47 protein-coding genes are annotated in these 57671 nt (G+C 61.4%); 14 read left to right on the top strand and 33 right to left on the bottom strand.

From position 1 onward, the window contains the following. Window positions 1–921: 921 nt before the first annotated feature. The 12 genes from sctU to sctW are packed head-to-tail and all read right to left on the bottom strand — an operon-like array spanning window position 922 to window position 11670. Entirely contained in the window at window positions 922–1998 is a 1077-nt protein-coding gene (gene sctU / locus QWI18_RS17695) for a type III secretion system export apparatus subunit SctU (RefSeq protein WP_369319402.1), read from the bottom strand. Beyond that, window positions 1995–2789 carry a type III secretion system export apparatus subunit SctT gene (gene sctT, locus QWI18_RS17700; protein ID WP_065989230.1) on the bottom strand — a complete coding sequence of 265 codons (795 nt, stop codon included), beginning with the start codon at window positions 2787–2789 and terminating at the stop codon, window positions 1995–1997. Before sctT ends, sctU begins: the two co-directional genes overlap by 4 nt. Then, entirely contained in the window at window positions 2790–3056 is a 267-nt protein-coding gene (gene sctS, locus QWI18_RS17705; RefSeq protein ID WP_065989232.1) for a type III secretion system export apparatus subunit SctS, read from the bottom strand. It abuts the gene before it with no gap. A gap of 7 nt (window positions 3057–3063) precedes the next feature. Continuing rightward, window positions 3064–3717, bottom strand: a complete 654-nt coding sequence (gene sctR / locus QWI18_RS17710) for a type III secretion system export apparatus subunit SctR (RefSeq protein WP_065989234.1) — start codon at window positions 3715–3717, stop codon at window positions 3064–3066. Continuing rightward, window positions 3714–4190, bottom strand: a complete 477-nt coding sequence (locus QWI18_RS17715) for a FliM/FliN family flagellar motor switch protein (protein WP_369319403.1) — start codon at window positions 4188–4190, stop codon at window positions 3714–3716. The genes sctR and QWI18_RS17715 overlap by 4 nt, the downstream gene beginning before the upstream one ends. Further along, window positions 4180–5079 carry a type III secretion system protein gene (locus tag QWI18_RS17720; RefSeq protein ID WP_369319404.1) on the bottom strand — a complete coding sequence of 300 codons (900 nt, stop codon included), beginning with the start codon at window positions 5077–5079 and terminating at the stop codon, window positions 4180–4182. Before QWI18_RS17720 ends, QWI18_RS17715 begins: the two co-directional genes overlap by 11 nt. Next, a complete protein-coding gene (locus tag QWI18_RS17725) occupies window positions 5076–5630 on the bottom strand; it encodes a type III secretion system HrpP C-terminal domain-containing protein (protein ID WP_065989235.1) in 555 nt (184 codons plus the stop codon). Before QWI18_RS17725 ends, QWI18_RS17720 begins: the two co-directional genes overlap by 4 nt. Continuing rightward, window positions 5627–6082 (bottom strand): type III secretion protein, encoded by a 456-nt coding sequence (locus tag QWI18_RS17730; RefSeq protein ID WP_369319405.1) that lies wholly within the window; start codon window positions 6080–6082, stop codon window positions 5627–5629. Before QWI18_RS17730 ends, QWI18_RS17725 begins: the two co-directional genes overlap by 4 nt. Window positions 6083–6086: 4 nt before the next feature. Further along, window positions 6087–7436, bottom strand: coding sequence for a FliI/YscN family ATPase (locus QWI18_RS17735; protein ID WP_065989242.1), 1350 nt, complete (start codon window positions 7434–7436; stop codon window positions 6087–6089). Next, on the bottom strand, window positions 7433–8413 hold the full coding sequence (gene sctD / locus QWI18_RS17740; RefSeq protein ID WP_369319406.1) for a type III secretion system inner membrane ring subunit SctD: 981 nt from the start codon (window positions 8411–8413) through the stop codon (window positions 7433–7435). Before sctD ends, QWI18_RS17735 begins: the two co-directional genes overlap by 4 nt. 18 nt (window positions 8414–8431) lie before the next feature. Beyond that, entirely contained in the window at window positions 8432–10567 is a 2136-nt protein-coding gene (gene sctV, locus QWI18_RS17745; protein WP_296313206.1) for a type III secretion system export apparatus subunit SctV, read from the bottom strand. Next, the gene (gene sctW, locus QWI18_RS17750) at window positions 10567–11670 is read right to left on the bottom strand and encodes a type III secretion system gatekeeper subunit SctW (protein WP_192134504.1); all 1104 of its coding nucleotides are present in this window, start codon (window positions 11668–11670) and stop codon (window positions 10567–10569) included. Before sctW ends, sctV begins: the two co-directional genes overlap by 1 nt. A gap of 270 nt (window positions 11671–11940) precedes the next feature. Between sctW and QWI18_RS17755 the strand changes: the two genes are divergently transcribed. The 3 genes from QWI18_RS17755 to QWI18_RS17765 all read left to right on the top strand — a co-directional run bounded on the left by QWI18_RS17755 (window position 11941) and on the right by QWI18_RS17765 (window position 16580). Then, window positions 11941–12492, top strand: a complete 552-nt coding sequence (locus QWI18_RS17755) for an RNA polymerase sigma factor (RefSeq protein WP_065989250.1) — start codon at window positions 11941–11943, stop codon at window positions 12490–12492. 674 nt (window positions 12493–13166) lie between these two features. Beyond that, window positions 13167–15545, top strand: coding sequence for a type III effector HrpK domain-containing protein (locus QWI18_RS17760; RefSeq protein ID WP_369319407.1), 2379 nt, complete (start codon window positions 13167–13169; stop codon window positions 15543–15545). Between the two features lie 171 nt (window positions 15546–15716). Beyond that, window positions 15717–16580 carry a transglycosylase SLT domain-containing protein gene (locus tag QWI18_RS17765; RefSeq protein ID WP_369319487.1) on the top strand — a complete coding sequence of 288 codons (864 nt, stop codon included), beginning with the start codon at window positions 15717–15719 and terminating at the stop codon, window positions 16578–16580. Between the two features lie 129 nt (window positions 16581–16709). Here QWI18_RS17765 and QWI18_RS17770 read toward each other — a convergent pair whose 3' ends face one another. From QWI18_RS17770 to QWI18_RS17800, 7 genes are all read right to left on the bottom strand, one after another. Beyond that, on the bottom strand, window positions 16710–18002 hold the full coding sequence (locus QWI18_RS17770; protein ID WP_369319408.1) for a sorbosone dehydrogenase family protein: 1293 nt from the start codon (window positions 18000–18002) through the stop codon (window positions 16710–16712). After that, window positions 17999–18427, bottom strand: coding sequence for a DUF2231 domain-containing protein (locus QWI18_RS17775; protein WP_369319409.1), 429 nt, complete (start codon window positions 18425–18427; stop codon window positions 17999–18001). Before QWI18_RS17775 ends, QWI18_RS17770 begins: the two co-directional genes overlap by 4 nt. Before the next feature lie 197 nt (window positions 18428–18624). Then, complete coding sequence (locus QWI18_RS17780) at window positions 18625–19971, bottom strand: TolC family outer membrane protein (RefSeq protein ID WP_296310035.1); 1347 nt, start codon at window positions 19969–19971, stop codon at window positions 18625–18627. 13 nt (window positions 19972–19984) lie between these two features. Beyond that, window positions 19985–21289: an HlyD family type I secretion periplasmic adaptor subunit gene (locus QWI18_RS17785; RefSeq protein ID WP_369319410.1), complete on the bottom strand. Its 1305-nt coding sequence runs from the start codon at window positions 21287–21289 to the stop codon at window positions 19985–19987. Then, window positions 21282–23060 carry a type I secretion system permease/ATPase gene (locus QWI18_RS17790; RefSeq protein ID WP_369319411.1) on the bottom strand — a complete coding sequence of 593 codons (1779 nt, stop codon included), beginning with the start codon at window positions 23058–23060 and terminating at the stop codon, window positions 21282–21284. The genes QWI18_RS17785 and QWI18_RS17790 overlap by 8 nt, the downstream gene beginning before the upstream one ends. A gap of 23 nt (window positions 23061–23083) precedes the next feature. Next, a complete protein-coding gene (locus QWI18_RS17795) occupies window positions 23084–23413 on the bottom strand; it encodes an AprI/Inh family metalloprotease inhibitor (RefSeq protein ID WP_369319412.1) in 330 nt (109 codons plus the stop codon). A gap of 115 nt (window positions 23414–23528) precedes the next feature. Then, window positions 23529–24944: a serralysin family metalloprotease gene (locus QWI18_RS17800; protein ID WP_192134489.1), complete on the bottom strand. Its 1416-nt coding sequence runs from the start codon at window positions 24942–24944 to the stop codon at window positions 23529–23531. A gap of 471 nt (window positions 24945–25415) precedes the next feature. Between QWI18_RS17800 and QWI18_RS17805 the strand changes: the two genes are divergently transcribed. Both QWI18_RS17805 and QWI18_RS17810 read left to right on the top strand, forming a co-directional pair. Next, on the top strand, window positions 25416–25646 hold the full coding sequence (locus QWI18_RS17805; protein WP_369319413.1) for a hypothetical protein: 231 nt from the start codon (window positions 25416–25418) through the stop codon (window positions 25644–25646). A 220-nt stretch (window positions 25647–25866) separates the two neighbouring features. Beyond that, window positions 25867–26865, top strand: a complete 999-nt coding sequence (locus QWI18_RS17810; protein ID WP_369319414.1) for a bile acid:sodium symporter family protein — start codon at window positions 25867–25869, stop codon at window positions 26863–26865. Window positions 26866–27013: 148 nt separating this feature from the next. Here QWI18_RS17810 and QWI18_RS17815 read toward each other — a convergent pair whose 3' ends face one another. The 4 genes from QWI18_RS17815 to QWI18_RS17830 form a co-directional block, all read right to left on the bottom strand. Further along, window positions 27014–27655 (bottom strand): hypothetical protein, encoded by a 642-nt coding sequence (locus QWI18_RS17815; protein ID WP_369319415.1) that lies wholly within the window; start codon window positions 27653–27655, stop codon window positions 27014–27016. 138 nt (window positions 27656–27793) lie between these two features. Then, on the bottom strand, window positions 27794–28426 hold the full coding sequence (locus QWI18_RS17820; protein ID WP_369319416.1) for a hypothetical protein: 633 nt from the start codon (window positions 28424–28426) through the stop codon (window positions 27794–27796). A 1-nt stretch (window position 28427) separates the two neighbouring features. Next, window positions 28428–33155: an RHS repeat-associated core domain-containing protein gene (locus QWI18_RS17825; protein WP_369319417.1), complete on the bottom strand. Its 4728-nt coding sequence runs from the start codon at window positions 33153–33155 to the stop codon at window positions 28428–28430. A 414-nt stretch (window positions 33156–33569) separates the two neighbouring features. Further along, on the bottom strand, window positions 33570–34013 hold the full coding sequence (locus QWI18_RS17830; protein ID WP_065989270.1) for a hemerythrin domain-containing protein: 444 nt from the start codon (window positions 34011–34013) through the stop codon (window positions 33570–33572). A 227-nt stretch (window positions 34014–34240) separates the two neighbouring features. On the opposite strand from QWI18_RS17830, the gene QWI18_RS17835 reads away from it, so the two are divergent. Beyond that, a complete protein-coding gene (locus QWI18_RS17835) occupies window positions 34241–34975 on the top strand; it encodes an alpha/beta hydrolase (protein ID WP_369319418.1) in 735 nt (244 codons plus the stop codon). A gap of 150 nt (window positions 34976–35125) precedes the next feature. Further along, window positions 35126–35296, top strand: a complete 171-nt coding sequence (locus QWI18_RS17840) for a hypothetical protein (protein ID WP_296316429.1) — start codon at window positions 35126–35128, stop codon at window positions 35294–35296. A 101-nt stretch (window positions 35297–35397) separates the two neighbouring features. Here the strand turns inward: QWI18_RS17840 and QWI18_RS17845 are convergent, their stop codons facing one another. Beyond that, window positions 35398–36582, bottom strand: coding sequence for an MFS transporter (locus QWI18_RS17845; RefSeq protein WP_369319419.1), 1185 nt, complete (start codon window positions 36580–36582; stop codon window positions 35398–35400). A 279-nt stretch (window positions 36583–36861) separates the two neighbouring features. Here QWI18_RS17845 and QWI18_RS17850 point away from each other — a divergent pair, with 279 nt between their 5' ends. Next, window positions 36862–37779: a Ku protein gene (locus QWI18_RS17850; protein WP_065989284.1), complete on the top strand. Its 918-nt coding sequence runs from the start codon at window positions 36862–36864 to the stop codon at window positions 37777–37779. Between the two features lie 60 nt (window positions 37780–37839). After that, the gene (gene ligD, locus QWI18_RS17855) at window positions 37840–40515 is read left to right on the top strand and encodes a DNA ligase D (RefSeq protein ID WP_369319420.1); all 2676 of its coding nucleotides are present in this window, start codon (window positions 37840–37842) and stop codon (window positions 40513–40515) included. A 65-nt stretch (window positions 40516–40580) separates the two neighbouring features. Here ligD and QWI18_RS17860 read toward each other — a convergent pair whose 3' ends face one another. Next, window positions 40581–40916: a hypothetical protein gene (locus QWI18_RS17860; RefSeq protein ID WP_065989285.1), complete on the bottom strand. Its 336-nt coding sequence runs from the start codon at window positions 40914–40916 to the stop codon at window positions 40581–40583. 340 nt (window positions 40917–41256) lie between these two features. Here QWI18_RS17860 and QWI18_RS17865 point away from each other — a divergent pair, with 340 nt between their 5' ends. Next, a complete protein-coding gene (locus QWI18_RS17865) occupies window positions 41257–42234 on the top strand; it encodes an aldo/keto reductase (RefSeq protein WP_369319421.1) in 978 nt (325 codons plus the stop codon). Window positions 42235–42287: 53 nt separating this feature from the next. Here QWI18_RS17865 and QWI18_RS17870 read toward each other — a convergent pair whose 3' ends face one another. The 5 genes from QWI18_RS17870 to QWI18_RS17890 all read right to left on the bottom strand — a co-directional run bounded on the left by QWI18_RS17870 (window position 42288) and on the right by QWI18_RS17890 (window position 47686). Continuing rightward, window positions 42288–43364 carry a nucleoside hydrolase gene (locus tag QWI18_RS17870; protein WP_369319422.1) on the bottom strand — a complete coding sequence of 359 codons (1077 nt, stop codon included), beginning with the start codon at window positions 43362–43364 and terminating at the stop codon, window positions 42288–42290. Window positions 43365–43554: 190 nt separating this feature from the next. Next, window positions 43555–44868, bottom strand: coding sequence for an MFS transporter (locus QWI18_RS17875; protein ID WP_369319423.1), 1314 nt, complete (start codon window positions 44866–44868; stop codon window positions 43555–43557). A 171-nt stretch (window positions 44869–45039) separates the two neighbouring features. Beyond that, the gene (locus QWI18_RS17880) at window positions 45040–45687 is read right to left on the bottom strand and encodes an N-carbamoylsarcosine amidohydrolase (protein WP_369319424.1); all 648 of its coding nucleotides are present in this window, start codon (window positions 45685–45687) and stop codon (window positions 45040–45042) included. A gap of 35 nt (window positions 45688–45722) precedes the next feature. Next, window positions 45723–46541, bottom strand: coding sequence for an alpha/beta fold hydrolase (locus QWI18_RS17885; protein WP_369319425.1), 819 nt, complete (start codon window positions 46539–46541; stop codon window positions 45723–45725). Next, complete coding sequence (locus QWI18_RS17890; protein ID WP_065989295.1) at window positions 46538–47686, bottom strand: FAD-dependent monooxygenase; 1149 nt, start codon at window positions 47684–47686, stop codon at window positions 46538–46540. Before QWI18_RS17890 ends, QWI18_RS17885 begins: the two co-directional genes overlap by 4 nt. A 359-nt stretch (window positions 47687–48045) precedes the next feature. Between QWI18_RS17890 and QWI18_RS17895 the strand changes: the two genes are divergently transcribed. The 4 genes from QWI18_RS17895 (at window position 48046) to QWI18_RS17910 (ending at window position 54192) form a co-directional block, all read left to right on the top strand. Continuing rightward, entirely contained in the window at window positions 48046–49095 is a 1050-nt protein-coding gene (locus QWI18_RS17895) for a 2,5-dihydroxypyridine 5,6-dioxygenase (protein WP_296312368.1), read from the top strand. 287 nt (window positions 49096–49382) lie between these two features. Further along, on the top strand, window positions 49383–49841 hold the full coding sequence (locus QWI18_RS17900; protein WP_065989299.1) for a MarR family winged helix-turn-helix transcriptional regulator: 459 nt from the start codon (window positions 49383–49385) through the stop codon (window positions 49839–49841). Between the two features lie 254 nt (window positions 49842–50095). After that, a complete protein-coding gene (locus QWI18_RS17905; protein ID WP_369319426.1) occupies window positions 50096–50614 on the top strand; it encodes a (2Fe-2S)-binding protein in 519 nt (172 codons plus the stop codon). Then, window positions 50611–54192: a molybdopterin cofactor-binding domain-containing protein gene (locus tag QWI18_RS17910; protein WP_369319427.1), complete on the top strand. Its 3582-nt coding sequence runs from the start codon at window positions 50611–50613 to the stop codon at window positions 54190–54192. The genes QWI18_RS17905 and QWI18_RS17910 overlap by 4 nt, the downstream gene beginning before the upstream one ends. Window positions 54193–54421: 229 nt before the next feature. On the opposite strand, the gene QWI18_RS17915 is transcribed toward QWI18_RS17910, so the two are convergent. The 3 genes from QWI18_RS17915 to QWI18_RS17925 form a co-directional block, all read right to left on the bottom strand. Next, complete coding sequence (locus QWI18_RS17915; RefSeq protein WP_065989309.1) at window positions 54422–55078, bottom strand: TetR/AcrR family transcriptional regulator; 657 nt, start codon at window positions 55076–55078, stop codon at window positions 54422–54424. A gap of 4 nt (window positions 55079–55082) precedes the next feature. Beyond that, window positions 55083–56426: a CDP-diacylglycerol--serine O-phosphatidyltransferase gene (pssA, locus tag QWI18_RS17920; RefSeq protein WP_192134451.1), complete on the bottom strand. Its 1344-nt coding sequence runs from the start codon at window positions 56424–56426 to the stop codon at window positions 55083–55085. Between the two features lie 136 nt (window positions 56427–56562). Then, window positions 56563–57567 carry an NADP-dependent oxidoreductase gene (locus tag QWI18_RS17925; protein WP_369319428.1) on the bottom strand — a complete coding sequence of 335 codons (1005 nt, stop codon included), beginning with the start codon at window positions 57565–57567 and terminating at the stop codon, window positions 56563–56565. Window positions 57568–57671: the final 104 nt, after the last annotated feature.

The raw sequence follows: 57671 nt of genomic DNA on the forward strand, positions 1-57671 counted from the left end.
GGGGCGGCTCTCGCGGCATCCATGCCGCTCGGCCCACGGAGCGAGACCTGCGTTCAGCCTGCACCCAAGTCGCGATTGGCGGTGACTGAGCCTTTTGCGTAGGAAGATCAAAAGCGCGCTTACGCTTAGTAGGACCGGCTTTAGCCGGGAAGAGGCCAGTGTGGCCACCACCCATTTCACTGGATGCACGCGCTGCTTTTTTGTGGGACCGGCTTTAGCCGGGAAGAGACCCGCTCAGGCGCTGATATTTGATCGTTCCCACGCTCCGCTTGGGAATGCAGCCTGTGACGCTCCGCGTCACCTCCCGAGGGTAGATGCGCGGTGGAAATTTTCGGTCGGACGCCGGTCCTGTGGGAGTCGAGCTTGCTCGCGAATGCTGTATTGCAAACACCAACTATCCGGCGGATGTACCAATGCCTCGCGAGCAAGCTAGCACCCACAAATACGCGGCGTGTGGAAACGATCAGAGACGCCGCAAAATTGATGGCGCACCCACCGGCCTCTTCCCGGCTGAAGCCAGTCCTACGGGGAGCGCCGCCGGTCCCACTAAAAAGCAACGCGGACAACCTGTAGGACTGACGGTGCCTCCCGTAGGACCGGCTTCAGCCGGGAAGCCTTTGCCTTTGCTTTTGCTTTTGATCTTCTACGCAAGAAGTCCAAACGACACAAAACGCGACTTGGGTGCAGGCTGAACGCAGGTCTCGCGCAGTGGGTCGAGCCGCATGGATGCGGCGAGAGCGCCGTCAGGGCATGGATGCCCGTTCGGCGCGGGCCCACGGAGCGGGACCGGAGTGAGGGTACTCCGACGAAGGAGGAGCCCAACCAGGAGCACAAGCCCTTGGTTACTTGGGGCTTTATCAAGTAACTCGCCGAAGGCGAAACAGTCTGCCCCCAGGCAGACGCTGTTGATCTTGATCCTGATCAAACATCGTCAATTCGAATGACCTCGTACGGAACGTCCTCAAGCTGCCGCACGATCTGATAAATATTCGCCACCGCCAACAGCGTCGTGCGCGGGATGTACTTGCCGGCCTTGACCTTATAAAGCGTCCGCGCCAGCCAGATACTCTGCACCACCGGAATCCCCGCCTTCTTCGCCCTCGCAATCAACGCCAGCGCCTCATCATCCTCACCCTTGCAATGAATCTGCGGCAGCGGCGTCGTGCCCGGCCGGTAATACAACGCCACCGCATAATGCGTCGGATTCACCACCACCATGTCCGCATCCTCCACCGGCTTGGCCGGCGCAGTCGGTGCCTGGTTCAACAACTCATGGGCCAGCTGCCGACGATGCCCCTTCACGTGTGGGTCACCCTCGGCCTGCTTGTACTCCTTCTTGATGTCCTCGTGGCTCATCCGCAGCTTCTTCGCGTGGAAATACTTCTGCAGCGCAAAGTCCACCGCGCCGATGACCAACAGCAACCCCAGCGTCGCCCGCAAAATGTGCCGGAACACCTGCAACAGCGCATGCCAATACGTCGTCAGGTCCGTGCTCGACAGCAAAATCAGCGTGCCCAGCGACGGCTTCACCACCACGTACAGCGTCACGGCGATGGCCGTGGCTTTCAAAATGCTGAGCAGCAAGGTCGTCAGGCTCTGCGCCGAGAACATCTGCTTGGCGTGGGCGAAGGGGTTGAGCTTGTTGAAGTCCAGCTTCAATGCCTTGGGCGCAAACAGGAACCCGATCTGTATCCAGCTGCCCACCAGCCGCATCAGCATCGCGATGCCGACACTGCTCAGGATGAAGCCGATCAACACGCTTGCGCCCTCGCTGGCGACCTGCTCGACGGTGTGCATGAAGGGCTGGCCAACCCCTTTGAACGACAGGTTCAGCAAGTTCAGCAAGCGCGCGACACTTTCGTCCGCCAGGCCCAGGGTCACTTCGCTGACGACCAGCAGCACCAGTAGTTTGCTCAGGTCCTGGCTTTGCCCGACCTGACCCTTTTCGCGGGCGTCGCGCACCTGTTTGGGCGTGGCTTTTTCGGTTTTTTCGCTCACGGCATATGCACCAGTTGACCGAGCAAATGCTTCAGGTCGGCGAGTTGCATGATCTGGCCGTTGCCCAGTTCCAGCAGCGTCGGCAGGTAGATGAGCAGGAACGCGATGCCCGCCATGCTCTTGGCCGGCATGGCCAGGATCGACACGTTCAGTTGCTGCGCGTACAGGCCGATGATCGCCAGCGCGGCCTCGATCAACAGCAACAAACCAATGAACGGTGCGGCGTAGAGCATCATGTGCTGGAGGGTCTGGTTGAGCTGTTCGAGAAACAGGTCCAGGCCGTCGACAGTCATGCCGGGTAGCCAGGCGGTGGGCGGCCAGACCTGATAGCTGTCCCAGATCACCTGCGTGATCAGCGACAACCCGCCGGACAGGATCACCAGCATGATCAACGTTTCCTGAAACAGCTCGCCCAGCGGCGTCGCGTCAGGCCCCAGCGCCGGGTTCAGCTGACCGCCGCTCAAGGCGCCGCGCTGGCTGTCGAGCAGCGCGCCCACCGAGGCGAACATCCAGAACGGCGCGTACAGCAACAGGCCGAGGAGGGTGCCGAGTACGGCCTCTTTGAGCAGCAGCGCGCCGATGGAAAACCAGTCGTCATTCATCCCCGACAGCGCGCGGCTGATGCTCGGCGCCGGCACCATCGACACCACCAGCACCACCGCGTAACGCAGCGGGCCCTTGAGGTATTTGAAGCAGAATGCCGGCACCAGAATCATGCACGGCAGGATGCGCGCCGCCGCCAGGCCCATGCCCAGCATCAGTTCGAACAGGCCCTGGGCGTCGAAGGGCATCTAGTGCGCGCCGCCGGACCGGGCGATCAGGTCGAAGGCCAGGTTGATGAACTGGATCAACTCGACACCGATCCAGCGCCCGGTCATGGCCAGGGTCAGGCCGACGGCGGCGAGCTTGATGCCGAAGGGCAGGGTCTGGTCCTGGATCTGCATCAAGGCCTGCAGCAGCGAAGTGATGACGCCGACCAGCACGGCGACCCCCAACGGCGGCGCCGTGAGAATCACCACCAGAAACATGCCCTGCTTGAACAACGCCAGCGCTTCCATCACCGCCTCACATGTACGAGTAGAAAAGGCTGTCGAGCAGGCGCGTCCAGCCTTGCACCAGCACGAACAGCAGCAGTTTGAGCGGCAGCGAAATGGTCATCGGCGAGACCATCTGCATGCCCAGCGCCAGCAGCAGGTTGGAGACGATCAGGTCGATGACGATGAACGGGATGTAGATCAGAAAGCCGATCTGAAAACCGGCCTGCAACTCGGACAGGACGAAGGCGGGGACGGCCAGCAGCAGGTCGCTTTTGCTGGCCTGATCGGCCATGTCCTTGGGCCACATGCGCTGGGTGTTGTCGAGCAGGTGGGCAACGACTTCCGGGTCGGTGTTACGGCTCATGAACCGTTGCAACGGCTCGATGACGGTGTTGGCGCTGGCCTGCAATTTCTCGGTGCTGCCCATCTCCAGCGGGCGGTCGTGAACCCGCTGCTGGATTTCGTGGGCGACGGGGGCCATGACGAACATGGTCGCGGCCAGGGCGATGCCGTACAGCGCCATGTTCGGCGGCACTTGCTGCACGCCGATGGCGTTGCGGGTAATCAGCAGGGTCATGGAGATCTTGAGAAAGGCCGTGCAGACGATCAAAAGAAACGGAATCAACGACAGGGCGCCGAGGAACAGCGCCAGCATCACCGGGTTCATCCCGTCCATGATCATGGGCGGGACGCCATGCGGGTGATCTGCAGACCGAGCCGGCCCTCGACGCTGACCAGCTCGCCCTCCGCGACGATGCGATCGCCATGGCACAGGGTGGCGAAGCCCGGCGTGACGCCGTTGACCGGTAATACGGTGCCGGCAGCGACGCGGCGCAGGTCGCCGAGGGTCAGTTCGAGGCTGCCGCAGCGCAGGGTCAGGGCCAGCGGCAGTTGATCGAGGGAATCGAGGGAGGGGTGGATTTCTGTTGATTGAGGCTCGTAAGAATCGTCCGCGTAGCCAACGGCGGCGGTTTCATCCTGCCACTCGTTTTCAGTGGATTGATATTCGGGGGCGCCGTGATGTCCAGGGTCCTCAAAAGCTTCCCGGCTGAAGCCGGTCCTACTCTGATCCGGCGCCTGATTCAGCGGTGGCTCAATTGACTCATCGTCGGCAAGATCCTCGATCTCGTCTTCGTACAATTCTTCATTGACCATGTCCCAAGTCTTCCTCGTGGCTGAACCGTACATACAGCTGCTCTGCGCGGCTGTCCGTCTGCACTGCCCATTGCCGACCCGCCAGTTGCAGGCGCCCGCCGCCTTCCTCGTCGAAATGACACAAAGACGGCAGCAGCACGTCCCCCGGTTGCAACGACGCCAACTGGTCGAGGCTCAACGACAGCTCGCCCAGCACCAGCGGCTGGCGGATGGGCCAGTCCTGCGCGACGTTCTGCCGGTGCGGCTGCCAGTGGTGGCTGCCGAGCAGTTGCAGCATGACCCGCGCGTCGGCGCAGAGCTGTGCGTGCAACACCTGCGAACCCAGCCGCAGGTGCAATCGGCAGGTCATCGGCGCGGTAGCCGGGCGTTGGCCATCAACGGACAGCGCAGTGATATCGCTGAGTGGCCGCAAGGGGCAAAGCAGTTCCGCCAGTTCGGTATTCATGCGTTGATTCACCAATTGCCAGTACCACGGCTGGTGCTCGCCGCCGAGGGTAACCGGCAGTTCGCCCAGCAAACTGAGCACTGCTTCGGCGTCGCTCAGGGCGAAGGGGCCGATGGCGCTGTCGAACCAGGTCAGCGACGACCTGGTCCCGGCTGAAGCCGGTCCTGCCAAGGGCGGGCCATCCCGGTTTGCATCGTCGGCTATCAATCGCAGGGTCAGTTCGCCGCGCTGGCCCTGGGCGGTGTAGCTGCAGCTCACGCCGGCGCCCAGCAAACGCGAGGCCTCGGCGACGTCGGCGCTGACTTCCCGCAGTGTCAGCCGACTGAACGACGGGTTCCCGGCTAAAGCCAGTCCTACAGGGTTCGGGCGGCTGATGTTCAGGGGGTTCACGTCCAATCCAGCCATGTCCACGTTGCTCACGTCCGAATTTATATCCGGGTTCATGTTGCCGCCTCCTCGTGCAACGACAGATCAACGTCACAGCCCAGCGCCTGTTCCAGCGCGCTTTCGCAGTTGCGTTGATGGGGCTGCAAGCGTTTCAGCACGCCCCGTCGGGCGAAACCCAGCTCGATGCTCCACTGGTTGTCGCGCTTGTTGGCGTTGACCTGCACCTTGCCCAGATTGGGCATCAGCAAGGTCAGGCTCAACGGGCCGTCCGGCTGTTGGGGCAGGCGTTGGGCGAGCTCGTCGATGAGCTGCGTCGGCACGCCTTCAGCGGGGAACAACGTGCTGAAACTGCTGCCGGCGAAACCCGATTCGCTTTGATCTTCCGTCACCGGCGGCACCAGCAGTTGGGAGAAAAACATCCCGTCCGCACTCAACGACGCAGGCGAAGCGGATTCATCGCACAGCCGGCGCAGGCGTTCGGCATCGGCGCGACGCACGTTGGGCTGCGGCTGGCGCGTTTCACTTGGGGAAGCCGGAGAGGGCGTACGGGGCGGTTCAGCGCGGGGCTGCGGTTGCGGGCGAGGCGGGTGTTGCACCGGGCTGTTCATGACGATTCACCTTGTTCGTTGAGGGCCTCGGCCAGGCAGGCAAGTTTTTCCACGGCGCGTTGGGACGCTTTCGCCGCGTCTTTTGCCTGGGCCAGACGCTGCTGCTGTTCGTCGATACCCAACGCCTGGCGAGCCATGTCCTGGCGGATATAGGCGAGCCGGTCGAGCATGCGGTTTTCCTTCTCGTGCCAGCGTTCGAGGTCGTCCAGCGACATTGCTTTGTTGACGTGGGCGCTGCTCAATACCTGCCGGCGTTCACGCTGGTTATGGCGTTCCTGCGCGTAGGAATCGCGAGTCTGTTGCAGGTGTTCGTGCATCTGCTCCAGGGTTTTCTGCGCCTGCCGCTGCGCCCGTTCGGCGCTGGCCTGGCGATGCTGACGCAAAGGCGTGAGCACGCTGATGACCTGCTCCATGGCGAGGGTTTGCGGATCGACTTCGAGCGCTTCTTCCACGCGACTACTCCGGCAGTTGCGAGGTGAGTTGCATCAGTGCGGCCAGGGTCTCTTGCAGCGGCACCGGTTCGCGCAGGTCCTGGCGCAGAAACGCGTTGATCGGCTCGTTCAGCCGCACGGCGCAATCGGTCACCGGGTCGCTGCCGGGCTGGTATTCGCCCAGGCGCAGGAGCATTTCCACCTGCTTGTACGCGGCCATCAAGCGACGCAACCGGTTGTTCGCCTGCTGGTGCTCGCGTCCGGTGACGTTGCTGATGATCCGGCTGATGCTGGCCTGCACGTCGATGGCCGGGTAATGCCCGCGCTCGGCCAGTTTGCGCGACAGCACGATGTGGCCGTCGAGCAGCGAACGCACCTCGTCGGCGACCGGGTCGTTCATGGAATCCTGTTCGATCAGCACGGTATAGAGCGCCGTGATCGAGCCTTTTTCGCTCATGCCGGCCCGTTCAACCAGGCGCGGCAGCAGGGTGTAGACCGAAGGCGGCAGGCCGCCACGGCCGAGGGGTTCGCCGGCGGCAATACCGATCTCGCGCTGGGCCCGGGCGAACCGGGTCAGGGAGTCGAGCAGCAACAACACCTTCAGGCCGCGCTCGCGAAAGGCTTCAGCGATGGCGGTGGCGGTGAAGGCCGCGCGGGCGCGCTCCATGCTGGAACGGTCGGAGGTGGCGCAGACCAGCACCGAGCGTGCGCGCAAGGTGGCGTCCAGTTCGTGGTCGAGAAACTCGCGCAGCTCACGGCCCCGCTCGCCGATCAGGCCGAAGACGATGACGTCGCAGTCCATGTTGCGCGCCAGTTCGGCCATCAAGGTGGTCTTGCCGCAACCGGCGCCGGCGAACAAGCCGACGCGCTGGCCTTCGCCGAGCAGAATCGCGCTGTCGATGGCGCGCACGCCCGTGGGCAATGCCCGGCTGATCCGCGGCCGCTGGGTCGGCGGCAGGGCGTCGGCGATCACCGGCAGGGTCACGCGGCGATCACCGGGCCCGGCGAATGCGCCTTCTGAATCCCCCAGCAGCGGGCGACCGAAACCGTCGAGCACGCTGCCCAGCAAACGGTCATCGACGCCGATGCGGTGGGCCATGCCCAGGGGCCGGATGTGCGCGCCGACCTGAATCCCGTCCGGAGTGCCGAGGGCACTGAGCAACGTGCAGTCGCGGGTGAAACCGACGATTTCCGCGAGCATGGTGCTGCCGTCGGATTTGCTCACTTCACACAGGTCACCGACCTTGGCTGCGGGGATCTGGCACTCCAGCAAAATGCCGCTGACGGCACTGACACGGCCGCTGACTTTCACCGCCGAAAAGCCCTTCAGGCGCTGAAGGTGGGCGGATTTCCATTGATCCAGCGCCGCGTTCACCAGCTCACCTCGTAGTGGCGGTCGCCGTCGAACTGGATGCGGTTGTCATCGATGCGGGTCAGGCGCAGCCCGGCCAGTTCGTCGCCGACGTACAGCCGGCGACCGTCCGCCGTGACCAGGTGGGCGTGGGGCCCGGACATGATCTGCACGATGGTGAACGGCAGGCCACTGGTGCCGGCGGCGACGTTGTCGATCAACGCGACCGGCGTGTCATAGCGGTCCTTGAAACGCTGCAGCATGCGCTGATACACCAGCTGCGATTCCGGCTTGAGATTGCCGCTCAACGCCAGGCCCTCGGGCGTCTGCTCCACGGTGACGTCGCTCAGCAGTCGTTCGCTGAGCATGGTGTTGAGCTGGCGTTTGACGTCATGGATGCTGGTCAGCCGGATGCGCTTTTTGGCGGCTGCTTCGGTCGGTTTGCTCTTCTCGCTCGAAGGCCTGGCCTGCTGTGCGAGCTGCTGCGCAGGGGAGCTGATCGCCAGTTGCTCCGAAGCGGGTGCGGCGCTGCGGCTCAGGCTCCAGGCGCTGCCGGCAATGCCCAGCAACAGGCCGATGACCACGCCGGTGGTGCGGTTGAAGAAGCGTGAGCGAGACTCGACCTTCTCCAGCGGCGCGCTGGCCGGCGCTTCGGTCTGTGCCGTCTGTTCGGACTGCGCTTGAGGAATCACCGCCGGCAGCGAAGGCCAGGGGTCCTCGGCCGGGGACACGCACAGCCAGACCGAACCCAGCACAAAAGCGGTGTTGGGGGTGAGCAGGGTGCTCCCATGAAGGTGGCCTTCTTCATCGGCCACGGCGCCGTCGGCCGCGTCGAGCCGCCAGTCTTCGCCCTGGCGTTGCAGGCGGCAGTGCAGCTGTTCGACGCCGGGATCGTGCAGCGCCAGATCCTGATCGGCGTCAGCGCCAATGCCCCATTGCTCACCCACCAGCGGCAGCGCGGCGCCCTGGTGCAGGCCGGTCAATACGCGTAATTCAAACATGTGACGCTCTCCAGGCACTCAAGCGGCGTACTCGTTATCCAGCGCGTGCGGGTCGTCTTCGTGATCGCTCTCGAAGTCGTCTTCCAGGTCGAAGCGCCCCAGCACCTTGACCTGCGCCGCGTTGCTGATCTCGGCAAACGACAGCACCGGCACGTGATAGAACTCCTCCTGCAGCAGGGTGCGCAGCGGGCTGCGCAAATCCTGGGCGACCAGCAACACGGCGCGCTGGGCGCTGCGCAGGGGGAAGGCGATGTGCAGCTGCTGCACCAGCAGCTGGCTGGTTTCGTTGTCCAGCGCGAAGAAGGTTTCGGTCTGGGTCTGGCGCAGGCCGTCGCGCAGAATGCCTTCGCTTTCCGGCGTCAGGACCCAGACCAGCAAACCCTCAGGGCCGGAGTACTGGTGGTAGATCTGCGACTTCAGGGCGATGCGGACGTAGTCGGCGAGCACCGTGACTTCACGCTCGTGCTGTCCGTGCTCGATCAGGGTTTCGGCGATCACCCGGATCGCCCGCAGCGGCACGCACTCCGAGGCCAGGCGTTGCAGCACCGCCGAGAAGCGCGCCAGCGGCAGCACGCGCTGCATTTCCTGGGCAAGCTCCGGCTGCTCCGATTCCAGCCAGCCGAGGATCGCCTTGGTTTCCTGCAGGCCGATGAACTGCGGCCCGCACGACTGCAGCGCGCGTTCCATGCGCTCAATGATCAGCGTGGTCGCGTCGATGCGCTCGACGTCCCCATGCTGCAATTGCGGCGAATCGGTCGGCAGCCACAACCACTGAGCTTCTTCGCGCTCAACGCTGCCGTGCACGGCCGATTCCAGCGAGGCCGACTCCGGCAAGCCTTCTACCGAGCGCGCGTCCACCGCGACGTGGGTCTGGCTGAGCGTGGCCCGAAGCAGCGGCACTTCGTAAACCGAAAAACGAAACTCGTCCGGTGGCAGCAGCTCGCTGGTTTCGATGATGAAGGAGGGCAGGGTCAGGCCGTATTGCACCACCAGCCGGTTGCGTCGCTGACGGATTTCGCTGACCAGCGCTTCGATCTGCGCCGGGTTCTGGCTGGGGTGAAAATGCAGCACGAACTGGCGGCTGGGAGAGAAGGTGCGCAGGTCTTCGCGGCCGTTCATTTCCGGCGCGACGGCCACGGCCTGGGCAAGCTCGGCCTTGGGCTTGGCGCGGTGCAGCTGGAGCAGGCCGCCGACCCCGCAGATGATCGAGATGACCACGAACACCGCCGTCGGCATGCCCGGTAGTGCGGCGAATCCCAGCATGGCCACCGCCGCGATGATCCACGCCTTGGGCTGGCTGGTGATCTGCTCGGCGATCTCTCGGCCGATGTTGGCTTCGACGCCGTTTTCACCGCTGGGCACGCGGGTGATGATCATGCCGCAGGTGACCGAAATCAGCAGCGCCGGAATCTGCGCGATCAGGCCGTCGCCGATGGTCAGCACGGTGTAGACCTGCAAGGCGTCGCCGGCGGTCATGTTGTGCTGCACCACGCCGATGGCGATGCCGCCGATCATGTTGATCGCGACGATGATCAGGCTGGCGATGGCATCGCCGTTGACGAACTTCATGGCCCCGTCCATGGCGCCGAACAGCTGGCTTTCCTTGCCCAGTTCGGCGCGGCGTTTGCGCGCTTCGTGGACGCTGATCAGGTTGGCGCGCAGGTCACTGTCGATGGACATCTGCTTGCCTGGCATCGCGTCGAGGGTGAACCGCGCGCCGACTTCCGCCACCCGCTCCGACCCCTTGGTGATCACCAGAAAGTTGACCACGGTAAGGATCAGGAAGATCACCAGGCCCACCGCCAGGTTGCCGCCGACCACGAACTGGCCGAACGCTTCGACGATGTGCCCGGCGTCCTGGTTGAGCAGGATCAGGCGCGTGGTGGAGATCGACAGCGCCAGCCGAAACATCGTCGTCAGCAGCAGCACCGCCGGAAACGTCGAGAACGCCAACGGGCGCGGCAGGTGCATCGCCAGCATGATCAACAGGCACGAGATGCAGATGTTGATGGCGATCAGCACGTCCACCAGCCCGGTGGGCAGCGGCGTGATCATCATGAACACGATGGCGATGACCACGAACGCACCGACGATTTCCGAGCGGCGCATGGCGGCGTGCGCGATCGAATTGAGCAGGTTAATGACACGATCCATCAGGCGAGGCCCCCCTGGAGCTGGTTCTGTTCCTGCCGAGTCAGTTCGGCCATGAGAATGAGCAGGTTGCCCAAGGCGTTCTGGCGGCTTTTCAGGTCGCGCCAGAGCAGAATCGGCAGCTGTTGCAGCATGGGCCGCAGCCCGTTGAGAAACGCCAGTTGATGCTTGAGCTGGTTGCCGCCGATGTGTTGCGTCAGTTGCAGGGTTTCGCCCAGGTTCATGCCCTTGCCCGACAGCGCCAGCAGGTGTTTGAGAAAGGCCGCTGCATCCACTTGCAGCGCGGGGTTCTTGTTGCGCATGCGGCCCAGCAGATGCTCGCAACTGCGCAGCAGGGTGGTGACGTGCCGGGCGGTGTTCAGGCCATGCATCAAGGTGCGCAGTTGCTGCGGCGACGTAGACGGCGTGAGCGATGAAAGATCGTCGGCGAGGGCGCTGCGCATGTCCCGCAGGTTCAGCTCGAATTCGCCGGGTTCTTCCTGCTCGTTGATCAGCGCGTCGATCAGCCCGGTGATGTTCTGCTGCCCGGCCACCGCCACGCTGTAGAGGTTGCGCAGGGCACCGCGGCGCTTTTCCGAGGTCGGCCGGGAAAACGCCTTGGCGCTGTTGATGCCCGCGCGGGTGCGTTTGCCGTATTGACGGCGCAGTTGCTTGAGCTGCTGACTCAGCACCACGTGTTCGCCCATTTCGCCGTCGGCCTGGGCCTGCTTTCTCGCTGCTTGCAGCATCACATGGGCCTTGGCCGGGTCGCCGTCTGTGTAACTCAGAATCTGCGCGAGGCTCGACGCGTTCTGCTTTTGCAGCTGCTTGCGCAGGTTACGCGCGGCATCGTCGAGGCCTTTGTCCTGACTGCCCATCAACAGCTGATACAGCTCGCCCAGTTTCACCGCCCGCGATTGCAGGGCGTTGCCGCTGGCGAGCAGCTCCCGCTGGCTGAGGCTGCGGCTCTGCTGAACCAGCGCCGACGCGAAGCGCGCGACCTGTTGCGGCGAGGTGCCGTTGACGTTCGGCGGATTGACATGCAGCGGCGCGGGCGCCTGCGTTTTTGCCGGCGTGATCGCAGGGGGTTGCAATGCCTGTGGGGCAACGGGGGCGGCGATCTTCATAAGTCGGCTCTGGATGGCTCGGTTCGGGGCCTGGTCATGGGTCCTGAGTGGAGCGCGGCGGCAAACGGTTCCATCTATTTGTGCGCAGATGTGGGAGCAGACCGATCTGTGCCAAATCTCGTCCGAGAAACAGCGTGTTCGCGCAAAGATTTGCACAGTGCTGTGCCTGAAGATTTATTTATTCATCTAAATTCAATGGCTTATGGGTTTTTGAGGGGTGGCACGCATATCGCTATACGGCTAATACACTCAAAACAAGGAAGAGCCCTGATGTTTTCCAACCTTGCGATTCTCGACATTGACTCCCCCGTGCGCCGTCCCGCCCAAGGGATACGTCACCTGACCAGTGATCAGATCAAGATGATTCGCGGCTTCATTCAGAAGCGGGTCATGAACCCGGAAGATGTCGACGACATTCTGCAGAGCACCTTTCTGGAAGCGCTGCGCAGCGAACACAAGTTTCAACACGCGAGCAAACCCCAGACCTGGCTGTGTGGTATCGCGCTCAACCTGATCCGCAACCACTTCCGCAAAATGTATCGCCAGCCGTACCAGGAAAGCTGGGAAGACCACACCCATTCCGAACCCGATAGCCATGGCGACATCGGCCATCAGGTCGACGGCCATCGTCAGTTGATGCAGGCCGTCAGGGCGATCGGCACGCTGCCGTCGAACATGCAGCGGGTGATTGAGGTGTCGCTGGAAATGGACGGCAATTATCAGGAAACCGCGTCGTCCCTCGGCGTGCCGATCGGCACCGTTCGCTCACGCCTGTCCCGGGCCAGGGAACAACTCAAGCGGCAGATGGACCCGTTTGGCTGAGTGCCGAGTGGGACTGACGGAACGCGGACTTTGTGGGACTGGCTTCAGCCGGGAAGGCGTCGGGCGCCACGCCGCAGGGTTGATGGTGTTCACACAGGCCTCTTCCCGGCTAAAGCCGGTCCTACGCAAAGCACCGCGTGCATCCAGCGGGACTGACGGAACGCGGACTTTGTGGGACCGGCTTCAGCCGGGAAGGCGTCGGGCGCCACGCCGCAGGGTTGATGGTGTTCACACAGGCCTGTTCCCGGCTAAAGCCGGTCCTACGCAAACCATTGCGCGTATCCAGTGAGACTGGCGGCGCCGCCGAGTTGTAGGACCGGTTTAGCCGGAAAGGCGTCGGGCACCACGCCGCAGGGTTGATGGTGTTCACGCAGGCGTCTTCCCGGCTGAAGCCGGTCCCACTAAAGCAGATTGCGTGCATCCAGCGGGACTGACGGAACGCGGGCTTTGTAGGACTGGCTTCAGCCGGGAAGGCGTCGGGCGCCACGCCGCAGGGTTGATGGTGTTCACACAGGCCTCTTCCCGGCTGAAGCCGGTCCTACGCAAAGCATTGCGCGTATCCAGTGAGACTGGCTGCCCACTCGGTGGTTGGGAAACAAACTGCAACATTTATCGGAACCGACGCGGCGCATCAGCCACACAGTCGCTATCCCTCATGCCCGGATGACGACTTCATGCGTATCTCAAGCACACCCTACAACGGCGTTGCCCCTCAACCCGCCGGCGCCGATGCCGCCCTGGGATCGCCGCTGACCGACCCCAAATCGGCGCTGTTGCTGAAGGGCGGGGTCGATCCGAATGTGCGCTTCGGCGCCTCGACCCAGCCGTCCCCGGCGAACGGTGCATTTGCCGGCGGTAGCCCGTCAGGCAAGGCTCAAAGCACTGAACAGCAGCTGCTTTCATTGCTGAACCAGCTCACTCAGCTCTTCAAGGGCCAGGCGCAATCGTCGCCCGAGTCCGCCACCTCGTCGCCCGACGCACCCGCGCAGAACGCGCCCACCGGCGGTGCCGTTGCCACTGGCAACCCCCAGCCCGTGGCTCAAGTCAACGCCCCAGCACCCGCAGCCCCCGTCGAGGCGGCGAAACCCGCCGAAGAGCCGAAATCCACCGAAGCAGCGTTTCTCGATGACTCGAAATACTCGTCGCCCAAGGAGCTTGAGCGTTGGGCGCCAATGGTCGCCAACCTGCCGGCGGATCAACGCGATCAGGCCGCCAAAGAGCTGAACCGGCCCATCGCCGCTGCACGCATGGCCGCGGAAAAAGGCCCGGACGCGGCCAAGGCCATGGACTTCATCAACGCCAACCCGTCGCTGAAAACGGCGGTCGATACCGGCAAGCACGGCGGCAAAGCGGACGGCAAGATCACCGACGGCGACCTCAAGGCCTTTGCCAAGAACATGCAGAAAGCCGCCGACAGCGCGGACAAGGACATCTCCAACTACCAGAAAGACCATCCGGACGCCGACCCTCAATCCCTGGAAATGGTCCGCAGCGCTGCGATGATGCGGGCCAACGAACCCCTGACGAAAGCCGCCGACCCCAAGCATGCGCTGGGCGCCGACGGCAAAACCAAGGTCGACGGCCTGACCAGCGCCGACGGTCTCAAGGCGATTCAGAACGACAACCCCGGCCTGGGCGGGCCCTTGAAGCAGGCAGCGAAAACCTGGTCGCAGCCCGGTTTTCTCACCCAGATCGACCAGGGTGGCCTGAGCGGTCGCTCGCTGGCGGCTCACAGCCCGGACAAGTTGTTCAATGCCAAGAACATCAGCGACTGGATCAAGAAGCAGGCCCCCACCAACGGCGGCGAATTTGCCAGCGTGCTCAGCGATGCGGCCACGCTCAACTCAGTGGCCAACGTCGATATCTCCAAACTGGGGAAAGACGTCTTCGACAATCCATCGGCCTACAGCGGCGAGCAGAAAGCCGCAGTCATGGTCAAGCTGCAACAGACCCAGCAGAGCGTCGTCGCCGGCCAGGACCTGCGCAAGACCGGCAAGACCGAAGATGCGCTGAACGAAAAGATCGGCCAATTACAGGCCGATCCCGACGTGCAGGCATTTCTCGACAAACAGATACCGCAGCAGTCGCGGGCGCTGGTCGACAGTACGCCGTCGTTGCAGGAAGCCGTCACCCGGCAGATGCAGAGGGTCAACAGTGGCGAGGCCCTGCAAGCGGACCTGAGCACGGCCGACAAGGCCACCAAAAAAGACAAGCCGAACGCCGATTACAGCAGCGCCCTGGGCGGGTTGTCGGCGCAGTTGCAGATGCAGAAAGACCTGCTCGGCGACGACGCGAACGTGCCGACCGAGCAGCAGGTACTCGGCCAGCGGCCTGATCTGCAGGGCAAGATTCAGGATTCGTACGTGCGCAACTTCAGTGAAGGCGGCGCCGTCAGGCAGTTGCTCGATCAGAAGAAAGCCGATGGCGAAGAGGCGCTGCAGACCGCCGACGCGCAGAAGGCCGCCTACGACAGCGTCCTGCCGAACACCTTCGTGCAGAGCCAGCAATCGCGCTATGTGGATTCGACCTTCCACCATCTGGAAGACACCAAGAGTGGTCGCAAGGTGCTGGAAAACGCCAAGGGCGACAAAGACCATGCGCCGTCGATGGCGGCTCAAGTGGCCTCAAACATGGGGCCTTCAGCGCTGCGCTCGGTAGCAGGCTTTGCCTCGGTCTCGGACATGCTCGCCCGCGGCGACAAGACCGATGCCGCCAAGACGATTTACGACAGTACCAAGTCAGGCCTTTCGGCCGCCAAGACCGGTTATGACGCCGTGGCCAAATCCGCCGGACGTGCGGGGCTGGGCGAGGTGGCGGCGAAAGTCGGCGGACGCGTTGCCGGCATGGTCGTGGGTGAAGCAGCGGGCCTGGCGGCCGGTGCGGCCATTGGCGCATCCATTCCGGTGGTCGGCTGGATCGCCGACGCGGCCATGGCCCTGGGTTTCGGCATCTCCGCCATCATCGAAGCCGTCAAGAAGCACAAAGCCCAGAAGGCCTTCGATCACAACGTCGACCCGGTCCTCGATCAGTTCGGCATCCCCAAAGCCCATTGATGTTTCCTGACCCGAAAGAGGTAAGTGATCATGAGTATCGGTATTTCCCAGAATCAGCCATTGAGCAATCCCGCCGCCCACGCGGATTTTTCGTCCCTGAGCGGCAAGCCTGGCCAGAGTAATTCGCTGGGCGGTGGCGGCGGTGCCGGTCAGGCCCTCGACGCCAGCTCGATTCTCTTTGCCCATGCCGGGCAGTCCCAGGTCAACTTCGGATCGCCTGGAAACCAGGACTCGAAAACCGACGCCGCCAACCCCCTCGCCAGCGGTGCGGATCAGAATGGCATTGCCCAGCAGCTCATGGCGTTACTCCTGCAGTTGATGCAAATGCTGATGCAGAACAACCCCAATCAAACCGGTAATCCCGCTGCGCAGAACAATGCGGTGACTGGCGGCGGCGGGGGAGGCGGTGGTGGCGCGACCGAGGGGGCTGGCGGCGGGGGCGGCGCTGCGCAAGGGGCGGGCGGTGGTGCAGAAGGCGCAGGTGCCGGCACGGGTGCTGCTCAAGCCGCCGCTTCGCCTGCCGCCAGCACTGGCGCGGTGTCGAGCGACACCTCCCTCAGCGGCTCGGGGGATTTGCACTTGCCGCCCCAGCTTGAAGACTACCGCAAGGACATCATGGAGGCCTCAAGCGCCACCGGCGTGCCGCCGAGCATTCTGGCCGGGCAGATCTGGGCCGAGTCACGGGGTCAGTTGGGCCAGGACACCACCAACGTCAACGGCAAGACTGACGCCGGCGTGATGCAGGTCAACGCCGACACCTTCGCCGCCCTCAAGCGAGACAACCCCAAAGAGCTCGGCAACGCCGACGTCAACAACTCCCACGACAACATCATGGCCGGCGCGCTGTACATGCGCGACCAGAAGAAGGAGTTCGGTGACTGGGATTCGGCACTGCGTGCCTACAACTCGGGCCCGGACAAGGTCAACAAAGGCAACCTCGCGGACGCCGGCGGCATAGGCGATCCGAAGTACGTCGAGAACGTCATGAACTTCGCAAAAATCATCGAAAGCGGTCAGGGGCAATTGCCGGCCTGATCTTTGGCGTGAGTCCAAGGGGGAGCGGGGCGGGCGCGCGTCGCATTCTTCTCAATGCGAGAGTTCGTGAAAAAAGATGGCCTCATGTTGTAGATATCCAGGCAGGATTGCCCTGCCTGGAATCATGCTTCATCGATTGCGAGTGACCCGCCACACGGTGTTCGCCAGGTCGTCGGCGATTATCAGTGCACCGCGAGGGTCCACGGTGACGCCGACTGGCCGGCCGCGGGTTTTGCCGTCGGCACCCCGAAAGCCGGTCGCGAAGTCAATCGGCGCACCGTTCGGACGGCCATTGCTGAAGGGTACGAACACAACTTTGTAGCCCACCGGATTCTCCCGGTTCCAACTGCCGTGTTCGCCGATGAACACCCCTTCGGCGTACTTGTCGCCCATCGCCGGGATGGAAAAATCCACGCCCAGCGCAGCGGCGTGGGACCCGAGGCTGTAGTCGGGTTTGATGGCGGCAGCGACCATTTTCGGGTTTTGCGGCTGGGCCCGCGTGTCGACGTTCTGACCCCAATAGCTGTAGGGCCACCCATAAAATCCACCTTCGCGAACCGAGGTCAGGTAATCGGGTACCAGATCGGGGCCCAGTTCATCGCGTTCATTGACGACTGCCCATAACTGCCCGGTTTGCGGCTGGATGGTCAGCGCCGTCGGGTTACGGATGCCGGTCGCGAACGCCTTGTGAGCCCCAGTCTCGGCATCCACTTGCCAGACCCGCGCTCGGTCGAGTTCGACCTCCATACCGCGCTCGGTGACATTGCTGTTCGAACCGATGCCGACGTACAAGGTGCGCCCGTCGTCGCTGACGGCCAGTGACTTGGTCCAGTGGTGGTTGATTTCAGCAGGAAGGTCAGTGACTTTGATCGGCGGGCCGCCGGCTTTGGTCTGGCCTTCTTCATAATCGAAACGCACCAGTTCGTCCTGGTTGGCCACGTACAGTTTGCCGTTGGCAAACGCGAGGCCGTAGGGCGCGTTAAGGTTCTCCGCGAACACCGTCTTCGTCTCGTAGACGCCGTCACCGTCAGCATCGCGCAGCAAGGTCAGGCGGTTGCCGCCTTTGACCTTGGTGTTGCCTTGAGCTTTGATATAGCCGGCGATGACGTCCTTGGGTTTGAGCTTCGCGGCGCTTCCGCCACGGCCTTCAGCCACGAGAATATCGCCGTTGGGCAGCACGAGGGTCTGGCGAGGAATCTGCAGGTCGGCGGCGATGGCCGTCACGCTGTAACCCTCAGGGACTGTCGGCTTTTGATCGTCCCACAAGACCGGTTCTGCAATCTTCATGTTGGGCAAAAGGCCGCGCTGGGGGGCCGGCATTTTCGGATCAGGCCCCAGGGCCTGGGTGGCATCCCCTCCGTCACCGCAGCCGCTTAACAGCAGCGCCATGCTGATCGCGGTCAGTTTGATCGAGTGGCTCATTGTCCTTCTCCCGAACGGATGCTGGTGAGTCCCAGCCACGCCGTCACGCCAATCAACAGCGTGGTCAGTGCGGAGAGAATGAGGCCCGACGGCATGGTGGCGAAGGCATCCTTGGCGTGTTCGAAGGCGTTGACGAGTCCCAGTGCCCAGGTCACCACCAACAACACGAGGTACACCACAGGGCGCCCGGCTTTGCGATCGGCCCGGATCAGATTGACCAGCGCGAACAGCACGGCGAGTCCGCAGAACACGAGCCCCCCGGCGATAAGCCAGGAGGCGAAGTTGCTCCATTGAATCTGGTAGGTCTGAAAGTAGGTGATGTCGCTCAGCAATGCGCCGAGAAACAGCGGGACGGTGCCGGCAAGCAAGATCGCGTGTAGCGGGCCTGGCGGGCTTCGGTAGTCAAGATGGGCGGTAGTATTCACGACGGCTCCCTATTTTACTGATGCTTACGCTGTGCAGATGAACTGACCCATCAGGGCCGCGCAGGGTGCGCATGGTTTGGGATCAACTCCCAAGGAACATAGTTCACCGCATTTAGGCGTCATGCATATGCAGTTACAACTGCCGTTCTGGTGGCCAGCTGAGGTGAACCGGACGTTACCCGTACGGCCACTGATGCTTAGCGATACGGCCGTCCCGCGCCAAACGCCTCATCGACCCGCGCCAGCTGCTCGGCGGTCAAGGTGCCGGCGTAGTAATGCAGCTTGATCCAGGCCATCAAGTACTCATATCGAGTCTTCGCCAGGTCCTGACGGGTGCTGTAAAGCTGTTGTTGCGCATTCAGTTCGTCCAGGTTGACCCGCTCGCCGCCCTTGATGCTGTATTGCGTGGACACCACCAATGCCTCCGCCGACGCCAACGCCTTGTCGTAAGCGCGAATCTTCCGTACGCCCGTAGCGCAAGCGTTGAACTGGCGGCGCAACTGGATCAGCGTCTCACGGGTTTTGCCCTCAAGGTCATACTCCGCTTGCTCCAGGCTACGACTGGCCTGGCGGCTGGAGGCGCTGACGCCACCCCCGGCGTACAGCGGCAGGCTGATTTCAAGGCCAATGGTGTTGGTGTCGTAACGCTGGTTGTAGGTGTTGCCGCTGTCGGATTCCATGCTGCGCACCGTGGCGTAGGCGTTGAGCTTGGGCAGATGCCCGGCGACGTTGCGTTTCACCTCCTGGTGCGCGACTTCCAGCAGCTGGCGCTGGGAGGCGAGGTCGGCGTTCTCACTCAAGGCGATGGCATTCCACGCCTCGTACGTGGTGGGCGTCAGGGCCAGGAAGTTGAACGGCGTCCGCAGGGGCGCCAGTTCGTCGATGCGCACCTCGGCCACGCCGATCAAGGCCCCCAGCTCACGCAATGCAGCGTCTTGCTCATTCTGCGCTTCGATTTCCTCGGCACCGGCCAGTTCGTAACGGGATTCGGCTTCCAGGATGTCGGTTCGGGTGCCTTCGCCCTGATCGAACATCTGTCGGTTTTGCTCGAACTGCCGCTCGAACGCTTTCTTCTTTGCCTCGGCAATCTCGATCTGGTCGCGACTGAACAGCGCCTGGCTGTAAGCAGACAACACCCGCACCAACAACTCCTGACTCTTGCCTCGAAAGGCCTGGTCGGCAAACAACGCCTGTGCCACGCCCTTGCGATAGTTGGCGTAGGCCTCGTAGTCGATGATCGGCTGCTGCACGCTCAGGGTTGAACCGAAACTGTTGTAGTGACGGTCCTCGCGGGAGCTGGGGCGATCGTCGCTTTTGTACGTGGCCCTGGAGTCGTTGCGTCCCTTGTTGTAATTCCAGGCCACTTGAGGCAACAGCCCGGCACGGCCGATATTCCGATTCTCCAGCCCCGCGTCACGCTCCTTCATGGCGCCGAGAAAGACCGGGTCGTTACGCAAGGCCTGCTCATAAACGTCAAACAAACCCATTGCCTGGGCCTGCATGTTGGCGCTGATCCACAGCAGCGCTGCCAGCCAGATTTTCATGTACCGAAACATCCTATTCCTCGGTCAGTGCCATGCCTGCGCGATCCATCAAAGGCTTGAACAGGTAATTGAGAAGAGAGCGCTCGCCGGTGCGGACGAACATCTGCGCCGGCATGCCGGGTTTGATCACCAAGCCCTTGAGTGTGGCCAGCGCCTGGTCGGTGACGGTGCTGCGCACGATGTAATAGGGCTGGCCACTGCGCTCGTCGAGTAACTGGTCGGCGGAAATCAGGCTCACCGTGGCGTTCACCCGGGGCGTACGGCTCTGATTGAACGCGGTGAAGAGCACATCCACCGGCAGCTGTTCGGCCACCTTGTCGACCATGTTCACCGGGAGGTGGCCTTCGATCTCAAGGCCCTCGCCCTGGGGCACGATTTCCAACAGCGATTCACCGGCATGCACCACCGCGCCTTCGGTGTGCACCGAGAGGTTCACGGCGATGCCATCGGCCGGGGCGTTGATTTCACTGTGGGTCAGGCTGAATTGTGCCGAAGCCAGTTGCTGGCTTAGCGTGATGCTTTTCAGCTCGGCATCGGCCAGTTGCCCGCGCACCTCCTTTTGGTACTCCTCGACACCTTGCTGCAGGCTCAGCCGCGATTGCTCGATCTGCTGAGCGACCCGCCCTGTGTCGCCGGTGTTCTGTGCCAGATCCCGTTGCACCTGGGACAGTTGCCGGTCGTAGTCCATCAAGCGGTTGCGGGCGATGTAGCCGCGCTCGGCCAGCGGCCGTAGGTTCTCCAGCTGCTGGCGCAACGACTCGGCCTGGGCCTGAAGGTCATTGCGCGCCTGGCGCATCCCGGCGAGTTGGGCAATGCCACCTTCGATGGTTGCATGGATGCCTGCCTGGGATCGCTGAAACGCCTGGTGCCGGCTGCTGAACAACTGCCGCTGGCCTTCCAGCACACCGAGCAGCTGTGCAGACGATTTTTGTAACAGGGCCTCGGGAAAGCGCACCTGCACACTGCCGTCGCGCTCGGCCTGGAGCCTGGCAATGCTGGCCAGGGCCAGTTCGTACTGGGCGCGCAACGATTGCACGTCGGCCTGCACCTGGGTGTGGTCAAGCTGGAACAGCGGTTGGCCCTGATGCACCAATTGGCCCTCGCGCACCAGGATGCGACTGACCACGCCGCTGTCCACCGATTGCACCGCTTTGCGCTTGCCCGAGACCACCACCGTGCCAGGCACTGCAATGCCTTGGTCGAGCGGGGCAAGTGCAGCCCAGAGGAAAAAGCTCCCGGCACCGAGCAGGGCCAGCCACCAGCCTGCGCTGACGAAAAACTGTGCGCTGCGCTCGGGTTTGAGGATGTGTTCATTCATGGCGCTGACCTCCTTGCTGCGCGCCGAGCTGGCGACTGGTACTGACCCCTTGCATCCCATGCGGCCTTTCGGGCGCAGGCTGGGCTCCGGAGAGCGCCCTCAAGACATCACCCGCGGGACCGAACAATTGCAGACGTCCGTCGTTGAGCACCAGCAGGCGGTCTGCCTGATTCAGTACGGCTGAGCCATGGGTAATCAGAATCACCGTGCAACCGCGGGCCTTGAGCTGCGCGATGGCAGCGGCCAGTGCGGCCTCGCCGTTGCTGTCGAGGTTGGAGTTGGGCTCGTCGAGCACCACCAGTTTCGGCTCGCCGTACAGCGCACGGGCCAGCGCGACGCGCTGCTTCTGACCGCCGGACAGCCCGGAGCCGCCGTCGCCCAATTGCGTGTCATAGCCTTGGGGCAGACGCAGGATCATTTCGTGCACCCCTGCCAGTCGTGCGGCGGTCACCACCTGGTGCGGATCGGCGTCGGTAAAGCGTGCGATGTTGTCGGCGATGCTGCCGCTGAACAGTTCGATGTCCTGGGGCAGATAACCGACATGGGCGCCCAGCGCGTTGCGGTCCCATCGGTGCAGCTCTGCACCGTCCAGACGCACCACCCCGGCCAGGGGTTGCCAGACCCCGATCAACACCCGGGCCAAGGTTGATTTGCCGGAGCCGGATGCACCCAGCACACCCAGGGTTTCTCCGGCATTCACGGTGAAACTCAGTTGCTGCAGCGTCACGGTGGTCCGCCCCGGTGGCGCGGCGCTGATTTGCTCGACACTGATATGGCCGGTGGGAGCGGGCAGGGGCATGGGCGCTGGACGCTCGGGATGGGCGATCAGCAGGGCGTCGAGCCGCTGCCAGGCCAGCCGCGCGGAACTCCACTGTTTCCAGACCGCGATGAGCTGATCAATTGGGGCCAGCGCACGACCCATGAGGATGGAACCGGCGATCATCATGCCGCCGCTCATCTGGCCTTCGATGACCAGCAGTGCACCCAGCCCCAGCACCAGCGATTGCAGGCACAAACGCAGGCATTTGCTGAACGAACCGATCAGCGCGCCGATGTCGCTCGCGCGGTTTTGCCGCTCCAGAAAACGGCTGTGCAAGGCGAACCAGCGCTGGCGCAACGGCACCAGCATGCCCATGGCCTGGATCGCTTCGGCATTGTTCAGGTGGCTGCCGGACAACTGGCTCGATGCCACGGAAAAGTGCCCGGCCTGGGCCAGCGGCTTGCGGGTCAGCGTTTCATTCAGCCAGGCGAGGGCGATCAGTGCCAGCGCACCCACCGTGGCAAACACGCCCAGCCAGGGGTTGAACAGAAAGATCACCGCCAGGTAGATGGGGAACCACGGCGCATCGAAGAAGGCGAACAATGCCGGGCCGGTTGCGAACTGCCGGACCAGGGTCAAATCGCCCAGCGCCTGTGCGGCATTGCCTTCGCCCTGGCTGAGGTTGCGTTCGAAAGCCGCCTGGTACACCTGTAGGTTGAGGCGCCGCTCCATATCGCTGCCGATACGGATCACCACAAAGCTGCGTATGGCTTCCATGAGCCCGATGAACATGAAAAAGGCGACCACCATCACGGTCAGCATCGCCAGTGTGGTTTCGTTTTGCGATGACAGCACCCGGTCGTAAACCTGCAGCATGTAGACCGAGGGCACCAGCATTAACACGTTGATCAGCGCGGTGAAGGCGCCGATGCTGAGCAGGATGCCTTTATAGGCCTTGAGCGTGGCCCACATGGGCGCGCGCGGCAGGGGGCTTGGCCGGCCTTGGGTCATGGGGGTTCATCCTTGAAAAAGAGTCAGGAGCGTGGGGTGGCGCTGGCGGGTTCGCGTTGCAGCAAAAGGGTGCGGCCATCGGGCAGTTGGGCCATGTAGAACCCTTCTCGCTGGCGACCCATGTGCACCAGGAGTTCGTCGTGGTCGTCGACCAGCGCGATGCCATCAGGCGTCGGGTACCAGGTTGCCGCTGTGCCGCCCAGCCAGTGACCGGCGCAGGCCAGATCTCCGGCGAGCCCCCCGTCCTGTTCCTGCAGAATCAACTTGCAGGGTTTCTGCGCATCGTCCTTGGGGTAAAACTGCCAGGGACCGGCCAGTTCGGCGGGGCTCGCGAGACGTAGGCTGCTGGCCATGAGGGGTGCTCCGCTTAAGGTGAAAAGCGTCGTGAACAGACACGCCGCGGTCTTCCAATTCATTGATCTGCTCCGGGTCAGGCGGGGACGGCGCTCGCACGCCGCCCCCTCAGGCTTAAACCACGATGTCAGTCGTGGCGGCCTGGCCTACGGTGTTCACCATGAAATCGGCCGCACGGTCGCCCGTGAGGTCGATCGACAAGGTGCTGCCAGTGCTGATCTGGGACAGCATGGCCTGACCTGCCGTACCGCTGAACGCACTGACGAACGTCAGCGGGATGTGGCTTGTCGCAAACTCCGGCATGGCCGACAGATCGATTTTGTCCTGACCGCTGACAAAGTCCATGAGCTGGTCCGGCGCCGACGGCCGTGAGTCACTGCTGGCCGCGAATACAAAGGTATCCGCGCCCGTACCACCCCACAGTTTATCGGCACCGCCGCCACCGAAGATGATGTCGTTGCCGGCACCACCACGGAGTTCGTTGGCTGCGCTGTTGCCAATGATCAGGTCATTGCCCGAGCCGCCGATGGCGTTCTCGATGACCACACCTTTGGCAATGGACACGTTGCCCACCAGGCCGCCGACATCCGAAAACGAAGCCTCGTTGAGGTTGATTTTCTGGCTGCTGGTGTAGCCGGAGAAGTCCAGAGTGTCCTTGCCACCGCCATCCCATACCGCGAACACCAGCTTGGACGACGAGGACGTCGCCGAGTAGTAGTCACGATCTGCTGTGGAGTTGAAGCCGTAGGTGGTGTCTGCGGCACGTGTCGCGAGATTGGCACCGTACAGCTTTTGTACGGCGGCAATATCGTCGAGCAAGGGTGCCGAGGCGTAAGCCCCTTTGGCGTTCTGCCCGGTGTTGGTTTCGCTCCAGTAGCTCATCACGCTGTAGCCGCGAGTGTCCTGGGCATAGGTGGCATCGGCATAGGTCGGGTTGCCGTTGCCGGCGTTGTAATCGCCGGGGTGCGACAGGCCCAGGGTATGGCCGATTTCGTGGGTCAGGGTCTGGCGCCCGTAGTTGCTGGTGCCAGGGTTGGCGTTGACCTGATAGCCGTTGTTGATCATGTACCAGGACTGACCTGCATACGAGCCGCTATCAGGGAGGTAGGCAAACGCCGCGCCGCCGTTGTCACCGCTGTAGTTGCCGAACGTCATGTGCCCGTCACCGCCGGAATTGGCTTGGGTGAAGGTGACTTTCGCGACATCGGCCCAGGACTGCATCGACAGCTTGGCCTGGGATTGTTGCAGCGCCGAAAAGGCGCTGAACGTGCCCAGGGTGCGATCGAAATCGGCGGGTCGGCTGGTCAGGAAGGTATAGGTCAACTCGATGGTGCCGCTCTTGTTCGAGTCTGCCCATGCGGCATGGTCGCGCAAGATGTAGTCGGCTGCCTTGTCCACCGTGTACGACGGTTTTCCGTTGATCGGGTTTCCGCCTCGATCGTATTGGTGGCTGAACGTGTTGATCTGGTTGTAGGCAGAGCTTGGACCCTGCGGCGTGACGCCGAGGGCATTGAGTTTAAGTTTCGACATTCAGACATATCCTTGTCTGCGTGAAAAAAAACGACCGAATGACCTCAGGTGCGAGGTCATCCAATCACTCGCTTGGTGCATGAAGCGAGGAAAAATTGGCACAGGGTTGGGACGATCGTCCAGCGATTTAGTTAAAAATGTATCAAGATTTCTCAAATATGTAACAAATTCGACAAACATTTGCCATCAAGTGACACGCTGGCGTTACACATGAGGCGGGGTAGGAGGGTTGCAAGCTCAGCGAGACCGCTTTGTTCGTGATGGCACATTGGGGGTGGTTGAACCGGTCTTTCCCTGACAGTTTTGAAGGGGAAAATGAGTGAGGGGCGGCCAGGCCTCTGTTGGTCTGAACTTTGCTACAGCCCTGTTACAGGCGGCCTTGATCACCGAAAATTGGCGCGAAGGCACTCCTGACATCACCTTTCGTTTTGAATCGGCATGCGCCACGACGCGCACGCCCAGGAGCCGGCCATGAGTACTCTCTCGGAAATTGCAGCAAACCTCCTGAAACGCGAAGACAGTCCCGAGATATCCGCTGCACAGGCTGGCCCCCGTGGGCCGATGGGCTGGGAACAACTGATGATGCTCTCGAAAGAGAAAGACATAGTGAAGTGGCAAGCCGCATTGTCCCGCCTCATCGCCGACAACCCGGGCCAGCGTCGGGTGACCGTGATGCGCGTGATTCAGGGCGGACTGTCCTGACATAACCCGGGTTATCGCTGATCCGCTTGTCGACACAACGTCTGGCAAGCGGCTCCCCCTGCGTCTAGTGGGACCGGCTTTAGCCGGGAACAGGTACTCGGTAGGTCCAGATCGGCCGAGGTGTCCGTTAGGCGCTATTGATCGACTTATTGGCGTTAGTCGGCACGTGCATTGCGCGCTAAAGTGACGGGCATGTTCCTGGCACCTTCGGATGACGCAGATGACCCGCCCCCGCTTTCTCCCCGACAACTTCACCCTCATGCTGATCACCGTGGTGATCATCGCCAGCTTCCTGCCGGCCACCGGGCAAGTGGCCGTTGGCTTCGGCTGGCTGACCAACATTGCCATTGCGCTGCTGTTCTTTCTCCACGGCGCCAAACTGTCCCGCGAATCGATCATCGCCGGGGCAGGGCACTGGCGCCTGCACCTGCTGGTATTCGGGCTGACATTCGTCCTGTTTCCCTTGCTCGGTCTGGCACTCAAACCCGTGCTGTCGCCCCTGATTGGCAAGGACCTGTACATGGGCATCCTGTACCTGTGTGCGCTGCCCGCGACGGTACAGTCGGCGATCGCCTTCACCTCACTGGCGCGCGGCAATATCCCGGCGGCGATCTGCAGCGCGGCGGCCTCCAGCCTGTTCGGGATATTCCTGACGCCGCTGCTGGTCACGCTGTTGCTGAACGTTCACGGCGAAGGTGGCTCGACCCTCGATGCGATCATCAAGATCAGCGTGCAGTTGCTGCTGCCGTTCATTGCCGGCCAGATCATGCGGCGCTGGATTGGCGCCTGGGTCGGACGCAACAAGAACTGGCTGAAATTCGTCGATCAAGGCTCGATCCTGCTGGTGGTCTACGGCGCGTTCAGTGAAGCGGTCAACGAAGGCATCTGGCAGAAAACACCGATCTGGGACCTGGCCGGGATGGTGGGAGTGTGCTGCCTGCTGCTGACACTGGTGCTCGTGGCTGCGACCCTGCTGTCCAAGCTGTTCGGCTTCAATCAGGAAGACCGCATCACCATCCTGTTCTGCGGCTCGAAGAAAAGCCTGGCCACCGGCGTGCCGATGGCCCAGGTGCTGTTTGCGGGAAGTACGATTGGGTTGCTGATCTTGCCCCTGATGCTGTTTCACCAGATTCAGCTGATGGTGTGCGCGGTGGTGGCTCAGCGGTATGCGAAGCGGACGGAGCCGGTGGTGGAGTTGATGGCGCAGGTTGATCCTTGATTCTGGGGATCAACTCACTGGCGTGATGGAAAAGCCCCGATGATTCGGGGCTTTTTGCGTTTGGAGTGGGTGGGTACACCCAGAGCGGATGTAATCATGCTTGCCCGTCTTGCCCGTATTTAGGATTTAAGCATCGGAAGGGAAGGCCCTACAACATTCGACTAGAAGGTTTCTTGCCGTTAACTATCAGCGCCTTGATGACCTGCTGATAAGCCGCCCCCCGGTACCTTCTCCTCAGAGAAGAGGATGTCAATTCAAGCTCGTGAAAATCCATAGTGAGTTTTATAGCGTCAGTCGCGATTTTTTTTAATGCCCCTATTTCATCGTAGTCACGTTCCAGGGTCACGACCTGATACCCATCCCTCCGGTTTCTATGGCTGAATCGCACTGCCAGCGAATCATCAAAAATTATAGCGCCGTCTTTATTGTCATGAAAAAAATAGAATGTCATGCGTTTGGCAACTTCAGGGTGGTGTTGACCATATCTGATATATTCTTTTAATAGTGATGTGAGCCTCACTCCCTTTAAAACTCTGAAGCCGCTAGCTACCTGCTGGTCCTGAAAAAAATAGGGCTTCAACACCACACCTACACTTCTATTGTGGTGGCTTACATTGTAAAGCTTCTCAAAAAAGTGATAGTCATCGACTTTACCTGCTAGCTCGAAGTCTTGAGAAATAAGCTCGATTGGTGAAAAACTTTCGAGTCCAAATACCTCAGGATGTCTTAGTGTTGCACCCGTTAAAAACTGGATGAAAATCTCAAAAAATGATGATGCCAATACGTTCATATTGCATTCCGTTATTATTTACTGGTCGTGAGTCAAAAGTTAAAGGGGTCCGTCCCCTCTAACTTTACGCTACCTTTGTCGTGCACTGAACCGTCAATAGGGCTTAAGGGTCTGTCCCCTTTATAATAACCCTTCAAGTTAATAATAGATAAGTTCGCGCGTGCTTTTGACAAACTTAATTGTCGCGTGATCCGCAATTATCTCTTTGAATTCGCTGAAGAAGAAATCTAGATTCGAGGAGAAAACGATAAATGCATCGCGGCCATGCTCGCCCGATACCACCCGCCGCATTACATAGTGGCAAGTCTTGTCTAAAGCTTCATATAAATCCTTCCCAGTGATCGACAAACGTTCGTCCTTAAGCATGCCGGCAAGTGTTGACATCGTAGGCATCACGGCAGGCCTGTGTCTTGAGATCACTTTATATTTTTTTAGGTCAGCTTCATATTTTGAATGTTCGCTTAGCAATGATTCAAACTTGCCATCCTTTTCCCGAAATAATAGTCGAGACATTCGCACGACGTCCCCTGCCTGCGGTCGTTTGACGCTTAAATGCTGTAAATCAACTGAATAGCATCTGGAAACCAGCGTGCGAATTGCGGCATTACCATGAGGTGTGGTATGGAAGCCAACATTATTTTGTAAGTCAGTTGCCATTAGTAGCGCAAACTCATCATGATTTCCCGCGGACATTTCGGTTATGAGATTATCCACTTGAGTTCTAAACTCTGAGAAATCCGCTTTGAAGCACATAATTTTATAGTATTTCATCTCAGTGTCCTTTACGGCCTGACGGATAGGTAAATATTAACACCTCACCTTTTTTATTTGTCGCGTGGACATGAGGCATTTCATGGTGCTCCGGTTGTCCAGGCCCAACCAAGTCAGGATGTCCATCTGGGTGGTCAAATACCTCTAGCTGCTGTTCTTCAACTTCGCGACCGAGCGTGGCAATTCCTCGTTTTTTTAGGCAGGCACAATTTACTCCACGGCTACTAGGGTGGAGTCGTTCCATTGGAATGTCCTTTCCTCCTCTACCTACTCGCGGGACTTGGGCATGTTGCTGCGCCTTCTTCATTGCGCTCCTACGGCTGTTCGTTGCGACAACTTTTTGCAAACCGAGTGGGTCTATCCAACCCGTCGGGTTCGGCACGTAGTAATAGAGGTTTAGCCCACCGTTGTAGCCAATCGGGTCCTTGCTGATAAATCGCCCGACCCTTGGATCATAGTATCGATGCCGGTTGTAGTGCAGGCCGGTTTCGTGGTCCTGGTACTGGCCCTGGAACCTGATCGGGTTGGTCAGGCAGATTTGTTGGGCGAATTCAGAGCGCTGTTCCTGCGCCTCCCCCCACGCTTTGTATTGCGCGCTCCAGGCGGTGTTGCCGTTTTGGTCGGTGATTTCCTGCGGGGTGCCGAGGTGGTCGCATTGGTACCAAGCGAGGGCGTCGATGGGCAGTACGGCCGGCTTGCAGTTCCAGAGCGGGTCTTCTTTGAAGTTGTAGCGACCTTTGTAGGTCGGTTGGCTGACGAGTCGGATGGTTTCGTGCCGGATGGCTTGGGCCACGGGCACGAAGGTGCCGGGCTCGTGGATGTAGTGGACGGTTCGTCCCAGGGCACCGGCGTATGGCGGAGGACTGCTTTCCCACGCCAGGTTGTCGCCGTCCCAGCCATACAGGGTGAAGCCGCAGCCGAGCTCGCGCTCTTTACGGGCGTGTTCGTTTTCGTTCCAGCCGGTACCGGCTTCGGGGCGCGGTCGGTAGTGAGCCTTGGAGAGTTTGTAGAGGCGACGTCCGAGTGGGTCGTAGCCGAAGTCGACGGTGAGGCGCGGATCTCGGAAATGCGCGAGGCGATCAAAGAGATCCCAGTGCAGTTCACTGCTCAGCCCATTAGTCCAGCGCTCGGTCTGGTTCCCACGTTCGTCGTATTCGTAGTGGTTGCCGACGTAGTCGCGGAGCAGGTTGTCGACGAGTTTGTTTTGAGTCGGCTTGGGGTCAAGTGGGCGGCGGACCGGCGCGGCGGTTTTGTTGAGCAGGTTGCTCGCGGGGTCGAAGGCGAAATTTTCGATGCCGAGGCGGCTGGTGGCGCTGAGCAGGCGGCTAACGGGATCATATTTATAAGCGAGAGGACCGCGGCGACTGTCGTTGATGTCAGTGAGTTGGCCGGCGGCATCGTAGGTGTACGCGCGTTTGATGAGCGTGGATTTGTCGTCTGCTCGGCCCAACAGTTGTTCCTGGAGGCGTCCCGCCGGGTCCCATTGCTGGGTTTGCAGCAGGTTATTGCCTTGGTGACGGCTGACTTCGCGATGCAGGTCATCGCGCTCGTAACTGAGCAGTTCGTGCTCATCAAGTTTCAACCCCAACAGATGACCACTGCCATAGGTCAGCCAGCTAACGCGATGGCCGTCGGGGCGAATGGTCGCGATGCGATTATTGAGCGCGTCGTACTCGTGCTGCCAGACGGCAACCAGCGGTTTATCCAGATTCGAGTAGTGCTGGTGCTCTCGCAGCAGGTTGCCAGCCGGGTCGTGAAACCATTGCAAGCGACTCACGGCGTTGGTTGCCATGACCAGATGGCCGTTGCCGTCGTAGGCAAAGGTTTCGCTCTGGGACTGTTCGCCGAGGGTGGCGCGGCGTTCGGTCAGGCGGCCCATGGGGTCGAAGGTCAAAGCAATGGAGCGCTGGCCGTTGATGGTCTCGGCAAGGCGTCCGGTTTCGGGATCGTACTGATAGCGGGTCGAGCGCCCGTCGAAGCCGCGCTCTTCCAAAAGTCTTCCGACCGGGTCGTAGTGAAAGTGGGCGCGGCGTTCGTTTTCGTTTTCCAGCGCAACGAGACGACCAAGTTTGTCCCAGCGGTAACGCAACGTTTGCTCGGCAGCGTCGACGCGTTCGGCGATAAAACCGGCGGCGCTATAACGCCAGGTGGTGCAACGTTCCAGGCCATCGGAGTGGGCCAGCAAACGACCTTCTGCATCGCGGCTGAAGCGTTCTTCGGTTTTGTCCGGATGCTTGATCAGGACCAACTGACCGGCTTTGTATTCGTACGTCGTGCTATGCCCAGCAGGATCGGTGAAGCGATCCATCTGGCCGCTTTCGTCGTACTCCCACGTACTGACCTTGCCCGAGCAGTCGGTGTACTTAACCAGTTGTCCGGCGTCGTTGTAGGCCAGCGCCTTGGTATTCCCGTTGGCATCCTTGATCGCTGTAGGAAGGCCGAACGAGTTGTAGGCGTATTCGGTTGTGTTCTCTAGCGGATCGATCGCTTCAACCAAATTGCCGCGAAGGTCATAGTCCCGTTTCCACAAGCCACCCTCGCCATCGCTGATCTTGATCAGATGGCTTTTGTCGTCGTAGGCGTAGTTCATCACGCTGTGATCAGCGCGAGTGTGTTCGGTCAGATTGCTGAGCTTGTCGTAGCGATACTGGTCGGTGCTGCCGTCGGTGTGTACGTGGCGGATGATGTTCTTCGCCGCATCGCGGAAGAACCACTCGGAACGCCCGTCGGCGTGGCAAATGCGATAGGTGTAACCCAGGCTGTCGTAGTAATGCCGGGTTTCATGACCCAAAGCGTCAGTAACGTAGGTCAGACGGATGTTTTCATCCCACGCCAATCGCGTGTCAAAACTGCCGTCGTCAGCCCATTCGCGGATGGCCTTCGCGTCGGGGCCGGATCCTTGCCATTGCAGGTTCAAACCGCGATTGGTGCGGTCGGTGTAGCGAGTGATCAGGTGATTTTGATACTGATAACGCCAGGCCGAGCCGTTCGCGTCTTGGGCCAGAACAAGGTCACCAAAATCATCGTACTGATACGCGCAGAGTTGGCGTTTGACGCCGCCGTCACGTATTTCCCAAAGGCCGGTTAGCCGCCCCTGATCATCGATCAAAATGCCCAGGCGAAGATGGACTTTGTTTAGATCTTTCTCCGAGTAAGTCACCAACTCGGAAAGAACCATCTGATCACCGTGCCGATGCTCGTAATGCAGCATCACCCCAGCGCCGTTGGGCAAAACCTTGTTGATCAGAACAAAACGACCACCCCGCCGAACATAGGTTTCCCTGTGTTCCAGGCCACGCATCAGCACCAACCGGTCCTTGCTGACGCGGCTAACGGTCAGGTTTTCAATGGCGTTGAAGTGAAAAAGTTTTAGCTTGGGAAGAGGGAATTCATGACTGCGCCCATCGGCGTCATGAAACACCAAACCATCGCCGACGAGATCAAAGCGCGTCGTAAACGGCGTAATCCAGCGTGCGCCGATAACGTCCTTATCGTAGGCATCCAGACTCGAGCAATAAGTCCGAGTCCACTCAATGGGAAACGGCCCCGGCAGCCTGAAATCGGTGTGACTGACCGACTCCGAGCCCATCGCAAAACTGATGCTGTTCCGCGTCGCCGCACACGCACACTCACAAGGACACGGGCACGCACATTTCTTCCGCTCGTTAGGCCGCCCCTTCGCAGGCCGCTCATGCTGAACAGCCTCCAGCTTGCCTTCACCCGCCTGGCGCTTGGCCTGATTGGTAACGCCAGGCTTGATGTTGAAAGACTGCCCATGCCCATTGCGCGAACGCCAACTGACAACCGCGCCGGCCAGTGTCTGCAGCAACGAACCGATGGAGTTCTGAACCTCTGGATCCGCCAGACGATTTATCTGAGTCCTGAGGTCTTTGCCCATAGCACGCAACGAGTCGGCGTGACCTTGGACTTTGGTTTCCAGCGCCTCGGGCAGCAGAGTCTCGACAACGTCATTGACCTTGTCTTTGCCTGCGGCGATGTAGAGTTCGGCAACCGCAGCGAACATGTTGCCAATCGAAGCTTTGTGGTCGTACGCCCACTGATCGCGGGAGACGCTGATCAGGTGTACCGCTTCATTTAGATTGCTTTCGGCGTCAAGCTTGCCGACGACCTTCCTCGCGCCGTGGGCAACCTTGGCCACCTTCTCAAGGCCAACGGCGATCTCGATAAACACGCTTTCGCCCAGTGCCACGGCGCCATCGAGAATCCCGGGAAGCTTGCCCTGCGCCTGACGCACAAAGTCATCAAGGGTCCCGACAATGGTGGCATTGAGGTGCCCGATCAGAATCTCGATCAGCGCATCGCCCAACACAACCTTGCCCGACCGACGCATTTCCTGACGCACCAGAAACAGCATCGGACGAAGGCTCATCCGCGCTGCTGCCATGGTGGGCGGGATTGGCATCATCCCGATCAGATTAATGCCGAGGCTTACCCAATCCAGAAGCTCACGCTCCGGACTTTTCGAGAGGGTGGCGATGTCATTCAGCGCATCAACCAGCGCCATGACGTTGCCCACCACCGGCAGAAACCCGGCCGCGCTTTTGATTCGCTCGAGCGTGACAACCCCGCCACTGATCTCCTGCAGCCAGGCGTCAACGTTGGCCGCACCGGCGCCAACGTCTTCTAGCTGAATCTGATCAAGCGGAACGATCGCCACTTGGGGTTCGCGTTTCTCACCACCAACGGGCAGATTTAAGGGGGTCGCCAAGGATGCTCTCCGTGCTCAAAAACCCACCCGGCGGGCGTGTTTGCCGAGTCGGGGGCCACGGAGATATCAAGGGCTGTGCCAGCCACGAATTAGCCAATTAAGATCAATGACTTAAGAGAGGAAAAAGCAGGTATTAGTGAACGCCGCACCTAAAGACAAAGAAATAGTGCGCAAGAAGTTGCGCACCCCTGTGCAACTTCTTGCTCACTCGCCTGCACGCCACAAACGACGTGGCCTCCCGCCGGTCAATCGCCCCATTTCCAACAAACGGGTGCGCAACTTCCTGCGCACACCGCCAAGACAGCACCCAGCCGGTCTTCACCAGAAACACCGCATCGCGAACAAGAACACGCGGCAGAAAACGCAGCCAAAAAAAAGCCCCGAAGAATCGGGGCTTTCAGCATCCAGAGCGGCTCAGGCTTCAGCCAGTTGCTCCTCGTACTCCTTCTGATACTCACTGGCCAGCGACTCTTTCTGCTTGTCGTCCAGCAGCTTACCCGCCGACTGGAAGAACTTCTGCTCTTCTTCCTTGAGGTGGTGGTGGACTTTCTCCGACAGCTTCTTGGCCGTGGCCAGCCATGAGGGGCTGGACATATCGGTCTCGTCGAGTTCTTCCATCATTTCGTCCATTTCATGGTGCTCGGAAATGGCATGGCGGCTGAGGTCGATGCCGTTGTCGAACTGCATCAACGGGATATAAAAGAAGCGCTCTTCGGCGGTTTCATGGGCCTGCAGCTCCGCTTTCAGCTGTTTGTAGGCTTCGACGCGTTCTTTGCTGTCGCCATGGGTTTGGATCAAGGCATCGGCATAGCCGCGTTGCCGGTCATGACTTTCTCTCAGGGCTTCAAAAATATTCACGGGTGCTCCTTGGTTCGGCGACGGGCTGATGTGCTTATCCCTAGACCGCAGCGGGTATTCGGCCGTTCCGTTGTACTTCGAGCCTGAACGTATTGCCATCCCCGGCCAAGATGAAAACCCGCTCCCATACAGCCCGCCGACAGCTCTGATCGAACACTCACGGGCTGACATTCGCGACATGCTGCGTATGATGAGCCCGACGTTTTTCGCAAAAAAGGCTCACCCCCATGATGAAATTTTTCGCCGCGCTGCTGTGCATGTTCACTGGCATGGCCGACGCAGAACCTGCGCTGCTCACCGATCTTGCGCTGCCGTACGTGGCAGCGGCGCCCGCTGAATCCAAAGACAAACCCCTGATCATTTTCCTGCACGGCTACGGCAGCGACGAGCGCGACTTGCTCGATATCAAAAACGAGCTCTCCCCGAGCTACACCTACCTCTCCGTGCGTGCGCCGCAGGAAGTCGACGGCGGCGGCTACAAGTGGTTCACCCAAGACACCGATCAGGCCGAATACGAAGGCGTGACCAGCGACGTCGACAAAAGCACCGATCTGCTGCGGACCTTTATCGAACAGGCCACCGAGAAATATCAGACCCAGCCCGATAAAGTGATCCTGGTCGGCTTCAGCCAGGGCGCGATGATGAGCTACCAGATCGGCCTGCAATACCCGGAACTGGTTCACGGCATCGCACCCTTGAGCGGCAAGATTCTCGCGTCCCTCCATTCACGTTTGAAACCTGATGAGCGCTTGAAATCGCTGAAAGTGTTCATTGGCCACGGCTCGGCCGACACCCGCGTGGCTTACTCTGGCGCGACGGATGCCAAAGCCGTGCTGGAGAATCTGCTGATCGTTCCGGAATTTCATTCCTACGCCGGGGCAGGGCATACGATTACAACGGCTGAGGTGGCGGATTTGAAACGCTGGCTGGAACGCGAGTTGAGGGTCAAGGGGGCTGATTAGCCGGGGAGCCAAGCGTGCAGAGAGCCGCGTTGCGGTTGATGTGTGATGTGGTCGCGAAAAATGCATTCGCTATAAATAAATAGTTACCGCACAGAGGCGCGGCGCTACCGCCATAATCTGCGCTATGGATGTATGGCGAGAGGGCACGTTATGAACATCAAAAAACGCAAGGCCAAGATTCGGGAAATGACGGAATTCAGTGCCAAAGCGCACAGGCGCGCTGCGGAATATGCTCAGGCTCAATTGCACTTTCTGCGCTTAGCGCTGGAGATCGGCAGAGACCTTGAACCCACTGGCCCCATGGCTGGGTTCAGGGGCTGAACCTTCACAAGAAAACCGCCGAATCGGCGGTTTTTTCTTGGGCGGCGAGCAGCGCCTCACGCCTTTGGTCTTAGCATCCTGCGCGTGCCGTGCTCCGTTCTTCATGGCCGTGAGTTCCTCAAAAAACCCAACAACGCCAACACCGGAAACACGCTCCCCACGATCACAATCCAGACCCAGCCACCATGGTCATACAGCGCGCTCGCCACCACCGAACCGATCGCGCCGCCGATGAAGATGCTGGTCATATACAGCGCATTGAGCCGGCTGCGGCTTTTGGCGTCGAGGGCGTAGACCGCACGCTGGCCGAGGACCATGTTCATCTGCACGCAGAAATCGAGAATGACCCCGGTCACTGCCATGCCAATCACGGCGTATGCCGGTTCGATCAGGCTCGGCAGGAAGCTCAGTGCGGCGAATAGCATCGCGCACAGGCTGGCGACCCGGGTGTGTCCGGCATCGGCCAGGCGGCCGGCGATGGGGGCGGCGATAGCGCCAATGGCGCCGACCAGGGCGAAGAGGGCGATCTGGCTTTGCGACAGGCCGTGATTGCGTGCCAGTTCCAGCGGCGCGGCGGTCCAGAACAGGCTGAAGGTGGCAAACATGCAGGCCTGATAGAACGCGCGCTGTTGCAGGACCGGCTGTTTGCGCAGCAGGGTCCATAACGATTTGAGCAACTGGCCATAGGTGGCAGTGTGCGTCGGCTGATGTTTGGGAATGGTGGTTGCCAGCACCACGCTGATCAGCAGCATCACCGCGGCCGCCGTGCCGAACACCGCGCGCCAGCCGAAGTGGTCGGCGATCAGACTGGCAGCGGGCCTGGCCAGCAGAATCCCCAGCAGCAGGCCGCCCATGATGCTGCCGACCACGCGCCCGCGTGTTTCTTCCGGCGCCAGGTTGGCGGCCAGTGGCACCAGAATCTGCACCGCCACCGAGCTGAAACCCACCAGCAGCGAGGCGATCAGGAACAGATTGGGCGTTTGCGCGAACGCGGCGCTGAGCAGACTGAGAATGGCGACGCCGGTGGTGACGATCATCAGGCGACGGTTTTCCAGCAAGTCGCCCAGCGGCACGAGGAAGAACAGGCCGAGGGCGTAGCCGATCTGGGTGATCGACACGATGAAGCTGGCCAGGGTGCCGGACAGCCCGATGTCCGGCGCAATCAGGCCAATGATGGGCTGGGCGTAATACAGGTTGGCAACGATCGCGCCGCAGCAGAAGGCGAACAGCATCGCCAGGCCCTTGGTTATCGTGGCGCCGTGGATTGCGGGGGAACTGGAGGTCATGGGGATACCGGTGAGGTCGCAGGCCTGACAGAGACGGCTCTGGTACGGCGTGCAGAATAGAGTGGCGCGAGGTTAACGCTTTTTCATTGCGTTAAGAAGGGGCCGCTGGGCAATCGGGCAGCGTTGATCAGCGCGGCTTGCGCCCCGAGCCCATGACCGCCCGTAAGCCGGGCAGCCCCTGATAAGAGTGACGCTCCGGTCGTTCGGCCGAAACTTTTCCGCGTGCGCTCCGGTCACTGCTTACACATACCCCCTCACACCCCATCGGAAATACAAACTATGCCTCGGGCAATCTGGAAAGGCGCGATCAGTTTTGGGCTGGTGCATATTCCTGTGGCGCTGGTGTCGGCGACGTCCCGGCAAGGTGTCGATTTCGACTGGCTGGACAAGCGCAGCATGGACCCGGTCGGTTACAAGCGCATCAACAAGGTCTCCGGCAAGGAGATCAATAAAGAAAACATCGTCAAGGGCGTGCAGTACGAGAAGGGGCGATACGTCGTCATCAGCGAGGACGAGATTCGCTCGGCGCACCCGAAATCGACCCAGACCATCGACATTTTCGGTTTCGTCGACAGCGATCAGATTCCGCTCCAGCACATCGACACGCCTTATTTCCTGGCCCCCGACAAGCGCGGCGAAAAGGTTTACGCGCTGTTGCGCCAGTCGCTGGTCGACACCGGCAAGGTGGCGCTGGCCCATGTGGTGATTCGCACCAGTCAGCACCTGGCGGCGGTGATGCCGCTGGAATCGGCAATCGTGCTCGTGCTGCTGCGCTGGCCTTCGGAAGTGCGCGGGCTGGACAGCCTCGAACTCCCCAAGGAAGCCACCGACGTCAAGCTCAGCAAGAGCGAACTGGACATGGCCAAGCGCCTGATCAAGGACATGAGCACCGAGTGGACGCCGGACGCCGACGAGTACCGCGACACCTTCCAGGATCAGATCATGTCGCTGGTGGAAACCAAGGCCCGCGAAGGCAAGATCGAGAACGTCGAGACTGACGCCGGCGACACCGAGCGCAAGTCGGCTGATGTCATCGACCTGACCGAGCTGCTCAAACGCAGTCTGGGCGGTCGCAGCGGCGCAGCCAAGGCACCTGCAAAAGCCAAACCGGCCAGCAAAAGCAAAGCCGAGTCCAAGGACGATGCGCCGGCAAAGCGCCGTGCACCGCCCCGGAAGAAGACCACCAAGGCTTCTTGAACGCGAGTCGTGTTGTAGCGTTAAAAGATGCAGCGTTCCAATGCGCAGAGGTTCATCGTCATGGCAAAACCTGTGAGTGAATACACCCGCAAGCGCAACTTCGATGTCACGTCCGAGCCGGCCGAAGGCGAGGGCAAGGCAAGAAGCAAGAAAGGCAAGGCGCTGAGTTTCGTCATTCACAAGCACGATGCGCGCAATCTGCATTACGACTTTCGCCTTGAGCTGGAGGGCACGCTGAAAAGCTGGGCGGTGCCGAAGGGGCCGAGTCTGGACCCGAAAAACAAGCGCCTGGCGGTGCACGTTGAAGACCACCCGCTGGACTACGGCAGCTTTGAGGGCAGCATTCCCGAGGGCGAATACGGCGCCGGCGACGTGATCGTCTGGGATCGCGGCATCTGGCAGCCCCACGGCGACCCGCAGGAAACCTACAAGGCGGGCAAGCTCAAATTCACCCTGATCGGCGAAAAACTCACCGGTGACTGGGCGCTGGTACGGACCCGTTTGCCGGGCAACAGCGACAAGGAGCAGTGGCTGTTGATCAAGGAAAAGGACGACGCCGTGCGCGCGGGCGAAGACTACGACATCGTCGTCGACAAACCTGAGAGCGTGGTCAGTGGCGCAACGGTGGGCGAGGGACGTAACCCGGCCAAGAACGCCAAACGTCAATCGGCGGCGCCTGAACCCGCCAGTAAAACTTCGGCCAGTACGAAGCCCGCAAAAAAGCCAGTGGAAAAGAAAGCCAGAGCACCGTCGCCCAAACAGAAAGGCGTGCCGGCCAAGCTCTCGCCGCAGTTGGCGACGCTGATGGACGCGCCCCCCGAAGGCAAATGGCTTTACGAAATCAAGTACGACGGTTACCGGATCCTGACCCGCATCATCGATGGCGAGGTGAAGTTCTTCACCCGCAACGGCAACGACTGGACCGAGCGCCTGCCGCTGCAGGCCAAGGCCATTGGCGGTCTGAAGCTGGACAACACCTGGCTGGACGGCGAAGTCGTGGTCCTCAATGCCGCCGGGTTACCGGATTTTCAGGCGTTGCAGAATGCGTTCGACATCGACCGCAGCATGGACATCATTTATTACCTGTTTGACGTGCCTTTCCTGAACGGGGAAGACCTGCGCGAGACACCCGTCGAAGACCGTCGCGCGGCGCTGAAGAAAGTCCTTGGGCGACAGAAAAAAGGCCTGCTGCGGTTCTCCGAAGCCTTCTCGGCAGGCCATCGCGACATCATCGAGAGCGCCAGTCTGATGTCCCTCGAAGGCGTCATTGGCAAGCGTGCCGGTAGCGTGTATCAGTCCAGTCGCAATGCCGACTGGATCAAGCTCAAGTGCAAGTTACGGCAGGAGTTCGTCATTGTCGGCTTCACTAAACCCCAGGGCGCGCGCAACGGTTTTGGCGCGCTGCTGTTGGCGGTGAACGAGGAGGGCGCAGGTCTGGTGTACGCCGGTCGGGTCGGCACCGGATTCAATCAGCAGATGCTCGGCGACTTGCTCGAGCAGATGAAGCCGCTGGAACAGGACACATCGCCCCTGGAGAAAAAAGTGACGAGCGCCCAGGCCCGGGGCGTGCACTGGATAAAGCCGACCTTGGTGGCGGAAGTCGAGTTCGGCGAATGGACCCGCGACGGCATCATTCGTCATTCGGCGTTTGTCTCGTTGCGCAGCGACAAGCCGGCCAGCGAAGTGGTCCACGAGCACCCGATACCGCCGAAGGACATCAAAGCGCCGTTCAAGCCCCGTGCCGCCAAGGCCTCAGCGCCCGCGAAGAAGTCCGGGGCCGGTGACAATGCTGGCGCCGAGAAATCCAGGCCGACCCGTAAGCGCGCAGGCAAGGACCGCATCGAAGTGGCCGGCGTGATGGTCAGCCATCCCGAACGGGTGATTGATGCGCAGAGCGGCCTGCACAAGATCGAGCTGGCGCAGTATTACGAGTCGGTGGCCGACTGGATTTTGCCGCACCTCGACCACCGTCCCGTGGCGCTGCTGCGTTGCCCCGAGGGCGTGGAAGGCGAGCAGTTTTTCCAGAAGCATTCCGAGCGCATGGCGATCCCCAATATCAAGCAGCTAGACCCCAAGCTCGACCCCGGCCACGCGCGGTTGATGGAGATCGACAGCGTCAAAGCACTGGTCGGCGCGGCGCAGATGGGCACCATCGAGCTGCACACCTGGGGCGCGACCTATGATCAGATCGAGCTGCCGGACCACTTCGTTCTCGACCTCGACCCAGACGATCAGCTACCTTGGCGCAGCATGATCGAAGCCACACAACTGACGCTGTCGACCCTTGATGAGCTGGGCCTGGACGCGTACGTCAAGACCAGTGGCGGCAAGGGTATGCACATCGTCGTGCCACTGGCGCGTCGGGCCGATTGGGAGTCGGTCAAAGCCTTCGCCAAGGCGCTGGCGCAATTCATGTCGCGAGAGTTGCCGGACCGATTTACCGCCACGTCCGGGCCGAAAAACCGGGTCGGCAAGATTTTCATCGATTACCTGCGCAACAGCCGCGGCGCCAGCACCGTGGTGGCCTATTCAGCGAGGGCGCGCCCGGGGTTGCCGGTGTCGGTGCCGATCAGCCGTGACGAGCTGACCGAGGTGAAGTCCTCGGCGCAGTGGACTGTCGCCAATCTGCAGCAGCGGCTGCGCAAGTTAAAGGCTGATCCGTGGGCCGGTTACAAGCGCACCCAGCGCCTGACCAAACCGATGTGGAAACGCCTGGGCGCAACGCCGCCAGCTTGAGGCATCGGATCAGGCGTCGATATGGTTGGTCAGGCTGCGGCGCAAGTCGCCACCGCGACGTTAAATCACTTGACCCCGTCGATCCTTTCGCCCACTTCCGCTGGATAAAACTCTCCCTCAAGCCCGGCAGTCAGCAGGCGTTCACGCACTTGGGTTTCGACTTCCAGGACTTGGTCGGGGTTATCAATGTTGTCGACGACGAGCCAGACGGGCATCACGTTCTGGCCATGGGTGCCTTCGCTGAGCATGTCGTGGGAGAAGACTTGATTGGCGCGCCACAGGCACAGTTCGTCATCGGTGTGGTGGGGTTCGCGCACGGCGGTTGGCGAGGTGAGCCAGATTTCGGTGTAGGGGCGAAGGTCGGCGTTGGCGAGTTCGTTCAGGGTGATGACGGTTTTCATTTTGTGTCCTCCAGTGTTCAAGATGGAGTTGTGACGCATCAGGCCGAGCAGCGTTCCCGCTATTTGCTTCGATGGTCGCGGTATTCGGCGAGATCGAGCGCGTCTGCCTGACGGCAGACTGTGAAGACCAAAAGCGCAGCGCAGATCAAGAGCTTCCCGGCTGAAGCCGGTCCTACGCCGCCGCCGGGGTGCCTCTGGATGCACGCGCTGCTTTTTAGTGGGACCGGCTTTAGCCGGGAAGCGGCCAGTGCAGGCGCTGATGGTCCTGCGGACTTGAACCGAGGCCGGCCGCGTGGGGTCGATCAATCACTGTGCGTTCACGTCAGCCCGACCCGGAGAGATGCCCGTGACCGACCCACACCCGCTCACCCGCAGAAGACTGCTCACCCTGGCAGCCGGTGCCTCGGCGGCGCTGGTGTTTGACGCCGTCAGTCGCCATGCGCAGGCATCCGAAGCCCCGCAACCCGGTCCTTCGCCCGGCCAACCTGGAGAACGGAACATGCTCACGCGAGACATTCCATCCAGCGGCGAAGCATTGCCGATGATCGGCCTCGGCACGTATCGCGGGTTCGATGCCGAGCCCGGCAGCGACGCGTACAAACTGCTGCCCTCCGTGGTGGACCAGCTGTTCCACGCCGGCGGCACGGTGATCGACAGTTCGCCGATGTACGGTCGCGCCGAGGAAACCACCGGCGAGTTGCTGGCGATCCATCAGCCGTCGTCGCCGGCTTTTCTGGCGACCAAGGTCTGGACCCGGGGACGCGACCAAGGCATCGCCCAGATGGAAGCCTCGTTCCGGCTGCTGCGGACTGAGCGCATCGACCTCATGCAGATCCACAACCTGCTGGACTGGAAAACCCACTTGCCGACGTTGCGCCAGTGGAAAGAACAAGGGCGCATTCGCTACATCGGCCTGACGCACTACACCCCGTCGGCCTACGCCGAGGTGGAAGCTGCGCTGAAGGCCGAGGCATTCGATTTCCTGCAGATCAATTACGCCCTGGACGATCGCGCCGTCGAAGCGCGGTTGTTGCCGCTGTGTCGTGAGCGCGGGGTGGCGGTGATCTGCAATCGGCCTTTTGGTGGCGGCAGTCTGCTCGGCCGCTTGCGCAACAAAACCCTGCCGGGCTGGGCGGGGGAAGTGCAGGCCAGGAGCTGGGCGCAGCTGGCGCTGAAGTTTTTGATCTCTCACCCGGCGGTGACGTGCGCGATTCCCGGTACGGGCAATCCGAAATACATGAAGGAAAACGCCGAGGCAGCCAGAGGGCCTTTGCTCACCGATGCCCAGCGCCAGCAACTGATTACCCTGATCGGCTGACGCTGCCTACCGCCGGTTGGGCCGTTTCATATCATCGGCGCAAACTGAGGCGATCAGCGTTTGACCGGCGCAGGCAGAGTGACCAGATCTACGTACGCATCCCAAAACTTCTGCTGGTCCACGGCGTACACCACTTTCGCCTTCTGCGTGCCGACGGGCGCGCCCTTCTTGTAGCCCATGGAGCGGCCGTAATCCGGTCCGAAGTGGGCGTCGACGTCGACCCACAGGTCTTTCGACTCAGTGACCAGTTCCGGATGCACCAGGTACAGCGCGGGCAGGCTGTCCCAGGTGAAGCTGTGATGGTTCGGGTCCTTGTCGAACTCAGGCCCAAGCACCGTTTTGTACAGGTCCGGAATCACGCCTTTGCTGGCGACGATGCGTGTGTAGACCGAGGCGTCGAAGATGACCTTTTCGCAGACATCATTGGGGAAAATCACGTGCTCGATGGGCGAGCGCAGGACGATTTTTGCCGCCTCGGGGTCGAACCACCAGTTGAATTCCGCCGCTGGCGTCGTGTTGCCGGGGATCTCGATAGCGCCGCCCATGTACACGATGCGTTTGATCAGCGGCACGATTTCCGGCGCGCTGCGAATCGCCAGCGCGATGTTGGTCAATGGGCCAACGGCCAGGAGGGTCACTTCGTGAGGGTTTTCCTTCACGCTGTCGACGATGAACTGCGCGGCGGATTTACTGCGCAATGCAGTGTGCGTAGCCAGCCCGTCCGGCGGCGAAACCAATTGTGAGGCCGAGGTCGGGCGCGGGGTCTTGAACGCCCCCGGCCAGCCTGCGCCGAACAGGGCTTTTTCCTGTTCATAGGTGGCGAAGTCGTGCAGCAGCGGGTAGGCCGCGCCGGAGTACACGCCGATGTCCTTTTCCACGCCCATGCGCTCGACCGCCTTCAGCGCATCGACCTGCTCCTGATCGACCCACGCGTTGCCACTGACAAGGGTCATGCCCAGCAGATCGATGCGCTGTTGCGCGTGCAGTTGCGCCAGCATGATGAAGGCCTGGCCGTCGTCGTTGAGCACGTTGAAATCGGTGTCGAAGATCACCTTTTCCGCCGCCTGCAAGGAGGTCGCGGACAGTCCCAGCGTCAGGGCCAGGGCACAGCTTTTCACAAACGCCTGCATGAGCGGTTTCCACCGTTGTTATTGGATGAATGCGATTAGCAGTGTAGGAGCGTGGCTTGTCCCGCGATCGGCTGCGCAGCAGTCGTAAAGTCAGACGCCCTTTGCACCTGATACACCGCATCTACCGGATACACGACGACTGCGTCGCCGATCGCGGGACAAGCCACGCTCCTACAGGATTTAGATCTGATTATCTGTTCACCAGCCTCGCCGGCAACGCCACCACCAGAAAACTGCTCAGAATCAGGCACCCGGCAAAGAACCACAACGCCCCGGCGCTGCTGCCGGTCACGTCGATGGCGATGCCCATCATCGAGTTGCTCACCAATCCCGCAACGTTCGCCAGCGAGCAGGCCAACGCAAACCCTGTCGCGGCCGCCCGGCCTTTTAGGAATGTGGCCGGCAGGCTGAAGAACACCGGCACGGCGCCAATGATCGCGGCCGACGCCACGGCGAACAGCGCGACGGTCGCGACCAGGTTATGGGTGAAGAACGGGCTGGCGGCCATGGCCACGGCGCCGATCCAGAACGGCACGATGATGTGCCAGCGACGTTCACGACGACGGTCGGAGCTGGCGCCGATCATCAGCATGCCGATCAGCGCCGCCACGCTGGGCAATGCCGTCAACACGCCGATGTGGAAGGTGTCGGTGACCCCGGCGTTCTTGATGAACGTCGGCATCCAGAAACCCATGGCGTAGGCGCTGAGCAAGATCGAGAAATCGATGCCGCCCAGCATCCACACTTTCAGATTGAAAAACCCGTCGCGAAAGCTGTGCTTACTGTCCTTGCCCTCGGCATCGTCCAGGCGCAGTTCGCCTTCCAGCAAGGTTTGCTCGGCGCCGTTCAGCCATTTGGCTTCCTTCGGGTTATTCGGCAGCGCCCAGAACGTCATCACCCCCAGCAGCACGCTGGGAATGCCCTCGATCAAGAACAGCCACTGCCAGCCCCGTAGTCCGGCGGTCTGGTCGAAATGTCCCATGATCCAGCCTGACAGCGGACCGCCGATAACGCTGGAAAGCGGCAGGCCGATCATGAACAGCGCGATGATGCGACCCCGGCGATAGGTCGGGAACCAGGTGGTCAGGTAGAACAGCACCCCCGGCAGAAAGCCCGCTTCGGCGGCGCCGAGGAGAAACCGCAGCACGTAGAACTGCGTCGGCGTGCTGACGAACAGCGTGCAGGACGACAGCAAGCCCCAGGTGATCATGATCCGCGCGATCCAGATTTTCGCGCCGACCTTTTCCAGCACCAGGTTGCTCGGCACTTCGAACAGGATATAACCGACGAAAAACAGCCCGGCGCCGAGCCCGAACGCGGTCTCGCTGAAGTGCAACTGGTCGAGCATCTGCAGCTTGGCGAAGCCGATGTTGATGCGGTCCAGGTACGCGGCCAGGTAGCAGAAACACAGGAAGGGGATGAGCTTCCAGGTGATCTTGGTGTACAGCGCTTTGATCGGGTCCACGGTTAAGTTCGCGGAGGTTTCTACATTCGCAGAGGGCATGGGTGTCTCCTGGCGGTTCTTCGACCGGTGAGCGCGGCGGCGGCTGATTTTGCCTGTGTTTGCGGTGTTCTGATATGGGTGAGGCAGGCTGCGAACTTCAGCGGCAAGCCACAAGCTTCAAGCTGCAAGAGGGGAACGCGTGCGCTTCACTTGCAGCTTGCAGCTTGCGGCTTAACGTTTGGAGCTCACGGCCCGCAACTGCTCAATGGCTTCCTGCTTGCCAACCACATCCCCGTATTTGCTGTCGATGTCGAACAGGTTCGCTTCGTGGGGATCGGGGTGACGGTCGCCCACGCATTCGCGCACGACGATGGTCCGGAAACCGTGCTGCACGGCATCCACCGCAGTCGCCCGGATACAGCCGCTGGTGGAGCAACCGGCCAGCACGACGGTATCGATGCCTTGGGCGTGCAGCATTGATGCCAGTGAGGTGCCGAAGAACGAACTGGCGTACTGCTTACTGATGACGACCTCTTCGGCCAATGGCTGCACGGCCTCGCAGAACGCGGCCAGCGGATTGCCTTCGACCATGTCCTTCATCACCGGCGCTTTTCTCACCCACATGCCGCCGTCCGCGAAATGCGTGGGGTGGTAGCGGATATTGGTGTGCACCACCGGGATGCCGTGTTCCCGCGCGCAGGCCAGCAGCTCGACGCTTTCGGCCGCGGCGCTGACCACGCCCGGCGCATATAAAGGTGCACCGGGTTGGGTGTATCCCTGCATGAAGTCGATCATCAGCAAGGCCGGTTTCGCACCAAAACCGATGCGATTGCCCCAGACGCCCTGATAGTTGGCGTCCGCGCTTTGTGAATCGGTCATTGGGTTCTCCTGTTCATCGTTATAAGCCAGGACCGTTAGTTAAGCGGCGTGCCCAGGAAATCGCCGAACGCGGCGAAAAATCCCGGCAGGTTGTCCCACGGAATCATGTGCCCGGCGTTTTCCACTCGCGCGATCAGAATGTTCGGTTGCAGCTGTCGGATCTCGGCCTCATCTTCCGCCTGAATCACACCCCCACGCTCAGCGACGATGAGCAGGGCAGGGACCGGAAGATTCGGCAGATCCCGATGGAAATCCACGTCATGGAAGTCATTGAAGGCGCGGACGATGGCCGGTTCGTAGCAGGTGTGCAGCCACTCGGCACGCAACTGCAACTGCTCCTCGGTCCAGGTCGGGCAGAACGTGCGCATGTCCTCGGCGCTCATGCCCTGTTGCGACTGGCGGATCGAATCGACGTACCACGGCAACTTCGCCGGGTATTCTCGACGCCCCGGACCGGACACCGGTGGATCGATCAGCACCAGGCTTTTCAGTCCTTGGGGACAACAAATCGACGCCCGTACCGCAAAACGTGCGCCCATCGAATGACCGGCCAGGTGGTAGCTGTGGATGCCCATGGCCGCGGCGAACGCACCGATGTCATCGGCGCAGGTGTCGACGCTGTAATCCAGATCCGGCCCGGTGGAGGAAAGCCCGCGACCCCTGGCATCCAGCACATAGGTGTCGAAGAACTGGCCCAGGTGCTCGGCAACGAACCCCCAGGTGATCGCCGGGCTGGTGATGCCCGGAATCAGAATCAGCGCCGGTTTGCCCGAATGCGTGTCGCCGCCGTAGCGCAGGTAATGCTGACGGATACCGTTGGCCTGGACGTTGCCGCCATGAATGAATGTGCTCACGCCGCCACCCCCGATTTCAGCGCCTGGCCGTACAAGTCATAGCCGTAGACCCAGGCCGGATCTTCCTGGGTGCGCAGCCAGGTGTTGGCGTTGGAAACCGCTTGCACGCGAGAGGCGCGTTCCTTGCGATTGGCTTCGTACAGCTGGAACGCGGTGCGGTAGTCGCTGAGGCCGGTTTCCTGCAGGCAGCGGGTGAGCATCGCGGCGTCTTCAATGGCCATGCCGGCGCCCTGGGCCATGTGCGGCTTCATCGGGTGGCAGGCATCGCCGAGCAAAACGAGGCGGCCGCGACTCCACAGGGGCAGCGGGTTCCGGTTGAGCAGCGGCCACTTGGTCACGCTGTCAGTGGACTCGATCAGGGCCTGCACGGTGGGGTGGTAGCCGGCGAAGGCTTCGTACATTTCGTCCCGGCTGCTGTCGACCCAGTTGCCCTCGAAATCCCACGCCGCATGGGGCACGCCGGTGACGTAGTAGTACTCATCGCGCTTGCCGGTGGTGTGATAAACCATCATGTGACGGTCCTCGCTCCACCATTTCACGCAGTTCTCGAACTCCAGGTTGTACTTGGTGAGTACCTCGCTGGGGATCAGCGCGCGGTGGGCGACCCAACCGCTGTACAGCGGTTTCTCATGGCCCAGCAGCTCTTCGCGGATCTTCGAATTGATGCCGTCGGCGCCGATCACGATGTCCGCGTCGGCGTGGGTGCCGTCGGCAAAGTTCAGGCGCACGCCGTTGTCGCGTTCCTCCAGCGTGGTCAGGCATTTGCTGAAATGCACGCTGCCGGGCGCCAGCGTCGACATTTGCAGCGCATGCAAGTCCCCGCGGTGCACGGTGATGTAGGCCGCGCCGTACTCTTTGAGGGAGAACTCGCCCAGGGCGATGCGCGACAGGTAGTCGCCGGTCGCACCGTCGCGGCTGAACCAGAAATCCGGGTGCGAACCCATGTCGCTCAGCTGTTGCTCGATGCCCATGCGCCGGAAGATTTTCATGATGTTTGGGCCCATGTGGATCCCGGCACCGATGCGTGAAAACGCGGGGGCCTGCTCGTAGATGTCGACGTGGAAACCGGCTTTCTGCAACAGCGTTGCAGCCGCAGCGCCCCCCAGACCGGATCCGACGATGGCGATTTTTTGCGTGGTTGGCATGGCGCGCATTCCTTTGTGTTTCATGAGCTCTGAATGACAGGAGCTCTGGATGACGGCGAGGCGAAGAAGGGCTGTCGCGTCGCTGGGGTTTTAAAGTGTATACGCTGATATTTTTAAAAGTGAACCGATATTTCCAGAAACGGCCGGAGGTGTCGCAAACAGACATGTCACTCGCTGTAACCCATATATACGGGTATCTGTGTGGTTAGGTAACAGAGTGGCGTGCCTATTGCAGCGGCGTCCGGATTGATGTCTTATCGCTTTAAATAAGTGTGTACGCTTTAAAAAATGCACTGGTCTGATGCGCGACGCCTTGCAATGGTGCATCCGACCGGTCATCCCCCGAGAGGAGAGAAGAGATGCCGGTTAGCGATTGCGAATTGACCCAGATGTTCGAACACGTGCTGAAACTGTCGAAAGTGGACGCGACCCAGAGCGTGGCGGTGCTCAAGAGCCACTACTCCGATGGGCGCACGGTGCGCGCGGCGATGGACGCCGCCCAACGCCTTGGCGCGAAGGTGTATGCGGTCGAGCTGCCGTCGTTTAATCACCCCAAAGCCATGGGCAATGACATGACCGCCTACTGCGGCGACACCGCGCTGACCGGCAACATCGCGGCGCAACGTGCCCTGGAGGCGGCTGACCTGATCGTCGACACGATGATGCTGCTGCACTCGCCGGAGCAGGAGCAGATCCTCAAGACCGGCACGCGGATTCTGCTGGCGGTGGAGCCCCCGGAAGTGCTGGCGCGCATGCTGCCGACAGTGGCCGACAAGGAGCGGGTGCTGGCCGCCGAACAGGTGCTGAAGGCGGCGCGGTCGATTCAGGTGAAGTCCCGCGCCGGCAGCGATTTCCGTGCGCAACTGGGGCAATACCCGTCCGTCACCGAATACGGTTTCGCCGACGAGCCAGGCCGTTGGGATCACTGGCCCAGCGGTTTTCTGTTCTCCTGGCCCAATGAAGAGACCGCCGAGGGCACGCTGGTCATTGATGTGGGCGACATTGTGCTGCCGTTCAAAACCTATTCCCGCGAGCAGATCACCCTGGAGATCGACAAGGGGTTTATCACCGGGATTCACGGTGGATTCGAGGCGGAGTACCTGCGCGAATACCTGAAGTACTTCAATGATCCGGAGGTCTACGGCATTTCCCACATCGGCTGGGGCCTGCAACCCCGCGCCCAATGGACGGCCATGGGCCTGCACGACAAGAACGACGGCATGTGCATGGACGCCCGGGCGTTCTACGGCAATTTCCTGTTCTCCACGGGGCCGAACACCGAGGTCGGCGGCACCCGCAAAACCCCGTGTCACCTGGATATCCCGCTTCGCCGTTGTGACATATATCTGGACGACCAGGCCGTGGTGCTGGCAGGCGAAGTGGTGGCCCCCGAGGCTTCAAAGGCCTGAGGCAGATATACATCCCACCGCGGACCTGTAGGCGCGTGGCTTGTCCCGCGATCGGCTGCGCAGCAGCCGTAAACCCGACAATCGCGCTCTTACTGACGTACCGCGTTGGCAATATCACTGCCGCTGCGCGCCAGATCGCGGGACAAGCCACGCTCCTACAGTCGATATCGCCTTATCCATACGCGCATCTCTGGCGCGATAAAACACGCTCGTTCCGAAGATTCCCCTCAACCCGCGCAAACGTTACTGTAGCCACCACTTCCCAGATCCTGCCGAACGAGCCATCCGTGTCCACTGACAACCCTTCCAACAATAACTCGTCCTACACCTTCTCCGAGCAAGTGGGCCATTTGCTGCGCAAGGCCTATCAGCGGCATCTGGCGATCTTCCAGCAGAACGTCGGTGATTCGCAGCTCACGGCAGTGCAATTCGTGACGTTGTGCGCGCTGCGCGATCACGGCCCCAGCTCCCAGACCGAGCTGGTCAAGGCCACCGCCGTGGACCAGGCCACCATTCGCGGCATCGTCGATCGCCTGAAAGCCCGGGACCTGATCAGCCTTGAGCCGGACCCGCAGGATCGCCGCAAAGTCATCTGCAGCCTGACCGACAGTGGCCTGCATCTAGTGCAGGAAACCGTGCCCCGCGCCGCGCAGATCAGTGAGCTGACCCTGAGCAAACTCAATCCTGCCGAGCGCGTGGCTGTGCTGTTTCTGCTGCGCAAACTGATCGACGAGGGTGATGAATAACGCCGGCTGACGCACCCTTTTAGGAGCGCCCGCGAACTCGGTCTGCCCGCGACATTTATGTGCCTGATCCACTGCATTCGCGAGCAAGCTCACTCCCACATGGACGATGTTCAGTCGGCCAAATCGCGACGTCGAAACGACTGAACCCACCGCCAAAACTCCAACGTCCTACAGCCTTTTCTTCGCTGGCATGCTTCCTGCTCTCGTTTCATGAAGTAATCACTTCATCAAATGCAAGCTACAGCGGGTAACACATGAAGGCTGACACGAGCGAGCTGCAGCGGGCGGCGGAGAAGACCGTGACCCTGAACGTCAACGGTCAGGCCACACGCGTCACGGCAATGCCTGACACGCCGCTGTTACTGATCCTGCGCAACGACCTGCACCTCAATGGGCCCAAATACGGTTGCGGCCTGGGCGAGTGCGGCGCCTGCACGGTGATCATCGACGGGGTCGCCGCACGTTCCTGCGTGTTTCCTCTTGCCGGCGCACAAGGGCGTGAGATCACCACGCTGGAAGGCATCGGCTCGCGAAACCGCCCCCACCCGGTGCAGCAAGCCTTCATCGACGAACAGGCCGCGCAATGCGGCTACTGCATGAACGGCATGATCATGACCGCCAAAGCCTTGCTCGACCGCAACCCGCACCCCACCGAAGCGCAGATCCGCAACGAACTGTCGGCCAACCTGTGCCGCTGCGGCACGCACCTGGAAATCCTCCGCGCGGTCATGCGTGCCGCGCGTCATCAGCCCAGCCCGGATCCCGTCCAATGACCCAGACTTTGCCCACGCGCGATGAATTGCTCGCCCAAAACGGCGTGCTGTTGATCGTCGACGACATCCTGCCGCCGTCCGGTCCGGTGGCCAAAGGCGGCATGCCCACGGTCCGGCCCATGGAGCTGGGGCTGTTCATCGCCATCGATCAGAACAGCCGCGTCTACGCTTTCAACGGCCACGTCGACCTCGGCACCGGCATCCGCACCTCGCTGACACAGATCGTCGCCGAAGAGCTGGACCTGCAGATGGATCAGGTGACGATGATTCTGGGGGACACCGAGCGTGCGCCGAATCAGGGCGCGACCATCGCCAGCGCCACGCTGCAGATTTCCGCCATTCCGCTGCGCAATGCCGCCGCCGAGGCCCGGCGGTACCTGCTGCAGCAGGCCGCACAGCGCTGGGCGGTCGGCGTGGATTCGTTGGTGATTGAAAGCGGGGCGATCAAGGCGCAGGACGGTCGCGAACTGACCTTTGGCCAACTGCTGGTCGATCAGCGCGTCGAGTTGCGCATCTCCGGCAATGCGCCACTCAAGCGGCTGGAGGACTACAAACTGGTGGGGCAGGGCGCCGCTCGCGTGGACATTCCGGGCAAGGCCACTGGCGAATTGACCTACGTGCACGACATGCGTTTGCCGGACATGCTCCACGGCCGCGTCGTACGTCCGCCCTACGCCGGTTACGACACGGGAGACTTCGTCGGCACCAGCCTGCTGGACGTCGACGAATCTTCGATCGCGCACATTCCCGGCATCGTCCGCGTGGTGGTCATTCGCGACTTCGTCGGCATAGTGGCGATGCGTGAAGAGCAGGCGGCCAAGGCTGCGCGCGAGCTCAAGGTCACCTGGAAGCCGTGGCAGCATCAGTTGCCGGACATGGGCAACATCGAGCAGGCGATTCGCGACAACCCGAGCATTGAGCGCGTGGTGCTCGATCAGGGCAATGTCGAAGAGGCGTTGGCTCAGGCCAGCGAGCGGATGACGCGAACCTATCTGTGGCCCTATCAGATTCACGGCTCCATCGGACCTTCGTGCGGGCTGGCGTACTACAGCGAAGATGGCATTCGGGTCTGGTCCGGCACGCAGAACCCTCACATGCTGCGTGCCGATCTGGCCTGGCTGCTGGAATACCCGGAAGAGCGCATCGACATCATCCGCATGGAAGCGGCGGGTTGTTACGGGCGCAACTGCGCTGACGACGTTTGCGCCGACGCGGTGTTGCTGTCCCGCGCCGTGGGCCGGCCGGTGCGCGTGCAACTGACCCGTGAGCAGGAACATGCCTGGGAGCCGAAAGGCACCGCTCAATTGATGGAAGTCGACGGCGGGATTAATGCCGATGGCGGCATCGCCGGTTATGACTTCAGCACCTGCTACCCGTCGAACAACTCGCCGACCCTGGCCTTGCTGCTGACCGGGCGCGTGGAGCCGGTGGCGACGATGTTCGAAATGGGCGATCGCACCTCGATCCCGCCCTACGACATCGAGCACATGCGCGTCACCATTCACGACATGGCGCCGATTGTGCGGGCGTCGTGGATGCGCGGCGTGTCGGCGCTTCCCAATACCTTTGCACACGAGTCCTACATCGACGAGTTGGCTTTCGCGGCCGGCGTCGACCCCGTCGAGTACCGGCTTCGGTATCTGCACGACGAGCGCGCTGCTGAACTGGTTCGTGCCACCGCCGCCCGGGCCGACTGGGCGCCGCGCACCCAACCGATGCAGATCCCGCAAGAAGACGGCGTCTTGCGCGGGCGCGGTTTTGCTTACGCGCGCTACATCCACAGCAAGTTTCCCGGCTTCGGCGCGGCCTGGGCGGCATGGGTCGCGGACGTGGCGATCGACAAGCACACCGGCGATGTCTCGGTGACCCGGGTGGTGATCGGCCACGACGCCGGCATGATGGTCAACCCCGCGGGCGTGCAGCATCAGATTCACGGCAACGTCATTCAGTCCACCAGCCGCGTGCTCAAGGAACGGGTGACGTTCGAGGAGTCCACGGTGGCGAGCAAGGAGTGGGGCGGCTACCCGATTCTGACGTTCCCGGAAGTGCCGAAAGTCGACGTCATGATGATGCCGCGCCAAGCCGAGCCGCCCATGGGCGCCGGTGAGTCGGCGTCGGTGCCGAGCGCGGCGGCCATTGCCAATGCCGTGTATGACGCTACCGGGATTCGCTTTCGCGAGCTGCCGATCACGGCGGAACGCATTCTTGCCGCGCTGAACAGCGCAGGCACGCAGGCCAATAGCCAACCCCCGCAATCGCCGAAAGCCAAACGTTCGAAATGGCTGTTCGGTTCGTTGTTCGCAGCGTTCGGTGCGCTGCTGGGCATGGCCGCGACCGCATTACCCTGGCTTGGGGAAATCGCGCCGATCACGCCGCCTTCATCGGGCACCTGGTCGTCGGCGACCCTGGAGCGCGGGCGTTTGCTGGCAGCGGTCGGCGATTGCGCGGTCTGCCACACCGCCCCGAATGGCGCCAGCAATGCCGGCGGGCTGGCGATGCAGACGCCATTCGGCACTTTATACAGCAGCAACATCACCCCGGACCCGGAGACCGGCATCGGCAACTGGTCCTATCCGGCGTTCGAAAGGGCGATGCGTGACGGCATCAGTCGCGATGGCAAACACCTTTATCCGGCGTTTCCCTACACCGCCTTCAGAAATATCGAAGACGCCGACATGCAGGCGCTGTACGCGTACCTGATGTCGCAGACGCCGGTAAAACAGGTACAGCCCGCCAATGACATGCGCTTCCCCTTCAATGTGCGACCGTTGATGGCCGGTTGGAATGCCTTGTACCTGCGCAAAGGCGAGGTGCAGACGCAGCCCCAGCAAAGCGCGCAGTGGAATCGCGGTCAGTATCTGGTCAATGGATTGGGGCATTGCGCAGCGTGTCATTCACCCCGGGATCTGCTGGGGGCGGAGAAGGGCGGCACGTCGTTTCTTGCGGGCGGCACGGTGGACGGCTGGGAAGCGCCGGCGCTCAACAGCCTGTCGAAGGCGCCAACGCCGTGGACCGAGGATCAGTTGTTCAACTACCTGAGCAGCGGGTATTCCGATGCCCACGGTGTGGCCGCAGGACCGATGGGGCCGGTGGTCTCGGAACTGGCGAAACTGCCGAAGAGCGATGTGCGGGCGATTGCGGTGTATCTGGCGGCGTTGAATGAGCCGGCGTCCGGCAGCGCTGATGCCCGTCCGGCGACGGCGACTCGTCTGGCAGAGATGCCCAGCGTTTCGCCCCAGTCGTTGAGCAATGGCCAGCGGGTGTTCGAAGGCTCGTGCCAGGGGTGTCATGCCGACGGTCTGGGGCCGAAGCTGTTTGGCGTGAGCCCTTCGCTGGCAACCAACACCAATGTCCACAGCGCGTTGCCGGACAATCTGATCAAAGTGATTCAGCAGGGAATAGACAGGCCGGCGACGGCAGATCTGGGTTACATGCCGGGCTTCAAGGACAGCCTGTCAGACACCCAGATCAGCGACCTGGCGGCGTACCTGCGCAGCCGATTTGCGCCGAATGAACCGCAGTGGACGGGGTTGTCAGAGAAGGTGGCGCATTTGAAAGCCAATCCCGGAACGCACTGATTGGGTAAGCCTGAGGGATTTACTTACTCTTCAGGGACTGCGCTGGACCTGTGCTGAATAAAGTCCGTGTGGGAGTGAGCTTGCTCACGAAGACTGCATTTCGACCGCTAAATATCTGGCGGATGTACTGGCCCCTGTGGGAGTGAGCTTGCTCACGAAAGCGGTATCTCAGCCACAGAATATTCAGCGGATGTACCGGCGCCTTCGCGAGCAAGCTCGCTCCCACAGTTTAGATGTGTGGCGTCTGAGCGGCCTTCGCCACCCCGCGCATCACCAGGTCCTGAATAAACGCCAACCAGTCCGTGCGCTCGCCCTCCGCGGCCATGTCCTGACCCAGGAAGGAGCTGAGGGTGTGCAGGTTGGAGTTATAGAAGTAGCACAGCGACGCGATCATCAAATACACGTGCTTGATGTCGAGGTCCTGCCGAAACAGACCCTGCGCCTGACCGGCCTCGATGATCGGTCTGAGCACGCCGACGGCTTCGCCTGACAGGCGTCGCAGCTCACCGGACTGGCGCGCGTGCTTGCCCTTGTGCAGGTTCTCGATGCTGAGGATGGCAACGAATTCCGGATGGCTGACGTAATAGTCCCAGACGAACGCCACCAACTGGCGCAGCGTCTCCACTGGCGTCGACGGATCCAGTGAGAGCAGGCTTTCGGCGCGGTTGAACTGCTCGTAGGTGTGCTCAAGCACCTTGACGAACAGCTTCTCCTTGCTGCCGAAATAGTAATAAATCATCCGGTCGTTGGACTCGGCTTCGGCGGAGATCTTCTCGATGCGCCCGCCGGAATAGCCGTCGCGGGTGAACACCGTGATCGCCGCCTGGAGAATGCGCGCCCGGGTCTGATCGGCCTGTTGCGCGCGCACGCCGGTGCTTTTGCCCATGGGCTTACAGAATCCGGTAGAGCAGGCGCTCGACGCGGACCCGGCTGACACGGCGCAGGAAGGTGCGCACGCCGACCGGGTATTCGCTCAGGGTGTCGAGCTCGTCGAACTTGCCGACCCGATGGGTATCGCGCATCAGCAGCGCGATCTCTTGCGCGCGTGGCTTCAGCCATTCGCCCTTGGGGTCATCGATCAGCACGGCGTTTTCCAGGTCCAGCTGAAAGGCCCGCGGGTTCAGATTGTTGCCGGTCAGCAGGGTGTAGCGGTCGTCCGACCACAGGCCCTTGAGGTGATAGGTGTTGTCGCCGTCTTTCCACAAATGAATATTCAACTGGTGCTTGGCGATCGCCGTCTGATGCTTCTGCATGAAGCGACGCAGGCTGATCTCGTACAGATACGGCAGCGCGGAGATCACCTTGAACGGCTCCTCCGGCGAAATGAAAAAGTCGTTGGCGGTCTTGTCGCCGATGATGATGTCGACCTTCACGCCTCGCTTCAGCGCGCGGTTGATCTCGCGCTTCACCACCAGCGGCATGTTGAAGTACGGCGTGCACAGCGTCAGTTGCTCGTTCGTCGCGGCGATCAGGTCGCAGAGGGTTTTGCTCAGCGGGTTCTTGTTGCCGATGCCCAGCAGCGGAATGACGCGGAACCCACCGTTGTCCCGCACACCGTCGTTGACGTCATAGCTGGCGCGTTTGAGGTGCTGACGGAACTGACGAATCTCCCCGCGCAGGCTGCGTGAGCTGGGCGGCGAGGGCAGGTCGAGGCGATGCACCGCGTCAGACGGCAGAATATCCTGCTGCACCAGGCGCTGGAACGAGTCCGCCAGGCCTCTGCTGTCGATCAGGTGATAGCGATCGAGCCGGTATTTGCCGAGCTTGTGCAGATAGACGTTATTGATGCTGGCGCCGCTGTAAATCACGCAGTCGTCGATGACGCAGCCCTTAAGGTGCAGCACGCCGAACAGCTCGCGGGTTTGCACCGGCACGCCATACACCGGCACTTCCTGGTCGTGTTCCAGGTTCTGCGCCTGATACCACGCCGAGTTCCCGGCCTGTTTGCCCGCGCCGATCAGGCCGCGTTGGGCGCGGAACCAGTCGACCAGCACCACGACGTCCAGCGCCGGCCGCGCAGCCTTGGCGGCATACAACGCATCGAGAATTTCCTGGCCGGCTTCATCTTGCTGCAAGTACAGGGCAACGATGTAAATCCGCCGGGTGGCGGCGGCAATCTTTGCCAGCAGCGTCTGCCGGTAATCGGCGGCACTCGGCAGAATCGTGATCGCCGTGCCGGAGGATTCAAAACCGCGCAGCGCTGCAAGGGTAGAACGTCGGAAGGGAGCCCGCATAAGCCTCTCGATGGGTCGGATCAACAGCGCACGAGCTTACACCAGAGTGCGCCCTCTGGTGGTTTTGGCAGCGTTATCCGTGAGTTGTTCAGCGGATTATCAGCGACGGCTCACCCCTTGCGGTCTCGCCTTCACCTCATACCTTCAGAACCAGCTTGCCGCTGTTTTCGCCCTTGAACAGCATCTGCAGGGTTTCGGGGAAAGTCTCCAGGCCCTCGACGATGTGCTCTTTGCTCTTCAGCTTGCCCTGTGCCAGCCAGCCGGCCATTTCCATCCCGGCTTTGGCGAAGTGTTCCGCATGGTCCATGACCACGAAACCTTCCATGCGTGCGCGGTTGACCAGCAGCGACAGGTAGTTGGCCGGGCCTTTGACGGCTTCCTTGTTGTTGTACTGGCTGATGGCGCCGCAGATCACCACCCGCGCCTTCAACGCCAGGCGCGTCAGGACCGCATCGAGGATGTCGCCGCCGACGTTGTCGAAATACACGTCCACGCCCTTGGGGCATTCGCGTTTCAGGGCGGCGTGGATGTCCTCGTTCTTATAATCGATGGCGCCGTCGAAGCCGAACTCATCCATCAGCGCTAGGCATTTTTCCTTGCCGCCGGCGATGCCGATGACCCGGCAGCCTTTGATTTTGGCGATCTGACCGGCAATGCTGCCCACCGCACCGGCCGCGCCGGAAATCACCACGGTGTCACCGGCCTTGGGCTGGCCGACTTCGAGCAGGGCGAAATACGCCGACATGCCGGTCATGCCCAGCGCCGCCAGGTACACCGGCAACGGCACGAGCTTTGGATCGACCTTGTTGAAGCCCTTGGGCTCGCCGACGAAATAATCCTGCACTCCCAGCACGCCCTGAACGTAATCGCCCACCGCGAATTTCGGGTGCTGCGACTCGATCACCTTGCCCGCACCCAACGCGCGCATCACCGCACCCAGCTCGACCGGTGCGATGTACGACTTGCCCTCGTTCATCCAGCCGCGCATGGCCGGGTCCAGGGACAGGTATTCACTTTTCACCATGATCTGTCCCGGGGCGAGGTCGGCAACGGGCACGGTCTGGAAGGTGAAATCTTCGCGGCTGGCGGCACCCACCGGGCGGCGCGCAAGGAGGAATTGGCGGTTGTTCAAGGCAGTCATGGCAGGCTCTCGTTTGCGGTGGCTGAAGGTTTTACGGATCGCAGCAGTGATAGACCGTAACGGTCCGGACAGCAAGGAATGCCACTGTACCGAATGCCCGCCGA

The sequence above is a fragment of the Pseudomonas sp. W2Oct36 genome (assembly GCF_041060465.1).
Taxonomy (GTDB): Bacteria; Pseudomonadota; Gammaproteobacteria; order Pseudomonadales; family Pseudomonadaceae; genus Aquipseudomonas; species Aquipseudomonas graminis_B.

What these genes read in the sequence shown, in the direction of transcription:
- sctT (WP_065989230.1), bottom strand. Translation starts at nt 2,789, where the DNA reads ATGCCCTTCGACGCCCAGGGCCTGTTCGAACTGATGCTGGGCATGGGC.
- QWI18_RS17720 (WP_369319404.1), bottom strand. Translation starts at nt 5,079, where the DNA reads ATGAACCCGGATATAAATTCGGACGTGAGCAACGTGGACATGGCTGGA.
- ligD (WP_369319420.1), top strand. Translation starts at nt 37,840, where the DNA reads ATGGCAAAACCTGTGAGTGAATACACCCGCAAGCGCAACTTCGATGTC.
- sctD (WP_369319406.1), bottom strand. Translation starts at nt 8,413, where the DNA reads ATGTTTGAATTACGCGTATTGACCGGCCTGCACCAGGGCGCCGCGCTG.
- QWI18_RS17800 (WP_192134489.1), bottom strand. Translation starts at nt 24,944, where the DNA reads ATGTCGAAACTTAAACTCAATGCCCTCGGCGTCACGCCGCAGGGTCCA.
- QWI18_RS17760 (WP_369319407.1), top strand. Translation starts at nt 13,167, where the DNA reads ATGCGTATCTCAAGCACACCCTACAACGGCGTTGCCCCTCAACCCGCC.
- QWI18_RS17755 (WP_065989250.1), top strand. Translation starts at nt 11,941, where the DNA reads ATGTTTTCCAACCTTGCGATTCTCGACATTGACTCCCCCGTGCGCCGT.
- QWI18_RS17925 (WP_369319428.1), bottom strand. Translation starts at nt 57,567, where the DNA reads ATGACTGCCTTGAACAACCGCCAATTCCTCCTTGCGCGCCGCCCGGTG.
- QWI18_RS17790 (WP_369319411.1), bottom strand. Translation starts at nt 23,060, where the DNA reads ATGACCCAAGGCCGGCCAAGCCCCCTGCCGCGCGCGCCCATGTGGGCC.
- QWI18_RS17785 (WP_369319410.1), bottom strand. Translation starts at nt 21,289, where the DNA reads ATGAATGAACACATCCTCAAACCCGAGCGCAGCGCACAGTTTTTCGTC.
- QWI18_RS17715 (WP_369319403.1), bottom strand. Translation starts at nt 4,190, where the DNA reads ATGGTCAATGAAGAATTGTACGAAGACGAGATCGAGGATCTTGCCGAC.
- sctS (WP_065989232.1), bottom strand. Translation starts at nt 3,056, where the DNA reads ATGGAAGCGCTGGCGTTGTTCAAGCAGGGCATGTTTCTGGTGGTGATT.
- sctV (WP_296313206.1), bottom strand. Translation starts at nt 10,567, where the DNA reads ATGGATCGTGTCATTAACCTGCTCAATTCGATCGCGCACGCCGCCATG.
- QWI18_RS17895 (WP_296312368.1), top strand. Translation starts at nt 48,046, where the DNA reads ATGCCGGTTAGCGATTGCGAATTGACCCAGATGTTCGAACACGTGCTG.
- QWI18_RS17820 (WP_369319416.1), bottom strand. Translation starts at nt 28,426, where the DNA reads ATGAAATACTATAAAATTATGTGCTTCAAAGCGGATTTCTCAGAGTTT.
- QWI18_RS17815 (WP_369319415.1), bottom strand. Translation starts at nt 27,655, where the DNA reads ATGAACGTATTGGCATCATCATTTTTTGAGATTTTCATCCAGTTTTTA.
- QWI18_RS17845 (WP_369319419.1), bottom strand. Translation starts at nt 36,582, where the DNA reads ATGACCTCCAGTTCCCCCGCAATCCACGGCGCCACGATAACCAAGGGC.
- sctW (WP_192134504.1), bottom strand. Translation starts at nt 11,670, where the DNA reads ATGAAGATCGCCGCCCCCGTTGCCCCACAGGCATTGCAACCCCCTGCG.
- QWI18_RS17890 (WP_065989295.1), bottom strand. Translation starts at nt 47,686, where the DNA reads ATGCCAACCACGCAAAAAATCGCCATCGTCGGATCCGGTCTGGGGGGC.
- QWI18_RS17835 (WP_369319418.1), top strand. Translation starts at nt 34,241, where the DNA reads ATGATGAAATTTTTCGCCGCGCTGCTGTGCATGTTCACTGGCATGGCC.
- QWI18_RS17795 (WP_369319412.1), bottom strand. Translation starts at nt 23,413, where the DNA reads ATGGCCAGCAGCCTACGTCTCGCGAGCCCCGCCGAACTGGCCGGTCCC.
- QWI18_RS17810 (WP_369319414.1), top strand. Translation starts at nt 25,867, where the DNA reads ATGACCCGCCCCCGCTTTCTCCCCGACAACTTCACCCTCATGCTGATC.
- QWI18_RS17880 (WP_369319424.1), bottom strand. Translation starts at nt 45,687, where the DNA reads ATGACCGATTCACAAAGCGCGGACGCCAACTATCAGGGCGTCTGGGGC.
- pssA (WP_192134451.1), bottom strand. Translation starts at nt 56,426, where the DNA reads ATGCGGGCTCCCTTCCGACGTTCTACCCTTGCAGCGCTGCGCGGTTTT.
- sctR (WP_065989234.1), bottom strand. Translation starts at nt 3,717, where the DNA reads ATGATCATGGACGGGATGAACCCGGTGATGCTGGCGCTGTTCCTCGGC.
- QWI18_RS17910 (WP_369319427.1), top strand. Translation starts at nt 50,611, where the DNA reads ATGACCCAGACTTTGCCCACGCGCGATGAATTGCTCGCCCAAAACGGC.
- QWI18_RS17915 (WP_065989309.1), bottom strand. Translation starts at nt 55,078, where the DNA reads ATGGGCAAAAGCACCGGCGTGCGCGCGCAACAGGCCGATCAGACCCGG.
- QWI18_RS17780 (WP_296310035.1), bottom strand. Translation starts at nt 19,971, where the DNA reads ATGAAAATCTGGCTGGCAGCGCTGCTGTGGATCAGCGCCAACATGCAG.
- QWI18_RS17805 (WP_369319413.1), top strand. Translation starts at nt 25,416, where the DNA reads ATGAGTACTCTCTCGGAAATTGCAGCAAACCTCCTGAAACGCGAAGAC.
- QWI18_RS17850 (WP_065989284.1), top strand. Translation starts at nt 36,862, where the DNA reads ATGCCTCGGGCAATCTGGAAAGGCGCGATCAGTTTTGGGCTGGTGCAT.
- QWI18_RS17865 (WP_369319421.1), top strand. Translation starts at nt 41,257, where the DNA reads ATGCCCGTGACCGACCCACACCCGCTCACCCGCAGAAGACTGCTCACC.
- QWI18_RS17725 (WP_065989235.1), bottom strand. Translation starts at nt 5,630, where the DNA reads ATGAACAGCCCGGTGCAACACCCGCCTCGCCCGCAACCGCAGCCCCGC.
- QWI18_RS17840 (WP_296316429.1), top strand. Translation starts at nt 35,126, where the DNA reads ATGAACATCAAAAAACGCAAGGCCAAGATTCGGGAAATGACGGAATTC.
- QWI18_RS17860 (WP_065989285.1), bottom strand. Translation starts at nt 40,916, where the DNA reads ATGAAAACCGTCATCACCCTGAACGAACTCGCCAACGCCGACCTTCGC.
- QWI18_RS17875 (WP_369319423.1), bottom strand. Translation starts at nt 44,868, where the DNA reads ATGCCCTCTGCGAATGTAGAAACCTCCGCGAACTTAACCGTGGACCCG.
- QWI18_RS17770 (WP_369319408.1), bottom strand. Translation starts at nt 18,002, where the DNA reads ATGAGCCACTCGATCAAACTGACCGCGATCAGCATGGCGCTGCTGTTA.
- QWI18_RS17905 (WP_369319426.1), top strand. Translation starts at nt 50,096, where the DNA reads ATGAAGGCTGACACGAGCGAGCTGCAGCGGGCGGCGGAGAAGACCGTG.
- QWI18_RS17870 (WP_369319422.1), bottom strand. Translation starts at nt 43,364, where the DNA reads ATGCAGGCGTTTGTGAAAAGCTGTGCCCTGGCCCTGACGCTGGGACTG.